Source organism: Sphingobium sp. HDIP04, assembly GCF_000445085.1.
GTDB lineage: Bacteria > Pseudomonadota > Alphaproteobacteria > Sphingomonadales > Sphingomonadaceae > Sphingobium > Sphingobium indicum.
On the sequence record NZ_ATDO01000095.1, the window covers coordinates 57,672 to 104,986 of the forward strand.

The following is a 47,315-nucleotide window of genomic DNA, read 5'->3' on the forward strand; positions in this document are numbered from 1 at the left end:
GCGCCGCTCGACGATCCGGACATAAAGGTCGGGATCGTCCTGCTCATTGGCTCGGCGTTTGCGATCCCCTTTGGGATCGGTGATCACTTCCGCTCCGCGCAGATCATTGTCGCGCGCATATTTGTATATGCGCTCGATATTGTCGGCATAGCGCGGGTTCACCTTGGCGACATCGTCCTTGACGCTCATCAACGCCATGAAGACGCCGGTGACGAGCGTTCCGATCGTCGTCTGCTTCATCATCTCGACGCGCTCGACCAGATGCTCCTTGGTGGTCGGAATCTGGAAGATGCGGTGATGCTCGTTGCCCTCCTCATCCCGGTAGAATCGAAATTCGTTCACCTCCGGATCGCCGTCGTCATAATCGCTTGCCGTCAGCGCGAGCGGCACCTGGAAGCGCGGATGGGTGGTGATGTCGTCGATGCGCTCGCCGTCCCAATAGGTTACGCGCCCGTCGTTCAGGCTTTCGATATATTGTTGCGGGGTCTTTCTAGCCAAGGTCGCTCTCCTCAAATCGAATTCATCAAATGTCCATCATGGCCGGTCGGGCTTCACGCCGACTTCCTGTGCTTGTCGGCGGATTATCCGCGACGCCATGACTTTTCTTCCACTATAAGATCGTCTGGATCGGTCGCCGCTCCACTATGTTGAGGCCATATCCGGCCAAGGCGGCCAGCTTCACCCGACTGGAACTGAGCAGGATCATGTCGCGAACCCCCAGCGCGAGCAGGATCTGCGCGCCGACGCCATAGTCGCGCAGCGCCATCTGCTTCGCCGCCTTGTCCTGCATGCCCGCCATCCGGCGCGACAGCCAGTCCTGGTCGGGATCGCGGACCAGCACCAGCGCCGCCGGCCCTTCCTGGTTCGCGATCATCCGCATCGCCGAGGGAAGATAGGCTTGCCGCGCCTCGGCATGGGCCAGCAGGTCCGTCGCCATGTCCACCTGATGCATGCGCACCAATGTGGGCATGCCGGGTCCGATCCGGCCGCGCGTCAGCGCGACATGCTCCGTATCGTCTATCCGGTTGCGGAAGACATGCATGGTGAAATCGCCATAGAGGCTCTTGAAAGGACCGCGCCGCACCTCCTCGACCTGGCATTCTAGCCGCCGGCGATATTCGATCAGGTCGGCGATCGATCCGATCCGCAACCCGTGACGCGCCGCGAATTCGCGCAAGTCCCGCAGGCGGGCCGTGGAGCCATCCGCGTTCAGCACGCCGCAGACGACGCCGGCAGGGGCAAGCCCGGCGAGACGGGCTATATCGACCGCCGCCTCGACATGGTCGGCGCGGGCCAGAACGCCGCCGTCCCGCGCCACCATCGGGAAGACATGGCCGGGCGAAACCAGGTCCGAGGGCAGCGAGTCCGCCGCAATGGCCACCTGGATGGTGCGGGCGCGGTCATGGGCCGAAATTCCGGTGGTCACCCCCTCCCGCGCCTCGATCGACACGGTGAAAGGCCGTCCTTCGGAGGAAGGCGCGCGAGGAGCCATGAGTTCGAGCCTGAGTTCGTCCGCCCGCTGCGCGGTGATGGCAAGGCAGATCAGGCCCCGCGCATGCGTCGCCATGAAGGAGATCGCGGCGGCGTCCGCAAATGCGGCCGGCCATAGGATGCTTCCCTCGGCGTCTTCATCGTCGGAATCGACCAGGACGCAAGGTTCGCCGCGCCCCGCGTCATCGACAATGTCCTCCATCGACGCCATTGCGCCCGATGATGGCATCCGTTCCGCCACAAGAGCCACAGCCTCTTCCCTTCGATCCTTCCTGGCGCCGGTCCCGCCGATGGGACGAGCGCCATTGCATAACAAAATTTATTTTCTAACCAATTTCCTTGTCACCCGGTCCCGGAGCGAAGCGCGGTCGCACCGCGTAATTTCCCTGGAACCACATGCAACTCGGCAGGCATTGATTATCGTTGAGACATAACTCATATTATGTTATGTGACAAGCCACTATATGCAACCACGTGACTTGCATCGCAAATTCGGCGGGACAAGACAGCCGGACATGGATCGAAAGGGGAGCAATGACTGAAGTGGCCAAATTGGAGAAGCATGGACCGATCGCCGTCCTGACGATAGATTCCCCCCCGGTCAACGCGCTGGGGCTGGACGTGCGCCGGGCGCTGCTGAAATATATATCGATGGCCGAGGCGGACCCCGAAATCGAGGCCGTCATCCTTGCATGCGCCGGGCAGACCTTTTTCGCGGGCGCCGACATTTCCGAGTTCGGCAAACCGTTCCAGGCCCCCGATCTCAGCGTCGTTTGCCGGCATATCGAGAACAGTTCCAAGATCATCGTCGCCGCCATCCATGGAACGGCGCTGGGCGGAGGGCTGGAGGTCGCCTTGTGCTGCCATTATCGCATCGCTGTGCCCTCCGCCCGCCTGGGCCTGCCCGAAGTGGCGCTCGGCCTGCTGCCCGGCGCGGGCGGGACGCAGCGCATTCCCCGCCTGATCGGCGCGCGCAAGGCGCTGGAATTCATCACCGGCGGCGCACCCGTCTCCGCATCAGCGGCAAGAGAAATGGGGATTGTCGACGAAGTGGCGGATGAAGGCGCGCTGGTCGGATCGGCGTTTGAATATGTCCGCAAGCTGATGGCCAGGGGCGCGCCGCTCCGCCGGGTCCGCGATCTTGAAGACAGGATCGCCGCCGACCGGCAGCAGCCGGAGCTTTTCGACGAATTCCGTCGCAGCAACGCCCGCGCCTTCCGCAGCAAGGATGCGCCCGAAAGCATCGTCAAGGCGATCGAGGCCGCAGTCGCCCTGCCTTTCGAGGAAGGGCTGGCTCGCGAGTTCGAGCTGTTCGTCGAACTGGAAAAAGGCCTCCAGGCCAAGGCGCAGATCCACGCCTTCTTCGCGGAACGCACCGCATCGAAGGTCAAGGACGTGCCGGGCGACACCCCCGTCCTGCCCGTTCGAACCGTGGGCGTGGTGGGCGCGGGGACGATGGGCGGCGGGATCGCCATGAACTTCCTGAACGTCGGCATCCCTGTCCATATCGTGGAGGCGGCGCAGGCCAATCTCGATCGCGGCATCGCGACCATCCGCAGGAATTACGAGATCAGCCTTAAACGCGGAAAGCTCTCTGCGGAGGCGCTTGAACGGAGGATGTCGCTGCTCCACGCCACCCTCGACCTCGGCGATCTCAGGGATTGCGACCTGATCATAGAGGCGGTGTTCGAAAGCATGCCGCTCAAGCAGGAGATATTCGCGAAACTCGATGCGGTGGCCAGGGATGGCGCGATCCTGGCGTCGAACACATCCTTTCTCGACCTGAACCAGATCGCAAGGGCCACGTCCCGCCCCGATCATGTGATCGGCCTGCACTTCTTCTCCCCCGCCAATGTGATGCCGCTGCTCGAAGTCGTGCGGGGTGACGCCACGGCGAAGCCCGTGGTCGCGACGGCCATGAAACTGGCGCGCAAGATCGGCAAGGTGCCGGTGCTGTCGGGCGTGTGCGACGGCTTCATCGCCAATCGCGCAATGAGGGCGCGCACCGAACAGGCCGACCTGCTGCTGCTTCAGAACCTTTCCCCTGACGAGATCGACGCCGCCATCTACGACTATGGATTCGCCATGGGGCCGTTCCGCATGCTGGACCTGGTCGGCCTCGACGTGATCGGCCGCGACTCGACGGAGCGCAGCGTCGCCAAGGATCTGGTCGCCGCCGGCCGCATGGGCCAGAAAAGCGGCGGGGGCTATTATGATTATGACGAGGCGCGCGCAGCGCGTCCCAGCGAAGCGGCTCTAGACATCATCCGCGCCCATGCCGCCTGGAAGGGCATAGCGCAACGCAGCTTCAGCCGGGAGGAAATCGTGGCCCGCCTGCTGCATCCGGTGGTCAATGAGGGCGCGAAGATATTGGAGGAAGGCATCGCCATGCGCGCATCGGACATCGATGTGGCGATGATCAAGGGGTATAACTGGCCGGTGCAGACCGGAGGTCCGATGTTCTGGGCCGATGCGGTCGGCCTGCCCAGGATCGTCGAGACGATGAAGGCGCTGGAAGCCGAACAGGGAGAGGCGATGCGACCATCGCGGCTGCTGGTCGAGCTGGCGGAGAGCGGCAGGACATTCGGTTCCCTGTAACCGCCTGCCGCTGCGCCGGCCGACGCCGAACGGCGGCTGCCGGCGCAGCAGCGTCGGATCAGGCCGGCCGCGCGCCTTCATTGAAGCGCTGGGCGCGCTCTCCTTCAAGGGCCAGCCCCTCTCCAAGGGTCAGCAGATAGCCGTCGTCGATGACCGCCTTCAGCCGCTCGATCATGCCGGGCGCGGTGGCAAGCATCGCCTGCGCCATCTCTTCCGCCGTTTCCAGAAGGCGGTCCGGCTCGACCACCCGGTTGACGATTCCCCATCGCTCCGCCTCCTGTGCCGGGACGAACCGGCATGTCAGCGACAATTCCTTCGCCCGGTTCACGCCGATCAGCCGACTCAGCCGCTGCGACAATCCCCAGCCGGGCATCGCGCCGACCCGCGCATGGGTGTCGGCGAAACTGGCATTCTCGCTCGCGAGTATCACATCCCCTGCGAGCGCCAGTTCGAATCCGCCGGTGATCGCATGGCCGTTGACGGCGACGATGACAGGCCCCGGAAAGCTCGCGACGCTTCGCACGGGGTCCGCCAGATCGGCGTCGCCGAACTTGGGGAAACCCTTTTCCGCGATTTCCTTGAGGTCGAGACCGGCGCAAAAGGCGCGCCCCGACCCCGTCAGGATGACGACCCGGACATCGCCGTCCTCCGCCAGGCTGCGCATGGCCGCGTTCAGGTCCGCGCGAAGCCGGTCGGACAAGGCGTTGAGCGCCTCCGGCCGATTCAACGTCACTATGGCATAGCCAGCCTTGCGCTCGATCAAGACCATGTTCGTCATCGCAACCCCTTGCCAGACCGGACGCGTGGATACCGGCATTTGCACGCCGCCATGGGCTGAATGTCGATACCCCCTAGAGCCGCTCGACGATCGTGACATTGGCCATCCCCCCGCCTTCGCACATGGTCTGCAAGCCGTAACGCTTGCCCCGCGCGCGCAGGGCGTGGATCAGGGTGGTCATCAATTTCGTTCCCGACGCGCCCAGCGGATGCCCCAGGGCGATGGCGCCGCCATTGACGTTCAGCCGCTTGGGGTCCGCCCCGCAATGGCTGAGCCAGGCAAGGGGAATGGGGGCAAAGGCTTCATTGACTTCGAACAGGTCTATATCGTCGATGGACATGCCCGCTTTCCTGAGCCCATGGCTCGTCGCCTCCAGCGGCGCTTCCAGCATGATCACGGGATCGCCGCCGCGCACCGACATGTGATGTATCCGCGCCAGGGGTTCTACTCCCAGCGCCTTCAGTCCCCGTTCATTCACCACCATGACGCCGGATGCGCCGTCGCAAATCTGGCTGGACGTGGCGGCCGTGATGATCCCTCCCTCGGCCAGCAACTTGACGCCCGCCATGGCTTCGCGGGTCACGTCGAACCGGATGCCCTCGTCCCGGACATGCAGCGCCGCCTCGCCATCGGGGCCTTGGACGGGGATTGGAACGATCTCCGCATCGAATGCGCCCACCTCCACCGCGGCGATCGCCTTGCGGTGGCTTTCATAACCGAACTGGTCCAGTTGATCGCGGCTGTGACCGTATTTCTTCGCGATCATGGCCGCGCCGTCGAACTGGTTGAAGACGATCCCCGGATACCGCGCCTTCATCTCCTCGCCGGACCATGATCCAAATCCCGGCCCATTGGAGGCAGTGCCCATCGGCACGCGGGTCATCGATTCGACGCCCGCCGCGATCACCACGTCCATGGTTCCGGACATCACCGCCTGCGCAGCAAAATGCAGCGCCTGCTGCGACGAACCGCATTGACGATCGACCGAAGTCCCCGGCACGCTTTCCGGCAGCTTCGATGAGAGGACGGCGCTTCGCCCGATATTGGTCGATTGCTCGCTCGCCTGGCCGACGCACCCCATGATGACATCGTCGACGATAGCAGGGTCCGCCCCAGCCCGGTCGACAAGCGCATCCAGCAGCTTGCCCGCCAGATCCGCCGGATGCCACCCGGCGAGCTTTCCGCCCCGCCGTCCGCCGGCGGTCCGCGCCGCGGCAACGATATATGCTTCGACCATATGCTCTCCATTTTGCGCGGCCCCTTCATCGGACCGCTCGAAATCGCCTTCACATAACATGTATTATGTTATAAGACAACCGCAGGCAGAGCATCGTTGCGCGCTGACGAGCCGATGCAGAAACGGGAGGGATGGCCAATGCCGCTGGACTATGACTTGGTGAAGGCCTGGCCCATAGCGGACATGCGGCAGCGTTTCGACGTCCGGGACACCATGCTTTACAATCTGGGCGTCGGCGCGGGTATTCCGGACGAAGACGGCCATGTCGATCTGCGCTTCGTCTGGGAACGGCGCCTAGTCCCTGTCCCCACCATGGCCGCCGTCCTGGGCGAGGGCGCGTCCTGGATGCTCGACCCCGCGACCACCATTTCGGCGGGCAATATGGTCCATGCCGAACAGAGCGTGATCTGGCATGCGCCGCTGCCGGCGTCCGGCGAGGTGATCGCGCGCACAGCCGTGGAGGAGATCTATGACAAGGGGGCCGACCGGGGCGCGATCCTGGTGACGCGGCGAACCCTGCACGAAGCGGACGGCGACCGCACGCTCGCCACCATCAGGGGCAGCGTCTTCCTGCGCGAAGATGGCGGTTTCGGCGGTTCGGCCATTGCACCGAAACCCGCGTTCCCCGCCCCTTCCCGGCCCCCGGATCGCAGGATCGCCATGCCCACGCGGCCGGAACAGGCGCTGATCTACCGGCTTTCCGGGGATTATTATCCGCTGCATGTCGACCCGGAATTCGCGCGCCGCATCGGGTTCGACGGGACGATCCTGCACGGGTTGGCCACCTATGGCTTCGCGGCGCGGGCGATCATCGCGCTGGCGGCGGAGGGAGATCCCGAAAGGCTGGCGCAACTGGACGTGCGTTTCTCCGCGCCCGTATATCCCGGCGAGACGCTGGAATTCGATCTGTGGCAGGTCGACCGATCGACCGTCGCCTTTGTCTGCCGCGCCGGTAATCGCGTGGCGCTCTCCAACGGCCTGGCGAAAATCCGCGCAAGCTGATCGCTCAAGATGCCGGGGACTTTGGGTCCGACGGCCCGCTCCGGCCCCGGCATAAGCCTCTTTGGATTTGCGCGGTGGCCCGTTCACCCCTATGGAGGATCGATGACGTCTGCATCCGCCAAGGCCAAGAGCATCGTTGCAGGCGCGAAGGGTCGGCCGGCCGCGACGCGGAAACGGCGACCGGAGGAGGTGCGCGCCCGCGTGCTCACCGCCGCCTTGCATGCCTTTGCGACGGTCGGATTCGAAGGCGCCTCGACCCGCGCGATCGCCGCGGACGCGCAGGTTTCGCTCTCCCTCCTGCTCTACCATTTCCAGACCAAGGACGATCTGTGGAAGGCGGTGGTGGTGGATCTGGCCGAACGCTATTCCATTTCCGGGCTGGACGCGATCGTCGCGCCAGACGCGACATCGCCCAAGGATCGCCTGAAGGCGATGATCCGGGGCATCGTCAACATGTCGGCGGAGGTTCCCGAACTGCATCGCCTCATGACGCTTGAAGCGCATCAGCCGTCGAAACGCCTCACCTGGATGTGCGAAAACTTCATCGGCAAGGACTTCGAATATATGTCCGGCCTGATTTCCGAAGCGCAGAAGCAGGGCGCTGTTCGCCGCGTCGATCCCGGAAGGCTGCGGTTCGCCATACTTGGCATGGCCGCGATCCCCTTCTCCGTCTCGGCCGAATATCAGCATCTCACCAAGCGCAATCCGTTCAGCAAGATAGAGATCGAGCAAACGATCGAACTGATCAACGCCCTGATATTCGCGGAGCCAGACTGATCCCGACCGGGCCGGAAGCGCCGCCAACGACGATGGCCTTGTCACCGGCCGGCCATCTCATCCTTGTTCGATCCGCGCCGCCCGCAGCGCCGAACGGCGCAGCTTTCCGGCTTCGTCCTTCAGGGGACCGTCGACTATCTCGAACGACCGCGGAATCTTGTTCCTGCTCAACCGGACCGCGAGATGCCCGCGCAGCTCATCAACGTCCAGGCCGGCGCCGGCCTCGACTATGGCGTGCGGGATCGCGCCCATGTCCATGTCCGGCAGGCCGATCACGGCGCTGGCGCGCACGCCCGGATAGGAGTCGATCTGCGCCTCCACCTCGGCCGGATAGATGTTCGCGCCGCCCGAGACGATAAGGTCCGTGCGCCGATCGGCCAGGTAAAGATAGCCCTCCGCATCGAGATAGCCCATGTCTCCGATCGATTCATAACCGTCCGCGTCCCGGCGGGACTGGCCGCCGCGATATTCATAGGTCGATCCCGGCCCCGATCTGGGCCGGGACCAGATTTCCCCGATTTCCCCCGGCGGCAATATCTCCCCCGACGAGCCGGCGACGCGCACGTCGAATCCCTCCTGCGAACGCCCGACCGATCCCCGGTGCGCGAGCCATTCGGTACCCGAGATCCAGTGCGCACCGCAGCCTTCGGTACCGCCATAGCCCTCCTGCAACACCTCCGGCCCGACCCAGTCGATCCAGCATTGCTTGAGCCACGCGGGACAGGCGGCGCCGGTGTGGAGCACGATCCGGAGGCTCTTGACCGAGTGCCCTTCCCGCACTTCCGGCGGCAGCATCCAGATCCGGTGCATCATGGTGGGCACCAACAGCGCCCAGGTGACGCCATGCCGGTCGATCAGCGCCAAGGCCTCGGCCGGATCGAATCGGGGCATCACGATCACATGCGCGCCGCAGAACAAGGCGTGCATGGAGAACATGAAGGAAGCATTGTGATAGAGCGGGCCGGACGCAAGCATCACATCCTCCGGCTCCATCAGATAGGAAGGGTCGAGCGGATCGAAGCGGCCGGGCGCGATCGAGACGATCAGTTTCGGCCGTCCGGTCGATCCGCCGGAAGCGAGCGCCTTCCACTTGTCCGCGACAATGTCGGGCAGCGGCTCGGCCGACAGGTCGGGCGTCGCGAAGCCGGGCGGCACGGTGGCGACGCCATGGGGCGGCTGCGCATGGGACCAGCCGATGACCAGCTTGGGCTGCCCCAGTTCGAGCAGCGCGCATTGTTCGACCAGCGGCGCGTGGCAGGAGATCGGCTGCGGCGTTGCGCCGAGCTTCCAGACGGCGATCGCGGCGCAATAGAATTCGATGCCGTTGGGCAGGACGATGGTGGCGAAGTCGCCCCGACCAAGGCCCAGCGATTGATAATGGCGGGCGAGCCGGTTGCTTCGTTCCTCCAGTTCCCGCCAGCCTATGCTTTCATCGCCGCATGTGATCGCCGGGGAGGCGCCCTTGCGCCCGGCCCAGAAGGAAATGCAGCGCGATATCGAGAGAAGAGTCATGCCTCCGGTCCATCTCCTGAATCCACCCACGCCATTCGCCGCGAGCCCCTTGAATCCGCGCGGCAATGCAACGTTTCCTACCCGGAGCCGGAGCCCCCTGCTCCCTGAGCCTGCCGAAGGGCGGGAGCCGCTTTTCCGCCGGAAACGGTTGACAGCAGCAACGCAGAGCGCGCCGCGTCAAACCCGACGAAGGCGGTGCTCTGGGTTTTCGCATCGTTTCAAGCAGAAAGCCGGTTCCCGCTTTTCTGCACGATGCCCTAGCTGCCCCGGAAATTCGGCGGACGCTTCTGCTGAAAGGCCGCCACGCCCTCGGCGAAATCAGCGGTTCGGCCGGCCAACCACTGGTTGCGGCGCTCGGCGTGGAGCGCCTTGCTCAGCGGGCCTTCCAATGCGTCGCGAATGCCGGTCCGCACCATGGCATAGGCTCTGGTCGGACCCGCGGCGAACTTGCGGGCGATTTTCCGCACTTCATCGTGAAGCTCGGCATCGGGCACGCATTTCCAGATCAAGCCCCAATCGGCCGCCTGCAGCGCGGGAATGCGCTCGCCCAGCATCATCATCGCCGTCGCCCTTGCCCGCCCGACCTGGCGCGGCAGCACCCATGTCGAACCCACATCGGGCACAAGCCCGATATTGATGAATGCCTGGAGGAAATAGGCCGATTCCGCCGCGACGGTGATGTCCGCCGCGAGCGCCAGGGAGCATCCGGCCCCCGCCGCCGGGCCGTTGACCGCCGCCACGACCGGAACCGACAGCGCGAACAGCTTTTCCAGCAGCGGGTTGAACAGGGTTTCGAGCACGCGGCCCGCATCCACCTCTCCCGGCTCCAGGTCTCCGCCAGCCAGATCCGCTCCGCTGGAAAAGGCGCGGCCCGCCCCCGTGATCACCAGGACGCGAATGCTGTCGTCGTCCTCGATGGCCGAAACCGCTTCATAGGCCTCGCCCACCATCTGCTCGTCGATGGCGTTCAGCCGTTCGGGACGATTGAATGTGAGGGTGGCCACTCCATCTTCGACGTCGAACAAAATGGTTTCAAATGCCATGTTCTTCCCTGTGCGCCTATATCTGAAAGTCGGCTCCAAGAGGGTGGCGACACCCCCTGGATCAGGCTTTGAGCAGCCGATAGGACAATCCCATAAGCTAATTTATCTCTCCGCTCAAGCGCTATCCCGCGCGCTCCTCGCCGGGGCTTTTCCGCCTGAAGCCGCGAACACGCCATTCAGGGGTTCGCGACGTTTGCCCTGATCACCGCTTCGATGCGCTGCTGCTGCGCGGCCGATTCCTTCAAAAGCATCGCATCGGTGCCGGAGTCGGGATCGTTGCAGAGCCGCTTGGCCGCCGCCACCGCCGCCGCGTCGCTGCCCGCGATCTGCCGGGCGAGCGCATGGGCCGCCGCCAGCGGCGATTCGTCGCATTGCGTCGCCAATCCGATTTCCACGGCTTCACGGCCATTCACCGGCGCCGACGCAAAGATCAGGCGGCGAAGCTGGTCATCCCGGACAAGACGGGGCAGCAGGACGAACGCCCCCATATCCGGGACCAGTCCCCAATGAACCTCCCTCAGCATCAATCGCGCATCCGGATGAACGATCCGGATGTCGGCGCCCAGGGCAAGCTGAAGGCCGCCGCCGATCGCCGAACCGCTGATCGCGGCGATGACGGGCATGGAAAGGCTGCGCCAGCCCATCACGCAATATTGCGGCATGTTGGAACTGCCATGGGTGCGCGGGACAAGGTCTGCCGGAATGCCGCTGGGACTGAGGCCGGCCTGCATTTCGGCAAACATGCCAAGGTCCAGGCCCGCGCAAAAATCGCTGCCCTCGCCCGAAAGGACGACGGCCCGCGCCTGCGATTCCCGGACGATATCGATGGCTTCGGCCAGGGCGCCGAACATCGCGCCGTCCAGCGCGTTGCGCTTGGCGGACCGCACCAGCCTTATATCGGCTATGCCCTGGTCGATTTCGATGCGGATGCGGCCGCCGACCGTCTGCGGGACAGCCATGTCGATCAAAGCCGCACGCCGATGGAGATGGTGGCGATAGCGCCGGATGCGCCCCGCGGGCGCGCACATGCGGTCCATGCCGCATCGATGATATAAGTTCGAGCCATGACAATATCCTTGCGATGGAGGACGCCGCCCGCCCTGGAGCATGCGCCAGCCTTTCGGATTTCGGGTCAAAGGCCTAATCTCTGACCGTGATATTGCAAGCCGCGGCAGTTTCTACGCGATAAGAGTTATTATATAATCGTTCTAAATCAGTATGATGGACGAACATGAATTCCATGCGGGGCACAAGGCGGAAACGCTGGAAACTCCCGCGCCCTTTCCGAATCAGGCGCACCTGGGCTAGGTGAGCGCAAGGACAACTTCCTTGGCCCCGTTCATCGCCTTGGGAAACCATGGAGCGCAGATGCGGCATCCATGGCGACAATATTGAACGGATGTTCACCGCTGCCCAGCAGAAGAAAATCAATCGAATGTCGGAGACGGATCATGATCGACAGTGCTACAGAGGACCAGATCAAATGGCTGGTCGACCAGGCCGAGATCCAGAAACTGATCTCGGCTTATACAAATTGTCTCGACGACCGGGACTTTTCCGCCTGGCAGGATCTTTTCGCCGATGAGGGCGGCTATGGCGCGCCGCCAAATCGCCTGGCCAAGCATCTGTTGGCCAAGGGCAGCGAGGAGCTCCTGTCATCCTATGAAAAGACCCATCATTTTCTCGGCCTGCCCGCCATTGCGATCGACGGGGACGAGGCGCGGGCGCGCTGTCCCGGCATCACCCATCATGTGACGGTGCAGGCCCATCCCTCCCAAAGCCGGACCGTGGGAGGATGGCTCAGATTCACCTTCCGCCGTACGGAAAGCGGCTGGCGGATCGTCGATGCGTTCCCTGAAGTCGCGTGGACCGAAGGCGAGGATTATTTTGCCGGCGCGACCAGGATCGTGGAGCATCTCGCTTCGGCGCAGCGCGGCTGAAGTCCGGCACGCTCATCCCGCCGCTCGCAGCCGTGGAGGCGGGCGCGGGAAGGAACCGCCCGGCAAAGCTGTCCTCACCCTTCATCTTTCCGCTTGTATTACCCAAAAAAATGCATTTAACTGTCCTAGTGATTAGTAACATCGGGCCTAGCTGGACGCAGGCGGAGCCTCGGGTCGCATGGAAGGGATTGGCATCGGCCTGAACGGGCGTTTTGCGCGCCTGTCATGGACGATTGCACAAATCTCGGTATTTTTCGGGCTTTAGCGGGCGGATAGGAAAGACCCGCGGGCCGTGGATAAAAATATTTGGTCGAGGAGAGATCGGATGAACGGCGAATCGCTGCTGCGCGGGCGGATGCCCGGATATTATTTGCTTCATAGTCAGTATCCGAACAACGGTTGAAGGATGCTGCCCGTGTCGACGATCCCCCGCATCGAAGCAGATATTGCCCTCGCAGAGCAGCCGCATGGCAAGCAACCGCTGGACGCGGAGACGCTCGTCGCCCGCGCCAGGGAGATCGCGCCGCGACTTGCCGAGCGGGCGCAGGCGACCGAATTGAACCGCGCACCGCTCGACGAGAGCATCAGGGAACTGGTCGACGCGGGGCTGATGGCGATCCTCACCCCGACCCGCTTCGGCGGCCACGGGCTGCATCTCGACACGATGTCGCGGGTCGTGTCCATCCTGGCGGCGGCATGCCCGTCCACAGCCTGGGTGGCGTCCTTCTATATCGGCCAGGCATGGCGCGCCGCCCTGCTGCCGATGGAGGGGCAGGAGGAGCTGTTCCGCTCGCGCAACTATGCGCTGGGCGCGGGACAGGCAGCGCCGGTCGCGAAGGTGGAGATCGTGCCGGGCGGCTATCGCATCACCGGGCGGACAGCCTGGAGTTCGGGCATCGTCCATGCCGATTGGGTCATCTTCGGCGGCCTCGTCTATCCGCCCGACGGCCCGCCGGAGGCGCGCACCTTCACCATCCCGCGCGATCAGGTGGAGATGATCGACACCTGGCACGTCACCGGCATGAAGGGCACCGGCAGTCACGACGTCGCCGTGCACGACGTGTTCGTACCGGCCCACAGGTCATTGTCGCTGGCGGACCTGCTGGCGGGCGTAGCGCCGGGCGCCGCGATCCATGCCGACCAACCGCTCTATGCCTTGCCGCTGATGCCGGCGCTTTTCGTGGAGCCGCTGCCCGTCTTCGTGGGCGCGCTGCGCGGCGCGACCGACATTTTCCTGAGCCAGGTGCGCGCCCGCCATAATACGAATACTGGAGAGGCCGTTTCCGCCAAGTCCTCCGCCCGCATGAGGCTTGGCCGGGTGCTCGCGCAAACGCGCCTGGCGGAGCAGATGCTCGACGCCTATGTCGCCGATCTCCTGACCCCCGGCGCGCCCGACCGGCTGCGCCCGCTGGAAGCCCGCGCCGCCGCGAAAATGAACGCCGTGCTGATCATAGAACTCGCCGCCGACACCATGCGGCTGATCATGCAGGGGGTCGGCGCGAACGGCTATCGCGAGGCCAATCCGCTGCAACGCTACGCCCGCGACCTTGAGATATTGCGCCTGCATGCCTTCCTGGATCCGGATACGGCGAGCGAGAGTCTGGGGACGCTGGCGTTCGGCGCGACGCCGAACGATCCGCTGCTTTGAGGCGTTCGGATGGTGCCGGCCGGACGAACCGATGCCATGCTTTTTCGGCTGGTCCCTCTACAGGGACAATGCCGCGATGGCGCTCGCTCCATCGGCCTTCAATTGCAGCGAGAGCGGCCCTGAGTCCCGAACGTCCGCCAGATATTGCTCCAGTCGCGCGCGAACATCGCCATCCAGCGCGCCGACCAGCATTTCCAGGACAGCCTGCAACATATTGTCGACGACCTGGGCCTCCTCCACCGCGCCGACCAGCCAATCGTTGATCACGGCATATTCGAGATGGGCGATGTGCCGGGTCAGCCGCCCAAGGTCGATCTCCGCGGGCAGCAAGCTCCTGTTTCGCTGGTTGTCCAGCCAATCGCGGAAGAATCCCGCACCGATGGCCAAGGTGACAGCCCGCACCTGAGCCGGCGCCGAGGGTGAAAAATGCAATGAGACGATCGCGGTCATATAGTTGCGCAATTGAAGATTGCGCAATGTCGTCGCCGTCAACTTCCCCAACGCCCCGTCGAGCGTGGACACGTCGAATCGATCGGCCAGCGCCAGGTTGAACTCCTCGAAATAAAATCGGATCGCCAGCGCCACCAGATTGTCGCGATTGCCGAACGCGTTGAATATCGTGCGCTGCGCGACCCCGGATCGCCGGCTCAATTCCATCGTGCTGAAACCGCCAAGGCCCTGTTCCGCCAGCATATGCTGGGTTTCGCGCAATATGCGGCGACGGCGTTCGAACATCGGCGCGCTGGCGCTGGTCATGCCGGCGACGGCATATAGTTCCCGATTGGAAATCCGCGAGTGGCCGGAAGCGGGCGGAGAGGTCATGCCGGTCCCCGCCATCCGCGCAAGGCGGCGAGCCGGGCACAGCGCGTCGTCATGTCCGACCGGCGGCAATCGCGGCCTTCGGCAGCGGCGGCAAGCAGCATCTCAGGCTCACGGAGCGTCAGCATCGGAGCATGTTTAGCGAGATTCAAGCGGCGCGCCAGCATGATGCTCCGGCGCTCCCTTGGCCAGTTCCATCCATGGGCCGGCGCCGGAGCGGAAGACACGCCCCGGCGCCGATCCAGACGATCGCCCGCGCCGATCAGGCGGCCGCCCCCTTGCGGAACCGCGCCGTCCATGGTTGGGCGCGGTCGATCATGCCGCTTTCTGCCGGATCGGGGCCTCGTAAAACCGGCCCCGTTCTTCGGCGAGCTTGCGCAACAGGGGCGGTATGGCGAACCTGTCCCCATGATCGCGCGCCAGTTCGTCCGCGACGGCGGCGAAGGTCGAGGCGCCGACGGAATCGATGAAGGAGAGCGGCCCCCCGGTCCATGCCGGAAAGCCCCAGGCCAGGATCGCCCCCACATCTGCCTGTCGCGGATCGCCGATCACCCCTTCGTCGACGCAGCGCGCCGCCTCGATGGCCTGGCGGTAGAGCAGCCGAAGGCGAATGCGCTCAACCAGCGCCGCGTCGCTCGACACTATGCTGGGGGGCGCGAGATCAGCCAGTCCGACCCATAATGTCTTGCCGCTGCCGTCCTGCGCATAGTCATAGATGCCCCGGCCGTTCTTGCGTCCCAGGCGGCCGAGCTGGTTGACCAGTCGGTCGACGATCCCGTCCTGCGCCTTGGCGACATAGGCGCTGCCCAAATCCGCCGCCGTCTGCTTCGTCACCTTGTCGAGCAGGTCGAGCGCCACGTCGTCGCTCAGTTCCAGCGGTCCGCGCGGCATGCCGGTCATGCGGCCGACATTGTCGATGATGGCCGGCGCCATCCCTTCGGCAAGCATCTCATAGCCTTCGGCGATATAGGTGCCGAACACCCGGCTGGTGTAGAAGCCGCGGCTGTCGTTGACGATGATCGGAACCTTGCCGATCCGCAGCACATAATCGGTCGCGGCCTCGATCGTGGCGTCGCTGGTGCGCTTGCCCCGGATGATCTCGACAAGGCGCATGCGATCGACCGGCGAGAAGAAGTGGATGCCGACGAAGGATTCGGGACGCTGGGAGGCGTCGGCCAGTCCGTCGATGGGCAGCGTCGAGGTATTGCTTCCGAATATCGCGTTCGATCCCAGCACCGCCTCCGCCTTGCGCGTGACCTCCGCCTTCAGGGCGCGGTTCTCGAACACCGCCTCGATCACGATGTCCGCGCCCGCAAGGTCGCCATAGTCCGTCGAAGCGCGGATTCGGGCCTTCGCCGCATCCGCCTTCTCCTGCGACAGGCGCCCCTGGCGGACAGCCTTGTCCAGCAGATTGTCCCCATGGGCCTTGCCCTTGTCGGCGGCGGCCTGGTCGACATCGATCAGCACGGTGTCGATGCCCGCCAGGGCATGCGCATGCGCGATGCCCGCGCCCATCATGCCCGCGCCCAGCACGCCTGCTTTCCGGGGATCGAACTTCTCGCGCCCCGCCGCGCGGCCCTGCCCCTTGCCCAGCGCCTGCATCGACAGGAACAGGGTGCGCACCATCGCCTCCGCCTGGGGCGTCTGCACCGTGTTGAGGAAGCGGCGGCTTTCGATGCGCAGGCCGGCATCCATCGGCACCTGCGTTCCTTCGAACACGGCCTTCAAAATCTGTTCCTGCGCCGGATAATTGCCGTAGCTTGTCGACCGCAGCATGGCGTTGGCGCCTGCCATGATCTGCTGGCCCGCTGACGAATAGGGAGCGCCGCCGGGCAGCTTGAAGCCCTTGCGGTCCCAGCGGGCAACCGGATCGCCGACCGACAGCAGCCACGCTTTGGCAGTCTCGATCAGATCGGCGGCGGGAACCACCGCATCGACGAAGCCCAGTTCAAGCGCCTTGGCCGGACTGACGGGCTTGCCCTGGAGCAGCAGCGGCAGCGCGGCCTGAAGCCCGATGAGCCGGGGCAGGCGCTGAGTCCCGCCCGCGCCGGGCAACAGGCCGATGGTCGCTTCCGGAAAGCCTAGCTGGATCTTCGGATTGTCGGCCACGACGCGATAATGGCAGGCCAGCGCCACTTCCATTCCGCCGCCCAGCGCCAGCCCGTTGATCACCGCGACAACCGGCTTGCCCAGCGTTTCGATGGCGCGCAGGCGACGGCTCAGCGACGCGCAATCGGCAACCGCACCGGCCAATTCCTCCTGGGTGCTCGCCACGCGCCAGCGGGCGATGTCGCCCTCCATCTCGACCAGGTCGGCGCCGGCGATGAAGCCGTTGTCCTTGCCCGACGTCAATATCGCGCCCTTGATCGCGGCATCGCCCTTCAGCCGTTCGACAAGCTGTTCCAGTTCCTGCGAAAACGCCGCCGTGATGGTGTTCATCGTCCGGCCGATGACGTCGAACCGGACGAGCGCGATGCCGTCCGCGCCTGTTTCGATGCTGATATGCTGCATGATACTCTCCTCAGACGCGCGCGATGGCCATTGCGGTGCCCATGCCCGCGCCGACGCACAAATTGATTACGGCCGTTTCCTTGCCGGACCGTTCCAGCTCGTCCAGCACGGTTCCCAGGATCATCCCGCCGGTCGCGCCCAGCGGATGCCCCATGGCGATCGCGCCGCCGTTCACGTTGATCTTGTCATGCGGGATGTCGAGCATCTTCATGTAGCGCAGCACCACCGCCGCGAAGGCCTCGTTCAGTTCGAAAAGGTCGATGTCGGCCACCGCCATGCCCAGCCGCTTCAGCAGCTTTTCAGTGACATAGGACGGGCCGGTCAGCATGATCGTCGGCTCCGATCCGATGGAGGCCGCGCCCAGGATTTTGGCCCGCGGCTTCAAGCCGGCCTTTTCGCCGGCCTCGCGCGATCCGATCAGAACCGCCGACGCGCCGTCGACGATGCCGCTGGAATTGCCGGCATGGTGGACATGGTCGACCTGGCTGATTTCCGGATAGCGCTGGATCGCCACCGGGTCGAACAGCGTCTCGCCCATCGCCTTGAAGGAGGGCTTGAGCGTGGCGAGCGAGTCAATCGTCGCGTCGGCGCGGATATGTTCGTCATGGTCGAGCCGCGTGACGCCGGCCTGGTCGACCACCGGAACGACCGAACGGGAAAAGCGCCCTTCCGCCCAGGCGCGCGCCGCCCGGCGCTGGCTTTCCACTGCATAGCCGTCGACATCCTCGCGGCTGAATCCGTCGAGCGTGGCGATCAGATCGGCGCCGATACCCTGGGGCGTGAAATAGCTGTCATAAGCGAAGCTGGGATCGACCGCCATCGCCCCGCCATCGGCCCCCATCGCCACGCGCGACATGGATTCGACGCCGCCGCCGATGGCGAATTCGGCTTCGCCGAACACCACCTTGGCAGCCGCCATGTTGCACGCCTCAAGCCCCGATCCGCAGAAGCGGTTGACCTGGACCCCGGCGGTGGACTGCGCATAGTCGGCCGCCAGCACGGCGAGCCGGGCGATGTCCGCGCCCTGTTCGCCCACCGGCATGACGCAGCCCAGGATCACGTCGTCCACCAGCGACGTGTCCAGTCGATGGCGATCGCGAATGGCGCCCAGCGTCTGCGCGGCAAGCTCCAGCGCGCTGATCTCGTGAAGCGAGCCGTCGGGTTTCCCGCGCCCTCTGGGCGTGCGAACGGCGTCGAAGATGAAGGCTTCTGGCATGCGTCCTGTTCCTGTCGATAGGGTTGAAGCGTTCCGAATTGTTGATGTCGCGGCGGCTATCCCGCCATATTCGCCGATTGAAGAATCTCGACCGTGTCGGCCCCGACCGGCCCCGCCGCGCGGGGGCGATCCGCCCGCGTCACCGAAAAGCGGGGCGCGGGCGCGGGCTGCATGAGGCCGTCGACATCGATGAACGTGTCGCGGGCCGCATTGTGGGGATGGCGGGGCGCCTCCGCCACCGACAGCACCGGCGCGAAGCAGGCGTCGGTCCCCTCCAGCAGCGCGCACCATTCATCGCGGGCGCGCGTCCGGAACAGCGCCTCCAGCCGCGTCTTCAGCAGCGGCCATGCCGTCGCGTCCAACTGCCGGTCGAACGCGGCGTCGTCTTCCAGGCCCAGCTTTTCCCGCAACAGGGCGTAGAATTTCGGTTCGATCGCCCCGATGCTGATATATTTGCCGTCGGCGCATTCATAGCTGTCGTAGAAATGCGCGCCCGTATCGAGCAGGTTGACGCCGCGCTCGTCCCGCCATTCGCCCGCCGTCACGAAGCTCATCGTCATGGCGTTGAGCAGCGCCGAACCATCGGTGATGGCGCAATCTATCACCTGGCCGCTGCCGCCCCGGGCCACGTGGAACAGGGCGCTCGCCATCGCGAAGGCCAGCATCATCGCGCCGCCGCCGAAGTCGCCCAGCAGGTTCATCGGCGGCGTCGGCCTTTCGCCAGCACGCCCGCAACCATGCAGGGCGCCCGAAAGCGCAACATAATTGATGTCATGTCCAGCAGCCTGTGCGAGCGGGCCGGTCTGCCCCCATCCGGTCATCCGGCCATAGACCAGCTTCGGATTGTCGGCCAGCAGCACGTCCGGGCCAAGGCCCAGCCGCTCCATGACGCCGGGCCGAAAACCCTCGATCAGCCCGTCGGCCGTCGCGACAAGCCCGCGCAAGCGCGCGATGGCGTCGGCATCCTTCAGGTCCAGCACGATGGATTTGCGCGAACGCGCCAGCGCGTCGTGCCGGTCGACGACCGCGCCGGGGCGTTCCACCCGGATCACCTCCGCGCCATGATCGGCCAGCATCATCCCGCAGAACGGGCCGGGACCGATGCCCGCCATCTCGATGATGCGAACGCCTGCCAGTGGGCCGCTCATCCGCTCCTCCTTTCCGAATATCCGTATTCGCCGGGACTCGATCACCCAGGCGGCGAATTATTTGCAGTCCATTGCAGAAAAATGTATCGATGGAAAGAGGGCGCCTGAAAGGGCGGGTCGATAATCGCGATTTGAACGGATCGAGCGTTGAAATGCGGGATTTCACATGGGTTGAGGATTGTCCCGATGCACCCGTCGCCGGTGGGCATGCCCGCCGCGAGCGCCTTGCATCACCGCATAACCTATCTTATGATTCGGGACGACGCGGGCTTGGCGCCTGTGGAAGCGCCAGGCCGACACGACGCCCGCGGCCCACCGTCTTCGCGGCGCCCACGCATTTGCAGTGTCGCGTCATGGAGCATCTCATGCCGCGCCGCGCCGATGGCCTGGAACGATTGGATCTTCCGGCAAATATAAGTTCTTGGGGAGGTAAAAACTTTGGAAAAAGATATGAAATCCGCCATGCTGGCAGTCGCGGAGCGGTTCACGCAGGCTTTCTCGAACCGCGACGCGGCCGGATTCGTCAGCACCTATGGGCCGGACGCGACCGTCTGGCACAATGACGACCGGATCGTGCAGGGACGCGAAGAGAACCTGGCCAAGTTGCAGGGCTTTTTTTCGATCTGCTCGGCCGTCGAATACAGGAACATCGAACGCGACGTGACGGACGCCAGCACGCTCGTGCAGCAGCATGTCGTCTGGGGACGACTGAATGACGGCCGCGAATTCGAAGTGCCCGTGTGCATGGTCATAAAGTTCAAGGACGGTCTTATCCACCATATCGCCGAATATTGCGATCCCGCACCCTTCCACCAACTCCTCCACGGCACGGATTAAGTCGATCCCGCGCGCGGACATGGCCGGAATCGGCCGATCACCGAATATGAAGGAAAATGGGATGCGGCATTTCAGGAAGGCGGCATTGATGTCCCTGGCTCTGGCCATGGTGGCGGGAACGACGCAGCAATGCTCGGCGCCCCGGCCGGCGGAGCCTTATCTCGACGGCAGCGACGGAAAGGACTGGCCGGGCTATGGGCGCAGCTTCGGCGAACAGCATTACAGCCCCCTGACGCAGATCGACGGCAAGACGGTCGGCGATCTGGGGCTGGCATGGTGGTTCGACCTTGGCCCGGAAAATTCGGCCACCCAGCCTATCGCGGTGGATGGCGTCCTCTATTTCGGCGTCGGGCACAGCATCGTGCACGCCATCGACGCGAAGACCGGAAAATTGCTCTGGCGCCATGACCCGCACGCCGCGGAGGCGGCCGGGCCCAATCTTCGCCTGGGATGGGGCAGCCGGGGCATCGCCTGGGGCAATGGCAAGATCTATACGGGAACGCAGGACGGCCGCCTGATCGCGATCGACGCCCGGACAGGCAAGGAGGTCTGGAGCGTGCAGACCTTCGACAAGGACCAGCCCACCTATATCAGCGGCGCACCGCGCTATTATGCGGGCAAGGTCATCGTCGGCTTCGGCGGCGACATGGGGAAGGTGCGGGGCTATGTGACCACCTATGATGCGGACACCGGCAAGCAATTGTGGCGATTCTACACCGTGCCGGGCAATCCCGCCGACGGGTTCGAAAACAAGGCCATGGAAATGGCGGCCGGAACCTGGTCGGGAGAATGGTGGAAATATGGCGGCGGCGGCACGGTATGGAACGCCATATCCTATGATCCCGAAACCGACAGCATCTTCCTGGGAACCGGGAATGGTTATCCATGGAATCACAAGGTGCGAAGCGGCGGTAAGGGAGACAATCTGTTCCTGGCGTCCGTCGTGGCGGTCAGCGGCTCCACCGGCGAGTATAAATGGCATTATCAGCAGAATCCGGGCGAGACATGGGACTATAACGCCGCGATGGACATGGCCCTGGCCGACCTGACCATTGCCGGCAAGCCGCGCAAAGTCCTGGTGACGGCGCCCAAGAACGGCATTTTCTACGTCATAGACCGCGTCACGGGAAAGCTGATTTCCGCCGAACCCTATACGAAGGTGAACTGGGCCAGCAAAATCGACCTGGCGACCGGCCGCCCGGTCGAAAATCCGGACGCGCGCTACCCGGACGGCAAGACCTTCACCATCTGGCCCTCGTCGGCCGGCGGCCATAGTTGGCAACCCATGGCCTATAGTCCGGCCACCAGGCTGGCCTATATTCCGGTCATCAATGCCGGAATGACCATCCGGGACGAGCCCGACCTCGCCCATTACAAGCCGCCTCTGGACCGATCGTCCGGCGGATCGTTCATTCCCGACTTCGACGTGAAGGATCCGAAACAGGCGACGGGGGCGCTCGTCGCATGGGATCCCGTCACGCAGAAGAAGAAATGGAGCGTGGAGCATCCGACGCTGGCGAACGGCGGCGTCATGGCGACGGCGGGCGGGCTGGTCTTCCAGGGCACGGTGGACGGAAGCTTCAAGGCCTATGACGCGGCCACGGGCAAAACCGTCTGGTCCTTCGCGGCCGGCACGCCGATCGTGGCCCCGCCCATTTCCTATAGGGTGGGCGACACCCAATATGTGACCATAATCACCGGCCTTGGCACGGGCCTGGCGATGTGGGCGCCGATATTGTCCCGGTATAATATCGATCCCCGCAGCCAGAAACGGCGCGTCCTGACCTTCGCCATCGGCGCCAGGGCGAAGCTTCCGGCCGACAAGCATTCCGTCCAGCCCATCGCCGCCGATCCGGAATTCGCGCCCAACCCGGCCAGCGCCGCCGCCGGAGCGGTGATCTACATGAAGCACTGCGTCGTGTGCCACGGCTTCGGCGCGGTAAGCGGATCGCACGCGCCGGACCTGCGGCGGTCGACCATACCGACCTCTCCCGAAGCCTTTGCGAGCGTGCTGCGCGAAGGGGCGCTGGTGTCGGGCGGCATGCCGCGCTTCGAAGAGTTCACGGATCGCCAGCGCGAAGATGTGCGCCAGTATATCCGCACGGAAATGCAGAAGGGGCGCGCCAGCACCCGCTGAGATGGGAATGCGGGCAGCTTTTCGTCGGGGCGAAAGGCTGCCCGCGTCGCGACCGGGGCGGCCCCGCTCAGGCGGCGGCCTGCCCTGCCCGGACGATGTCCCGCGCTGCGAGGTAGCCGAAGACGATGGCAGGCCCCAAAGCGGCGCCGCCGCCCGGATAGGCCCCGCGCCAGGGGGAATTCATGTCCAGTCCAACGGCATAGAGGCCGGCTATCGGTTGCCCCGCAGCGTCCAGGACGGCGGCGCGAGCATCCGTCACCACCCCCAGCAACGTGCAAAGATCGCCCGGCCTCAATTCGATCGCATAAAAGGGCGCGTGCTCCAGCGGCGCCAGGCTGGGATTGTCCCTCCCCGGATCGCCCATGAAGTGCGAATAGGCATGGGCGCCCCGGCCGAACTCCGGATCCTGGCCCTGGCGCGCATGTTCGTTGAACGTGGCGACCGTCCGTTCAAGCCGCGCCGGATCGATTCCCAATTGGCCCGCCAGTTCCGCGACGGTCCCCGCCCGCTTCAAATATCCTTTCCGCAGCAGCGCGCCATGCGGCCAGGGTGCCGGACGCGCCAGCCCCATGCCGTATCGACGCAGGAATTGCGCGTCGCCGACAAGGAACATCCGTTCGGCGCCGACCCGGTTGATGTCGTTGCCGACCGCCTGATAGTGATTCGCTTCATCCGTGAAGCGGCGCCCGTCGGCGTCGACGATGATCGATCCGGGCTTCAGCCGGTCTCCCGCCAGATGCGGGAAGGGCCGGGGCGGCCCATCGCCCGCCGGAACCGCCGACATGGGCGTCCAGATCGCATTGGCGGCATTGCCTTCGGCCAGGCGCCCCCCGGCGCCGAGGGCGAGCCGAATGCCGTCGCCCCTATTCTCCCTGGGCGCCAGGCTGTAGCTCGTCGCGGCGAGCGGGATATGCTCCCGCCGCATCGCCGCATCCGCGCCAAATCCTCCCGTCGCCATGATGACGGCTTTGCTTGTCCGGACCTCCAGCGTCTGGCCCGATCGTTCGACGATGGCGCCGATGACGCGATTGTCCGCGGTCCGAAGCGACTTGACGGGCGCATCGCTCCAAAGCGAAACCCCGCTGTCCGCGGCCGCCAGCAGCAGCCGAGCCGCAAGCGCGTTGCCGTTCGCCAGTCGCGTGGCGCGGCCATGGACAAGCAGGTCGGCGACCTGCCGGGCGACGATGCGGACGCTTTTCCGGAAGGCGGCGAAGGAACGGTGCAGGTTCAGGAGCGGTTCCATGTCCGCAAAGCCGATCTGGAACCCGAGCGGGCCGCCCATTTCCCGCAGGGCCGGCCGCAGCTTGCCAAGGAGCGGCCCCAATTTGCGGCCGTCGAAATCGGGGGACAACAGGCATCGCGAATGTCCGGCCCCCGGCAAGTGCATTTCATAATCGGGCAGCCCGGCCGAGATCAGTTCCAGGCCGGCATGTTCGCTCAGATAATCCACCGCTTCATTGGCATGAGCGAGATAGGCTTCGACCTTGCTGTCGTCATATTGGGCGCCAAGCACCGCCTTCAGATAGGCGGCGGCGTCCGCGATGCTGTCGTCAAAGCCGTCGGCGCGCATCGCCCGGCTGGCCGGTATCCAGACGCCGCCGCCCGACAGCGCGGTGGTTCCGCCGAAAACGGATGCCTTCTCCGCAACCACGACCGACAGCCCCGCCTGAGCCGCGACGATCGCGGCGGAAATGCCCGCCGCCCCCGATCCGGCGACCAGCACGTCGCATTCGATCACGGACGATCCTTGGCCGGTCACAGCTTCCATGAAAATCCCCTCCCCGCCTCGTCCGAAACCGGCCGGTCCGGCATGGGGACTGGCTCATCCCATCATGTCGGGCTCCGCGGACCGGGGAGGATGGATGAACGCGGTCCGGGCAGGCGCGCCAACCCGCGTCCTGCCGCTTGCCTCTCCATCATATTCCCGGTTCCGTGAAAGATCGTAGACAAGGCCGCCTCATTCAACAATAGGATAATTTATTCTATTGCGCAGCAAACCGGCGCACCGTTCCACCGGCGCGGCCGGAAATCCAAAGCCCATCATCAAAGCGCGAGGAGCAGCATCAGATGACCACCCCACCCGCCGATCGCCAGATCCACGCCGCTTCGTTCGAGGTCCGCCGGACCACCGTCCGCGACAATGCGGAGATCGCCTATATCCGGGAGGGCGTGGGCGGCCTGCCGCTATTGATGCTCCACGGCTGGCCGAGCACGAAGCGCATCTTCTATCGGAACATCGGCCCCCTGGCCGAAGCCGGTTTCGAGGTGATCGCGCCGGATGCGAGCGGATGGGGCGACTCCCCGCCGCGCGCGGACAGGTGGACGGATCAGGTCATGGCCGGGCGCGACAGCGTGGCGTTGATGGAAGCGCTCGGCCATGAGCGGTTCGTCCTCGCCGCTTTCGACCAGGGGACCATAGTGGGCCTCGACCTCGTCAACAGATTCCCCGAACGCATCCTGCGGCAAGTGTTGTGGAGCGGCGTCGTCCCCTTCATGTGGGATGTCTATGCGGCGGCCGGCATCGGCGGCGACATGATCGAGGAAGTCGTCGCGGCGACCGATCACATATTGGAACATGGCAATCATGCCGATCGCCTCTGCGCCGGACTGGACACGGCGGAGGCCCGCCGGGATTACGTCAAGGGCTTTTACACGACCAGGGTCTGGAAAGCCGGCCGGCCCGCGACCGGCATAGCCGGTCCGGGCGCCTTCGACGAGGACATGGCGTCCTTCCATGCCGAACCCTTTGGCGACGCCAGGATGTTCCGCGATTCATTGCGCTGGTACGAAACGCCGCTCCATCCCGAAACATTCTCCGAACCGCCGTTGCTGGCGCAGGCGAGCGACGTGGAAACGCTGTTCCTGCTGGGCGCGCATGACTTCACCACGGCGAACGCCAACACCGCCCGGCGCATAGAGGTCGCCTACAGGAATCTGGTCGGCCCGTTCTTCGTGGACGGCGCGGGGCACTTCCTGTCCTGGGAATGCCCCCGCCTGTTCAACAATGCCGTCATCAGCTTCTGCCGCGACCTGCTTGCCCGGTGAACGGGCCGCGACGAATGTCATGCCGCCGCGCCGCCGGAGCGGCGGCATAACTCAGTCTTTGGCGGAGACGACGGACGGCGAAGGATTGAGGATCTGGCCGGCGTCGGTCACCAGGCTGGTGCCCGTGATATGTTGGGCGCCTTCATCGGCCAGGAACAGGATGGCCGTGGCGATGTCCTCCGGCGTGCCCGCCCGGCGCAGGGGAGTCATGCCCTCTACCGTCTCGATCAGTTCCCGCATTCCCGCCTCGCCAAGGGCGTCGGAGAATCTGCGCGTCGCGATGAAGCCGGGGCAAACGGCATTGACGCGGATTTCCGGACCCAGAGCCCTGGCCAGCGACACGGTCATGTTGTTGAGCGCGGCTTTCGAAGCCGCATAGGCGATCGAGCTGCCGATCGCCGCGATCGCCGCGATCGACGAGACGTTGACGATCGCGCCATAGCCGCCCTGCTTCATCAGGGGCGTGCAAGCCCGTATCATCTGGAAGGCGCCGACCACATTGGTGCGATAGATCGAAAGGAAGTCGTCGCTGCCAAGGCCTTCAAGGTCGGCGTGGGCGACGATGCGGGTCGTGCCCGCATTGTTGACCAGGACATCGACCCGCCCCCACCGTTCGGCGGCGGCGGCGACCATGCGGCGGCAATCCGCATCCTCCCCCACATCGCCCTGCACTGCGAGGGCATCGGCGCCCAGCAGGCGGCATGCTTCGACCGTCTCCTCCGCCTCGTCCCGGCTGTGCGCATAGTTGACGAGAACCCGGGCTCCGCGTCCTGCCAGTCCCTTGGCGACAGCGGCGCCAAGGCCGTTCGCCCCCCCGGTCACAATGGCTACCCGATCCTTCATCCTATCACCTCATCCCGATGTTCAGGCGCGATTTGCCGCGCCGGCCTTGTTGTCGGACCCATCCATCCTGGCGGCCCGCAACGCGCTCCGCCGGACCTTGCCCGCCTCGTCACGGATCGAATCCGCGACGAACTCGAAGGTTCGCGGTATCTTGTAGCGGACGATCCGCTCCGCCAGATGCCGCTTCAGCGCCTCCGGATCGATCTGCGTCGCCGCATCGATGATGGCATGGACGCGGTTTCCAAGATCGTCGTCCGGCAAGCCGATGACCGCGCTCGACCGAACGCCGGGGAATGCGTCGATGGCGGCCTCCACCTCGGCGGGATAGACGTTGGCGCCGCCGGAGATGATCAGGTCGGTGCGGCGGTCGGCCAGGAACAGATAACCCTCCTCGTCGACATGCCCCATGTCCCCGATGGTTTCCCAGCCGTCGTCGGACCGCCTGGATTCGCCGCCCAGGTAGAAATAGGTGGAACCCGGACCGCTGTCTGGCCGCATATAGACTTCGCCGATCACCCCGGCCGGAACGGGCTGCCCGGCATCGTCCACGACCTTGATCGCGCATCCTTCCACCGCCCGGCCGACCGAACCGGGCCTGGCCAGCCACTCCTCGCCGGAAATCCAGGTCGTGCCGCAGCCCTCCGTGCCGCCATAGGCCTCCTGCACCACGTCCGCGCCCAGCCACTCGATCCACTCCGCCTTCAGCCAGGGCGGGCAGGGCGCCGCCGTATGCACGACCGTCCGCAGGCTGCTCATGTCATGCCGGTCCCGGACCTCCGCCGGAAGGCGCGCGATGCGATGCATCATGGTCGGGACCATGATCGTCCAGTCGATGCGATGCCGATCGATGAGGTCCAGGGCGCGTTCCGCGTCGAACCGCTCCATCACGATCAGCCTGTTCCCGCAGAACAGCCCGCGCGAGCTGCACATGAACGACGCATTGTGATAGAGCGGCCCCGCGACCAGTTGCCTGCCCTGAACCGGCATGCGGAATTCCGGGACCAGGGGATCGAAGATGCCGGGCTGGCGCGACACGATCACCTTGGGCCGGCCGGTCGAACCGCCCGATGCGACCGCCTTCCAATAAGGCGGAACGGGATAATCCATCGCCTCGTCCGACAATGCCGGATCGGGAAGGAAACCGGCGGGCAGTTGCGGAACGGAAGTCTGCTCGCCCTCCGACCCGACGATCAGCCTGGGCGACACGATGTCGATGATGGCGGATCGCTCGGCCGGCGGCATCCGGGCGGAAATGGGCTGGGGGATGGCGCCGACCTTCCACGCCGCGATGCTGGCCTGGTAGAATTCGCGGCCGTTGGGCAGCATGATGGTGACGAAATCGCCCTCCCCCACGCCGGCGTCGCGATAGGCCCGCGCCAGCCGGTTGGTGGAACGGTCCAGATCCCGCCAGGAAATCTCGCCGGCCTCGTCGACGATCGCCGGTTCATCGGCCAGCCTTTCCGCCCAATATCGAATGCAGTCCCCGATCGAATATTGCATCTGCCGATAGTCCATAGCTGGGCGCAGCACGGCGCCATGATGATTATTTGCGGGCACCGCCCAGGCCGAACATATAGGCCGCGATCTTGCGCATCTGAATCTCTTCGGAACCTTCGGTGATGCGGTAGCGGCGATGATGCCGGTAGATATGCTCGAAGGGCTTGTGGCGCGAATATCCGATGCCGCCATGCACCTGCATGGCGCGGTCTGCGGCCTCGCAGCAGAGCCGGTTCGCCCAATAGTTGCACATGCTGACCTTGTGGGAAAGCGTCGCCGTCACCTCCGCGCGGGACATCCGGTCCATGTCGGATGCCGTCTTGCGGATCAGCAGGCGCAGCATCTCCGCCTGGGTGCTCATTTCGACGAGCGGCCACTGGATCGCCTGGTTCGTGGCCAGCGGCTTGCCGAACGGCTTGCGCTCGCGGGCGTAACGCACGCTTTCCTCGATGCAATAGCTTGCCGCCCCAAGGGACGCCGCCGCCTGCCGGATGCGGTTTTCATGGACGAACGTCTGGGCCAGCGCCAGCCCATCGCCCGGCTCGCCGAAAAGATCCTCGTCCCTCACCCAGACATTGGTGAGGCTGATGCGGGGATGATCGGTGGGCATGTTGAAGGTCCAGAGCCACTCCTCGATCTTGAGGCCGGGCGTGTCGCTGGGCACAAGAAAGCCGGTAATGCCCTTGCCGTCCCCGCGCTCGCCATGGGTGCGGGCAAAGATGATGACATGGCTGGCGCTGTGCATGCCGGTGGTCCACATCTTCTCGCCGTCTATGCGCCAGCCGCTGGCGCCGTTGCGGCTTTCGCGCACGGCGCGCGTCTGCATGTGCGTCGCGTCCGATCCATGCTCCGGCTCGGTCAGCGCGAAGGCCAGCGAAAGGTCGCCGTCCAGCATTCCGCCGATGAATTTCTCCTTCTGCTCCTGCGTGCCGAATTCCTGCAACATCAGCACCTGGGGGAAGTTGGCGACGATCGAATGCTCGTTCTGAAGGTCGTTGTGCAGTCCCAGGCCCCGCGCCGCCAGATGCTCGCGGATGGCGGCCATCCACAGGTTGGAACCATCCTGCCCGCCAAAGGCCCTGGGCAGGCCGAAGCGCAGATAGCCGGCGCGGTCGGCCAGATCGCGGGCCTGGCGCAAAAGGGCCTCCCATTCAGGCCGCGGCAGGCCGCCCCCCTCGAAGTCGGTGCGCGCCCATTCGCGCCGATGGTCGAAGAAGCGGATATTGTCGTCGCGCTGCTCGAGCGGCTTGATCTCGGCATCGATGAATGCATCCATCTTCGCGAGATAGGCGCTGAGTTCAGGGCTGTCGCCGAAATAGCCAACCGTTCCAGATTCCACAATCAAACCTTCCACAATTGATCAGCGCAGGGCTGCTTTCTTCCGGTGCGCAGGCCGCTGCTTCGCCGAATATTCACAAATCTCGCCGCGATCAGGGGGGAGATGGCCCCTTTACGATGCGCACTGCCGGGTTGTAGGTGGAATTGGGCGGCGCCAATTGGCCGTGGAATTCCACCGACAACGCGCAATGGGCCACCGCCATGAGAAGCTGGTAAAGCCGCTTCTCATCGGCCGAAAGTGCGTCCAGCGGCAATGGGTCCAGATGATCGAGGATCGCGGGCGCCCTGGGCGCCACGGCGTCGTAGAAGGCCTGCACCTGCGCCATGCCGGCGGCGAAGCGGTGTTCGTTGCGCGCCTGGAAATCCTCCAGCGCCCATTGCTCGACAAAGGGTTCGAGATCCTCAAAGCCCCTGGGCAGCGCGGATGGTCCGGTCATTGCCCCCTCCCCAGCGCCTCGGCGACGGTGGCCGACCCGATCCACTTTTCCACCTGCTGCACCGAATGGCGGATCGACACTTCGCTCTCCGACAGGTTCATGCCGCGCGTGGCGCCCGACTCCACGCCCCGCTGGGTCCGCTCGACATTGCCCAGATCCTCATAGATGATGTCCACGAGCCAGGCGATCGTGTGCTCCATGGCAAATCGCTCTCCCACCGTCGCCGGCCTGGGGAAGTAGAAGGTCGCCCGGTGCAGGGTCTCCGTCGCGCTCAACGGCCAATATTCGTGGACGAACGGGCCGCTGATCCGGGCGGCGATATTGACGTTGGGAAAGATCGTCGCGATGTCCATCGACCAGTCGGGTTGCTTTGTCGGGTTGACGGCCGGATGATTCAGATATGCCATTGCGGCATCCATCACCTGCTGCGGCACCTTTTCCGGATCGTTGACCAGCTTCGCGATCGCATGGCCGGGCTTGAATTCCGCGGCTGCGTTGCCGAACATCGAAACGAAGCGATGAGGCCCGAAGAAGCGCGCATCCAGCAGGCGCCCATATTTATTCTCGTCGTTGGAGAACAAAGTCTTGAGCGTCGTCGAATGGATCGAGGGGATGTGATAGGCCTCGACGAAGGCGTCCGCGACAATCTTCCAATTGCAGTTGAGCCGCGTCTCCACCACGATGGGATGGTCGAGATTATTATATTCGACCCCTTCGTAAAAGGACTTCCAGTCGCCCAGGAATTCGTCGAGCGAAACCTCCGGAGTTTCGGCCAGGTTGACGAACATCCAGCCGTCCCAGATCTCCAGCGCGACCGGCGTGAGGCCGCAGCCCGCCTTGTCGAGCCCCAGGAACATCTCCTGGTCCGGCACGCCGCGCAACCTGCCGTCGGTCGAATAGGACCAGCCATGGTAACGGCAGACCAGAACCGGCGCATTGCCGTTCGGACGGCTCTCCACCAGGTTCGCGCGATGCGGACATACATTGTGGAAAGCGCGCAGGACATCGTCCTTGCCGCGAATGATGATGATGGAGGCCTTGCAGATCGCAAATTCCTTCACGACGAAGTCCGCCTTGTTCGGAACCTCCTCCACGCGTCCGGCGAAAAGCCAGGCCCGCCGGAAGATCCGCTCCCGCTCCAGCTCGAACGCCTCCGGGGATCGGTATGTCTCCAGCGACACCATGCCGTTGTCCATGCCGCCGCGAGCAGCGAAGGAGGAAGCGGAACCGGGCCGGTCGACCATTTCATGCACACTCATGTTCACCTCCTGCGGATCGGGCGCGCCGGGCGCGGACCATGCCCGATCATGCGCCCTCGGCCTTCGCCGTCGTGTCCAGCCGGCCCGTGCCGGGAAACAGCAGTCCCATCCCCTCGGCCACGCATGCGGGCCGGTCCTCTCCTTCGATTTCGATCGTCATCTCGCTGGTCATCAGCAGGCCGCCCGCCTTCGGCTCCGTGCTCAACAGCTTCTGGCGAACGCGCACATTCCCGCCCGCCCTGACGGGATTGGTGAAACGCACCTTGTTGAGGCCATAGTTCAGCGCATGGTTGATGCCGGTGATCTCCAGCACGTCGGCCAGCATCACGGGCAACAGCGCCAGGGTCAGGAATCCGTGCGCGATGGTTCCGCCATTCTCCCGCGTCGCCCGCTCGACATCGACATGCACCCACTGGCGGTCCCCCGTCGCCTCCGCGAACAGGTCGATCGACCGCTGCGTCACCTCAAACCAGCGCGACACGCCGATCTCCTGGCCCTGGAAACTTTCCAGCTCGCTATAATCTATGGTCCTTGCCACCATATTCTCCTGTCTTTCAGCCGACGGTCACGACGATCTTTCCCTGCGCCTGCCTGCCTGCCAGAAGGTCCAGCGCCCTTGCCGCTTCGTCCAGCCCGAACCGCGCCGAAATGTGGGGACGGATGCGCCCGGCCTCGTATATTTCGAACAGTTCGGCATTGTTCCGGCGATTTTCGTCCGGCTCCTTCTCGGTGAAGAGGCCGTAGAAAACCCCCGCGATATCGCAGCCCTTCAGCAACGCCAGGTTGAGCGGCATCTTCGCTATGCCGGCGGGAAAACCGACGACCAGGAAGCGCCCCTTCCAGGCGATCGTGCGCAGCGCGGGTTCGGAATAATTGCCGCCGACGATGTCCAGGATGACGTCATATCCTTCCGCGCCCACCGGCGCCCTGAACTGCTCCGCCAGGTCGCGCATCTCCGGCACGCCGGGAACGTCGCCCGGATAGAGGATGCAGGTTCCGGCGCCGCGCGCGCGGGCGACGTTCAGCTTTTCCTCGCTGGACGCGGCGGCGAACACCCGCGCGCCCATGGCCGTCGCCAGTTCCACCGCCGCCAGTCCGACGCCCCCGGCGGCGCCCAGCACCAGCACGCTCTCGCCAGGCGCCAGGCGCGCCCGCTGCTTGAGCGCATGATAGGAGGTTCCATAGGTCGCGATGAAGGCCGCCGCCTCGTCGAAGGGCATGGAGTCGGGGATCGGGACCAGCTTGCCCGCCGAAGTCGCGACGCGTTCGGCCATGCCGCCCCAGCCGACAAGGCCGATGACCCGCTGCCCGATCAGCGCGGGATCGACCCCCTCGCCCACCTCGCTGACGATGCCTGCGGCCTCGCCCCCCGGCGAGAAGGGCCGGGAAGGCTTGAACTGATATTGATCGTTGATGATCAGCACGTCCGGGAAATTCACGCCGCACGCCTTGACGTCGATGACCACCTCGCCCGCGGCGGGCCGCGGATCGGGGACGTCTTCCAGCAGGAGCGTGTCGGGGCCGCCGGCCTCCCGGCTAATGACTGCTTTCATGCTTCGTCTTTCTGGCATTCGTCGCGCCGCCCTTTTCATCGGCCGCGCGGAGGTGACTGTCGGTGAAGCGCGTGGGCCTGACCATCTTGCGCGCCCGCAGGTTGGCGGAATAATGGGGCTGGTCGACCGCCAGTTTCTCCATCGTCGTCAGCCACAGATGCTCCCCCACAAGCGGGTCGTCGGCGGTCAGCGCGCCCGACCTCAGCCGGGCGCACAGCAAGGCGTTGAGGGTGCGGCAGTCGCCATCCTCCCCCAACAGGACCGAAAGCCGCTGGCGCTCAGCTTCGTCGAAACCCGGTGCGAGATCGATTTCACGCCGCGCCAGGTCCACGGCATTGGCCGTCACGAGAGCATGGAAGCGCGTTTCGTCCTGACCCAACCGCCCGAGGTCGTCGCGAAGGAAGCGCGCCACCGCGTCGAGCAGTTCGCTGGCGCCCGGTTCATCCTGCATGGGCCGTCTCCGCCATGATGAGGCCGAGAATGTCTATCTCGGCTTCCGATGCGCGGCGCGCGATCATCGTGCGCTCGACGCTTGCGTCCTCGCCGGACCGGATCCATCCGACCATGCCGGCGCACATCAGCCCCCAGCGCAAACTGCCCAGCACCTCCCAGAACTTCACGCGCTGCCGGTCGATGGCGACGCCGGCGGCGGCTTCATAGGCCAGGTAGAAATCCTCCCTCTCGGCAAAGCCGCCGACCGGAAGGTCGATATTGCCGAAGCGCCAGCTATTGACGCTGATCCACGCAATATCCTCATGCGGGTCGCCCAGATGGGCGAGTTCCCAATCTAGAATGCCGCGCAGGCCCTGAGGGTCGACCAGCAGGTTGCCAAGGCGGAAGTCGCCGTGGACGAGCCGGGGAGCCACCGGGTCCGGCACATGTTCGCGAAGCCAGCGGAACGCCGCCTCGAACACCGGCCGGGGCTGGTCCAACGAGCAGTGACTTTCCCACAGCAGCGCGATCTCCGACGCCGGGGTGCTGGACCGCACGCCCACGCCCCCGGCCTCGATCCGATGGATCGCCGCCAGCGCGCTCGCGCTCTCTCCAGCCAGGCGCGCCCGCGCGCCTGCAAATTGCTCATCCCGCAGGATGCGGCGCGCCAGCGTCTCGCCCTTGAGCCGCTCCATGAAGAATCCCCGGCCCAGCCCGTCCGACGGTTGCAGCACGTAACGGACCGCGGGCACCGGCGCGCCGGCATCATCGGCCAGTTGGATGAGCGCGGCTTCCTGTTCGGGCGTCGTGGTCGCGCCCTCCCGCAAGGCGCCGCCCGGCGCGCGGCGAAGGATGAACTCCTCCGTCGCGCCTTCGGCGACCACGTCCAGCGCCCATGTTTCGTAACTCGCTCCGGCCGTCAACCGCCGCAAAGTGCCGATCCGGCCGTTCCAGCGCCGCTCGACGACGGCATGCAATGCATTCTCGAACGCGTCGCTCACTGCGGGACCGCCTTTTCGCCGCCGCCCGCCGCCGCCGCCATCTTCTCGTCATAGGCCCGTCCCGCAGGAGCGGTGGAGAGATGCGCGAGCGTGCCCGCGTCCACCGGCAGGAGATGGCCGGTGATGTGACGCGCGGCGTCGGACGCCAGGAAGGCCACCGCTTCGGCGATGTCCGTCGGCGTGACCAGCAGGTCCATCGCCGCGCCGTTGCGGTTGGCATCGAGCAGTTCCTGCGGAAACAGCTCCAGAACGCCCGGCGTCGCGACCAGCGACGGCGCCACGGCGTTGCACCGGATTCCCTGGCGGCCGAAGGCGACGGCGACATAGCGGGTAAGCTGGATCAAGGCGGCCTTGGACGTGCCGTATGCGCAAAGATTGGCATAAGCCGCCACGCCATAGGTGGAGGAGGTGTTCACTATGGCGCCTCCCCCGGCGCGGATCATCTCCGGAATGGCGTGCTTGCAGCCGAGCATGACGCTGCGCACGTTGATCGCCATGATGCGATCCCAAAGGCTCGCATCGATCGTCAGCACATTCTGGTCCTGGATATTGACCTCCAGATCGACCAGCGCGGCATTGTTGTGGAGGATGTGGAGGCCGCCGAACGTCGCCACCGCATGCGCCACCATGGCGATGATGTCGCCTTCCTTCTCGACGTCGCAGTGGAAGGGTTCGGCGACGCCGCCGGCGCTGCGGATTTCCTCGGCGACGGCGCGCGCCGCATCCTCCCGAATGTCGGCCACCACCAGTCGCGCGCCCCGCTGGGCCAGCAACTGCGCGGTCGCCCGGCCGATTCCCGAACCGCCGCCCGTGACGATCGCTGTCTTTCCGGCAAAATCCGACATGCTCTTCCTCTTCATTTCCTGGCCGACCGACCGTCGACAACCGTTTTCGGTTCAGTGGCCGGGCGGGACGGCGCCCGATGCGCCGCCCCGCGCGGGATCAATATTTAAAGCCGAACGTGATGCCATAGGTGGCAGGCATGCCGGCATATTGGTGACGGTTGTCGAGATCCTGGAACACCGTCGTGATATAATATTTGTTGGTCACGTTGCGTCCGAACAGTTCGACCCTCCAACGGTCGTCCGCGGCCGAAATACCGGCGCGCAGGTCGAGCAGCGCATATTTGGGTATGTCGAAGTTCCTGTCCCGCGAATTCCCCTGCAGGACGAGCGAAGCGTTGTCGCGGCTGTGATAGGTCACGGCCGCGCCGAGCATGGCCTTGAAGCTGTCGCTCAGCGGCCATTCATACTGCACGTCCAGATTTCCCGTGAATTTCGGGGTGTAGGACAGCGGCGAGCCTCTGAAATTACCCGACTGGCCGGCCTGGTCATAGACCGCCGCGCCGTTGCTCGTCGTGAAGTCGCCATTGATCTTGCTGTTCAGATAAGTGCCGGACGCGGTCAGCGTCAGCCCCTCCGCCGGCGCGAAATTCAGGTCGGCGTCGATGCCCCAGATGCGCGACTTGGGCACGCTCACCAGCGTCTCCACTAGGCCGAAGATGGGGTCGAGGATGCGGGCGCGCAACTGCTTGTTCTTATAGTCATAGTAGAAGCCGGACACGTTCAGGAACGCCGCCCGATCGAACAGCGGCGCCTTGATGCCGATTTCGTAGGAATCCAGCCGCTCCTGCTTCACCGGCAGGAATTGCTGGGCGGAGGAGGCGGTGATGTTCGATATAATGGCGCCCTTGTAGCCCCGGCTGACGCTGCCGAAGATCATCGTGCCGCCGTCGAACTTGTAATTGAGCGCGCCGCGGTAGGAGAAGTTGTCTTCCCTCAGTCTCAGATCGAATTCGCCCGCGGAGAAATTGTCATACGGGTTCAACTGATAGCATTTCGTGATCGGATCCTGCACGACCCCCGGCGCCAGGATGCTCTGGAGGCCGGTGAAGAAGATGTTGAGCGGCGCGCCCGGCGTTCTGTCATAGGCGCAGGCCTGCGCATCGCGTTCCGACCATGTGTAGCGGCCGCCCGCCTGGAAGGTCAGTTGCGGCGTGATCTTATATTCCGCATTGGCGAAGATGGCGTAATTGTCGACCTGTTGATTGACGTAGGACGTCGGCCGGGTGAACGGCGTCGCCGCCAGCAGGCCGCCGACGCGATTGGTCGACAATTTGTCGACGAAGTTGAAGTTGTTGTCCTTGGTATTGCTGTGCTGATAATTGACGCCAACCAGGCCGATCAGCGCATCGGTGGTCAACTGCAACCGCAATTCCTGTCCAAAATCCTTCAGGCGACCGAATGTCTGAAATTCCAGGCCAACGGGCGCGGCGCCGTCAATATCCAGATAGCGCGAGGATTTGAGGTCGGAATAGGAGGAGATCGACGTCAGCGTGACGGTGTCCGTCGCCTCGAAATCCACGCGGCCGGAAAGCTGGTAGAATTTCTCGTTCTTGCGGTTCGACGCCAGCGGATTCCAGTCGGCCGACCGCGCATTGTCCTCCGCCAGCGGCGCGGCGAGCATTTCCGGATAGGCAAAGGCGGGATCGGAAGGCGTGATCGCCTTGAGCTGCGAAGCCTGCGTGTCGGACCTGTCGCGGAAGCCGTTGAGGTTGATCGCGACCTTCAGCCGATCGGTGGGCGTCCAGTCCAGCAGCAGCCTGCCCATGATCTGGCGCGCATTGCCGAGTTCGTCGTCGCGGGTCAGGCTGCGCTGCCACGCGCCGCCGGACGCCCCCTGCACCGCGACGCGCGCGCGCAGCGTGTCCGTGATCGGCCCGCTGACAAATGCCTTCAGCGTCGCCTTGTCGAACCGCTCATATGTCGCAGAACCGCCGGCCTGGAAATCTTCCGTGGGCTTGGCCGCGACATAGTTGATCGCGCCGCCGGTATTGTTGGTGCCGAACAGCGTGCCCTGCGGCCCCTTGAGCACCTCGACCCGTTCCAGGTCGAGCGCCGCGCCCTGCGTCATGAGCGAGAAGGGCAGCGAAACCTGGTCGACATAGACGCTCACGGTCGGCGCGGAACCCAGGCCGGAGTCATACAGACCGATGCCGCGCAGCACATAGACCGGCTGGCCGAAAGGCGCCGGCACCGCGACGAACCCGGACACGACCTTGCCCAGGTCGGCCGTATCCGTGATGCCGCGCTGCGCCAGTTGCTCGCCGGAAGCCACCGCGACGGTGATAGGCACGTCGTTGAGCGACTGCGCGCGCTTCTGCGCGGTGACGATGATCTCGCCGATGCCGACGTCGGACTGCGGAGCAGCGGCGTCCTGCGCATGGGCAGCCTGAACGAGCGACATAAGTCCGACCCCGGCCAGCAATAAACGATTATTTCTCATCTTCCCCTCCTCCAAATAGAGTTATTATCTGTCCTGAACGCCAAATTGCCGTCGCGCTGCATTTCGGACGGCCTTGCAAACCATGAAACCCGCCCGATCACCGCTCCCGCCCCGGCAAGTCCGGACGGATGACGATGCATCGGCACGCCGCGCCGACGAAGGCGCGGAAACGCACATCCTATTCGACCGGCGCGGCGCCGGCCGTTACCCCTTCCAGTTGAGGAAACGCCCTTCCCGTTGCCAGGGGAGGTTCGTCGACCCGCTTGAGATAGTTCCAGGCCCGCCCCTTCTGCAGGGCGTCCATCGCCTTGACGAAGTCCCGGGTCTCCATGACTTCGGCATGACTTTCATAATCCCGCCCCTCGCCGACCTCCACGGCCTCGCGCCAGACCCTCCTCAATTCCGCCTTGACCCGCGCAACCGCGTGCGGAGAGCAATATTGGAGACGCTTGCACACCGCCGCCGCCCTTGCCCGCATGTCCTCGACCGACCCGAACGACCGGGTGACAAGGCCGGCGCGCTCAGCCTCGCGGCCGTCGATCTCCTCCCCCAGGAGGATGAATTCCTGCGCACGGCGCCATTGCATCATGCGCGCGCCATGCTGCAATCCGCCCCAGCCGGGATAAAAGCCGAGCTGCACTTCCGGCAGGCAGAACAACGCCGCGTCGGTGCAATACAGCATGTCGACCCGAGTCATCATCTCCAGGCCGCCGCCCCTGGCTCCCGCCGCGGCCAGGCCAATCACCGGCACGGGCAGCGAAGAAATCAGTTCGCCAAGACTTTGTCCGCGTCGCACAATCTCCCTGGCGTCTTCGCGATCCATGTCGTGATAATCCGGCTTCAACTCGAAGACCATCACCGCGGCTTCGTGAAAACCATCGCCTCCCGCATCGATCACCACCGCCCGCAGGTCTTCACGGTCGCCGGCATGCAACAGAACGTCCTCCATCGCGTCCAGCACTGCGCAGGTCATTCCATATCCCGTGTCGGGATTGTTCTTCGTCAGAGTGAGAACGCCGTCGGCATAGTCGATCAAGACGGCCGCCCGCCTTTCCGGTCCGCGATTCATCCCATCAACTCCTGTACGATCGCAGCGGTTCTGATGCCGCCTTTGTTCTGTTATATACTAACCATGTGAACAGTAAAGTTCATTTTATCGCGCAATACAAGCGGAAATTTGCGTGCCCGGCAAAGGCGGCCGACAAGCCGCGAAAGATGCCCGAAGCCGCCTGTCCGGCAGCAGCGGCGGGATCAGCCAGGGTGCAGCCGCAGCGGCAACTTGCCGGGCATGCGAACCTGGTTATGGGCCTCATATTGGGGCGTTCCGGTCAGTTCCAGGCGCGCGACCTTGCGCACCAGCGCGGATATGATCGCCTCCGTCTCCGCCTTGGCCAGGATCTGGCCGACGCAATTGTGCGGACCCGTGCCGAAACCCAGTCCGGCGTGCGCGCCCCGCCGGGAGACGTCGAATTCGTCGGGCCGGTCAAAATGGCGCGGGTCGCGATTGACCGCGCCCATCCATACCCCGATCTTGGTCTGGGGCGCCAGATCGAACGCCCCCAGTTTCACGGGCCGGGTGGTCATCCGGTAATAGACGCGGAAGGGCGGATCGAATCGGATCGCTTCGTTGATCGCCGCCGGGACAAGGGTCGGATCGGAACGAAGCCTTGCCCATTCCGCCGGGTGCAGCGCCAGCAATCGCAGGGCATTGGCGATGCCCGCAATCGTGGAATCGAAGCCGCCTCCCACGAAGACGATGGCCATGTTGCCGCCGATCCCTTCGGGAAGCAGCCCCTCCTCCTCGGCCTGGTAGGCCAGGTCGACGAGTCCGCCCGGCGCTGCGTTGCGGCGCGTTATGGCTTCGTTGAACCAGGGCAGATGGGGTTCCGCCGCGGCCATGGCCCTTTGGCTCACCTCATTCACCGGCCCCATCAGGTTGAGCATCATGTTGCTCGTCGCGATCGCCGGTTCGGCGGGCAGGTCGATCCCGGCGACGCTCGAAAACACGTCCAGGATGAACGCCTGGGCAATGTCCCGCGTGCCGTCCACCGATCCTTTCTCAAGCAGGTCGTCCACCAATATCCGCGCCCGTTCCGCCAGCAATTCCTGGAAACCGCGCACGCGGGAAGGCGACAGGATCTTCTGCACGACCTTCCGAAGCTGGCTATGCTGCGGCGGGTCGCATTCCTGCAGGGCATTGGTCGGCCGGAGCAGACCCGGCTTGGTAATGTCGAGCAGGCCTATGCCGTGACTGGAGGTGAAGCTGTCGAAATCCTTGGACAGTTGGACAGCTTCGTCCATGCCCCCGACGGCATAGGCCTCGTTCGCGGGCAGATAGGCGACGCCGGCATTCCGCACCGCCGCCAGAAACGGCGCCGGATCGAGAATGACGTCCTCCGCATAGGGGTCGAATTCCAATATGGGCGGTGCGGATATGATCATGTCATCCATTCATGCCTCCATTGATCGGATTCCGGCGCCCTTCGCGGGCCGGCCGGTATCGGCGAGATTCCATCCTCTGCCGCGACGGCAGCGTTCAAACGGCGGTGAGGCCGCCGTCGATGGTGAATGCCGCCCCGGTGACGAAACTCGCCTCGTCGGAAAGCAGCCAGCGAACCGCATTCCCTATTTCGCCCGGCTGCCCAAAACGCTTCAACGGGTGCTGGTTCATGGCCCATTCCCGATATTCGCCGTCCCCCATCGCGCCTTCCAGCATGGGGGTCAGCGTCGCGCCCGGCAGCACGGCATTGATCCTGATGCCCTTGCCGCCATATTCGACGGCCGCCCCGCGCGTGAGCCCCAGGCCGCCCGCCTTCGACGCGCAATATTCGACGCCATTTTCGAAGGCCGCCACCGCCGCCGAGGACAGGACGTTGACGATGGAGCCTCCCCCCGCCTCCAGCATCGCGGCGATTTCATATTTGTTGCACAGGAACAGGCCCCGCGCATTGACCGCCTGACAGCGGTCCCAGTCTTCCAGCGCCAATTCATGGGTCGGAACGCCCTTCCACGGCACGCCCGCGACATTGGCGGCGCCATGGAGGAGACCGAACGACCGGACCGCGGCGTCCACCATGGCGCGCACGTCGGCCTCGCTCGCCACGTCCGCGACAATGCCTTGCGCGACGCCGCCACCGGCCAGGATTTCGTCGGCGACAGCCTGGGCGGCGGCATGATTGACGTCGGCGACGGTGACCTTGGCTCCCGCACCGGCGAGGAGAAGGGCCGTAGCCCTGCCTATTCCACTTCCGCCGCCGGTAACCAGCACCGACTTGTCGGCCAATCCTGCCATATCATCCTCCTGCCTTAATGGACCATCGCGGCTGCGTTCGACGCCTTTGCCGGTGGCTTTTTCTATTTTCTTGGCCGCTGTCCCGCCGGTGCCGGACCGGCGTTGCCGGCGAACGGCCCGGAAAGCGCCCTAATGTCCGCCGATGAGCACCGGCACGCCCCGCCGGTGAGCGATCCGCCATCCGCCGGGCGTGCGCACGAACCGATCGTGGAATTCGCCGACCCCTGCAGCATGCTCGAAGCGCGGCAGACCGCCATCCTCATGGTTCACATGATAGAGGGTGAAGCCCGTGATCGATTCCGCCGCATCCGCTTCCAGCTTCGTGAAGTGCGGCAGCGAACAAAGATGGCGCGTGATCAGGGAAACCGGGCGATCCGCCCACAAGGCTGCGATTTCGGCATGTCCCCGTGCGGTTATGTCGGCCCGCTCGAAGCATCCGTCCGCCGCGAAAAGCGCGACTGCCTTGTCGAATTCACGATGATCGACATGATGGGCGAACGCCGAGATCAATGCGGTGCATGCGCGATAGGCTTCGTCATTGCCGGACATCATGCCGCCTTCTCCCGACGATCCGCTTCGCCGGCCCGTCCCGTGACGGTGGCAAGGATGGAAGCCCAGTCGTCGGGCGCCGCGACGCCGCGCCAGGCGACATGCTGGTCCGGCCGGACCAGCAGGAGGGGACGCTCCAGAAGGTCCAGCACCGGCTCGCGATCCAGCCTGACGACGGTGACCGGCACTCCCGCGGCGGCGGCGGCGGCCTCGAAACCGCCGATATTGGCCTGCCCTGTCGCGATCAAGGTGAATTCCGGACCCAGCAGGTCGAACAACGGCCGGCCGTCGGCCAGATGAAGGCTGGGCAGGCGGCTGCCCGGAAATGTCGTCGGCGCGGCACGCATCGGGTCCAGCGCGAGTTCCGGTCCGTCCGAACAGATCACCGGCGAACGATAGCGATAGCCATGCTCTATGCCCCAGCTCTCATTTTCCGCATTGCCGAGTTCGGCGATGCGGCGGCCAAGTTCCAAACGCCGCTCGCTAGCTTCCGCGCCCTCCAGATCGCCTTCGGCCTGAGCCTCCAGGAAGAGATTGATGATGGCGAGCCGCACCTCAAGATGCCGCTGGGCCGCTTCGCGATTTCGCCGGGCAATGGCGAGCCGTTCGACTTCATAACTTTCCAGAAGGGCCTCTCCCCCCCAGCCCTTGACTGCCGCCGCCAGCTTCCAGCCCAGGTCCACCGCATCGCCGATGCCGGTATTCATTCCATAGCCGCCGGTCGGGATCACCTGATGCGCCGCGTCCCCGGCCAGGAATATGCGCCCGTTCCGCAGGCGGTTCGCCACCACCATGTGCGGCGTCCACGGATTGGCGACCAGAATCTCGTAGTCGAAGGAGCGCCCCATGAAGTTGCGCAGCAATTCATCCGGATCGGAATCGGGCGGCGCCAGGGTCTGGAGCGTCCATATGTCATGCCCGTTCTGCGCGATCAGCGTGCCATGGGCGGTCTGCAAATGATAGGCGATGCCGAACTTGGCCAAAGCCTGATGATCCGTCGACCGGAAATGGACCATATAGGCTTCGCCTATGGCGTGCATCCCCTCCAGATCTATCCCGGCATCGCGGCGCACGCGGCTGCCGCCGCCGTCGCAACCCGCCAGGTAGAGCGCGCGGATCGAAGCGGTTTCACCCGTGCCGCCGTTCCGGATCGTTGCCGTCACGCCCTCGGCATCCTGTTCGAACGCTTCATAAGCCCAGCCGAATCGCACGTCGACGAGCGGGTTCGCATCGACCAGCTTCTTCAGCACCGGCTCAAGGACGATCTGGGACACGCGCATCGCCGGTTCCAGCGTATCGGTCCCGTCGTTCCTGACGCGCGCGGCTTCCCGCGCGGCATCGGGCGCGGCATAGGCGAAACGGTGGAGAATGCTTCCCGAACCGCTGGTCGCCCACACGACGTCGAGCGGTTCGCTGGCGGGCACGCCGGCGGCGCGCAGCTTGTCCGCGACGCCCAGGCGCCTGAACAATTCCATGCTCCGCCCATTCGTAAGGTCCATCTTCGGGTGGGTCGTCGTCGTCGGATTGCGCTCCAGAAGTACCGAGCGCACGCCATGATGGGCGAGTTCCAGAGCGAGCGACATACCGACAGGTCCGCCGCCGGCGATCAAGACCTCCGTTTGAATCCCAGGCATTCAACTCTCCTCCAGACGGCGGATCGGCGCTGGTCAACGTCATCGAGTCCAAGTCCGCCCCGGCCCGGCCATTGCTGAGGCCATCATGACAGTCAGCGAACTTTCGACCATGACCCGCCATTCCGGCCGCCACAGCTTTACGCCCTTGGCGCCGGAATTCCCCGACGCAGGCTTTCCTCATTCCGGCGGCGCTGAGAGGCGGGAACCCCGCCAGGTTCAGCCAACGCCGCCTCCTGCCAGCGAGTAACGCAATACTGTCCAGTTAGTCAATAGCGCCAACGCAGAAATGAGGTCGCGGCGCGAAGGCGCGGCGCGAGCGGTTTTTCGCGGATTCCGACCATGCAGGCCATCGCCGGCCGCGTCGCCGCGCCTGCCCTGAGCGATATTCCGGATTCAGTCGACGAATATCAGCGCGTTGATCAGGTCGATCGTCTGTTCGATCTCGATCTTGCTGAACGGATTGCGCTTCGTGAGATATTGATATTCGGCCGACACTGAAAACGGGACCGCGGCCATGCCGATGATCGAGAATCGCAGGCGCTCCGGATCGGCGCGACGGACCGCCCCCTCCCTCTGCGCTTCGCTGATCAGGTCGCGCATGAATTCGAACTGTTCGCCTATCAGGTTTTCGCACATCCAGGTCAGCCGCTTGGAGGGCTGGTGCGCCTCGATCGTCATCAGGCGGTGCAGTTCGGGATATTGCGCGGACATGGTGACGATCTTGCGGATCGCGCGCTTCAGGCGATCCCTGGCGGAGGCTCCGCCGGAAGCGACGACCTCGTCCACGCGGGATATGGCGAACCGCTCGGCCAGGTTGACAACCACCGCCTTCCACAGGTCGTCCTTGGTCTGGAAATGATAGATGAGGAGCGAGTGCGACACCTGCGCGTCCGCCGCGATGGACCGGGTGGAGGCGCCCTCGAACCCGACCGTCGCAAAGGCGTGCAGCGCGGCCGTTATCACCCGCTCGCGAACCTCCTGCGGCCGCCTTTGCCGCGTCCTGGCTGTCGGGGCCGATTCTTCTTGCTGCTTCGCGGGGGACTTGGCCCCGATGGTCTTCGACGTCATCGGTCCTGCATAAAGCGCTTGACGCCGGCAGGCAATCGATCAGTGACTCAAAGAAGCCCGTGGATATTCGGGAAAAACATATTGATCAATAGGACAGTAACTGCTACCTGCAATGCGATTAATTAAAAAATTTGCGAAGACAGGATGCGGAAGGGAGTTCGATCATATGGTTTCGGCAACAGAAAGTTCCGGACGCCGGGTCCGGCCACATTATATGGCCCATTTCGTGATCCGCACCTCCAGATATGACGAGTCGCTGGCCTGGTATCAGCGGTTTTTCGACACGGAGACGGTCTACGCCCAGGACGGCCTGACCTTCCTGACGTTCGACGACGAACATCACCGGATCGCCATCGGACGCATTCCGGACCTGGAAGATCATCGGGAGAATATCGCGGGCGTCGATCATATCGCCTTTTCGATGCAAAACCTGGAAGACCTGGTGACTGCCTACGAACGGAACAAGGCGGCCGGGATCGTCCCCTTCTGGTGCATCAACCATGGTCCGACGACGTCGATCTACTACAAGGATCCCGACGGCGTGAAGATCGAACTGCAAGTGGACAATGCAACTTTTCCGGGCGGGGCGAGGGCATTCTTCAGCAGCGACGAGTTCGCGCGCAATTCCTATGGCATCGAATTCGATCCCGACGACTTCGTCGCGCGATTCAGGGCGGGGGAAAGCACCGCCGCGCTGCTGGCCCGGCCGGACACCCTATCCGCAGGCGAATGATCGGGCAGGGGAACCGCACGATCCCCGCAAGCCGGCGGCTTCGTCGGTTCGGGTTGTCGATCGGGCGGTCGTCCTGCTAATCGACAGGTAGAGATGCGACCGGACGGCCCGACCGTCCAGGTCGCCCCGTGATCAGGAGTTGCGCATGAAATTGGCTCGCTATTCGGTGAATGGCACCGTTGAGGTCGGTTTGGTCGAGGAGGATCGCGTCGTCCGGCTCACCGGCCGGCTCCCGCAGGTGGGGCAGGACATGCTGGCGCTGATTTCCGCCTGGGACGGTCTGCGCGATGCAGCCGAAAAGCTGCGCGGCGAAAAGGACTTCAGCCTGGCCGAGGTCGAGTTGCTGGCGCCAATCCCCCGGCCGGGCAAGATCTGGGGCATCGGCCTCAACTATGCGGACCATGCCGAGGAATCCGGCCTGCCGATCCCGGAACATCAGATGTGGTTCGTGAAGGCCTCCACGGCGGTTGCCGGACCATATCAGCCGATCGAGCGGCCGGCCGTTTCGCAGGCGCTGGATTATGAGGCTGAACTCGTCGCCGTCATCGGCCGGGGCGGCCGCCATTTGTCGGGCGCGCGCGCCGCCGAGGCGATCTTCGGCTATTGCGTCGGCAATGACGTCAGCGTCCGCGACTGGCAAGTGCGCAGCGGGCAATATTCGATCGGCAAATCCTTCGACACCCATGCCCCGTTCGGCCCGTGGATCGTCACCGCCGATGAAGTCGACGCATCCGCCCTGCCGATCCGCAGCCTGGTGAATGGCGAGGTCCGCCAACAATCCAACACGCGCCACCTCATCTTCGATCCCGTCGCCCAGGTCGAGCATCTGAGTCAGGCGATGACGCTCGAAACCGGAGACATACTCTTCACTGGGACGCCCGGAGGCGTAGGCGCGGCGATGAGTCCCCCGAAATTCCTCGCGCCCGGCGACCGCGTCCGGGTGGAAATCGACGGCATCGGCTTCATCGAAAACGAAGTCATGGACGAGCCGGGCCGCTAACCCCATCCCTATGCGATGGGGCGCGGCCCGCCGCCCACCATCGCAGGGGACGCCCCATGCCTGCCTTCATCCGAACGGGGGATGCCGTAGCCGCCATTCTCACCTCCTGGGCGCCGCATCGATATGAATCGGCGCCTCAGATCGGGAGCTGCGTCGTGCATTTGATCTGTTCCATCGCGAAGGAAGCGCTGACGTCGTAGATTGTGGCGCGCTTGATGAGCGATTTGTAGATGCGGTCATAGTCCGCGATGTCCTTGCACACGATCTTGAGCATATAGTCGAGTTCTCCGCTCATGCGGTAGAATTCGATGACTTCCGGAATATTCGATACCGTGCGAGCGAAATCGGCCAGCCAGCCCTCATGATGCTGATTGGTTTTCACCGCAACGAAGACCGTGACCGCAAGGTCCAGCCGCTCGCGATCCAGGATTGCGACGCGCCTCTGGATATAGCCTTCCGCTTCCAGACGCCTGATCCTTTTCCAGCACGGGCTTGAGGAAAGCCCGACCTCCTCGGCGACTTCGGCAAGGCCGCGCGACGAATCCTGCTGGAGGGATCGCAATATCTTCCGGTCAATCGAGTCCAGCAAATTCATTTTCCCATTGAGCATATCTGAAGAAATTTATCCTCCCTGATTAGACTGGCCAGGAAATCTTTGAAAGAACATTTCGCATCCGATCGCGTACATCCTCGGCCAAGGAGGACATTCATGATCAAGCGGCTTTTCATCGCGCATCCGGCCTCGGTCGGCGAAACCTACGGTCAGCATTTCGCGCATGCGCTCTCCTTCTCGGCGGCGATGTTCGTCGGGGCGATGGCCTGCCTTGTCCATGCGCTCATCCCCTCCATGTTCAAGAAAACCGGCAGCGGCATCATCACGCGTCTGCATGACCGCATGGTCGTCAACCGCGCCCGCGCATCCCGCTGATCGCCGCATGCATAACCCGGTCTTGTGCCAGCGCCTTCACTTCGGACCGCGCCCATTGGCGGTCTCCGGCGTGGTCATCTGCGCGGCGATCGCATGGCTTTCGATGCTGGCCGGCAACGCGACCGGCATCCCGCCCGTGCTGCTCGCGCTCATCGTGGGGGCCGCGCTAGCCCACCGCTTCGACGTCGACCCGCTGGGCGAAGGCGTCAATTTCACCGTCAGGACGATATTGCGAACGGGCATAGCCCTCATCGGTGTCCGGCTGTCGGTCGCGCAGATCGCCGAACTGGGCATCTCGACGGTGCTCGTCGCCGCCGGCGGCGTGCTCCTCATGCTCAGCGCCGGCACGGTCATCGCCATGGCCTTCGGACTGCCGCGCGGACGATCGATCCTCTCGGCGGGCGCGGTCGGGATTTGCGGCGCATCGGCGGCGCTCGCCATTTCGACCGTGCTCCCGCCCCATCCGGCGCAGGAACGGCAGACGGTCACAACCGTGGCGCTGGTGACGGCGCTCAGCACGGCGGCAATGCTCATCTATCCGCTGATCGGTCGCATGCTGGGGCTTGGCCAGCTTGAAACGGGAATCTTTTTCGGCGCCTCGATCCATGACGTGACCCAGGTCGCCGGCGCGGGCGCGATGGTCTCGCCGGCGACCACCACGGCGGCGGTCGCGACCAAGCTGGTGCGCGTTTCGTGCCTGGCGCCGGTCGTCGCGGCCATCCTGTTC

General features: G+C 64.6%; 43 protein-coding genes (1 of these 43 only partly in view). 12 read left to right on the top strand and 31 right to left on the bottom strand.

The window, feature by feature from the left end; genetic code table 11:
- Together L286_RS37690 and ribB are read right to left on the bottom strand one after the other, a co-directional pair.
- Positions 1-498, bottom strand: partial view of a 4-hydroxyphenylacetate 3-hydroxylase N-terminal domain-containing protein gene (locus L286_RS37690; RefSeq protein ID WP_020819567.1) — the start only. The gene continues 912 nt to the left of window position 1, outside the view; 498 of the gene's 1,410 nt are visible here — the first part of the coding sequence; its start codon is at positions 496-498; its stop codon lies off the left edge, out of view.
- Between the two features lie 112 nt (positions 499-610).
- On the bottom strand, positions 611-1,702 hold the full coding sequence (ribB, locus tag L286_RS37695; RefSeq protein ID WP_020819566.1) for a 3,4-dihydroxy-2-butanone-4-phosphate synthase: 1,092 nt from the start codon (positions 1,700-1,702) through the stop codon (positions 611-613).
- A gap of 323 nt (positions 1,703-2,025) precedes the next feature.
- Between ribB and L286_RS37700 the strand changes: the two genes are divergently transcribed.
- Positions 2,026-4,089 (top strand): 3-hydroxyacyl-CoA dehydrogenase NAD-binding domain-containing protein, encoded by a 2,064-nt coding sequence (locus L286_RS37700; protein WP_020819565.1) that lies wholly within the window; start codon positions 2,026-2,028, stop codon positions 4,087-4,089.
- A gap of 58 nt (positions 4,090-4,147) precedes the next feature.
- Here the strand turns inward: L286_RS37700 and L286_RS37705 are convergent, their stop codons facing one another.
- Together L286_RS37705 and L286_RS37710 are read right to left on the bottom strand one after the other, a co-directional pair.
- Positions 4,148-4,867: an enoyl-CoA hydratase gene (locus L286_RS37705; RefSeq protein ID WP_020819564.1), complete on the bottom strand. Its 720-nt coding sequence runs from the start codon at positions 4,865-4,867 to the stop codon at positions 4,148-4,150.
- Positions 4,868-4,940: 73 nt separating this feature from the next.
- Complete coding sequence (locus tag L286_RS37710; protein WP_020819563.1) at positions 4,941-6,104, bottom strand: acetyl-CoA C-acetyltransferase; 1,164 nt, start codon at positions 6,102-6,104, stop codon at positions 4,941-4,943.
- 138 nt (positions 6,105-6,242) lie between these two features.
- Between L286_RS37710 and L286_RS37715 the strand changes: the two genes are divergently transcribed.
- Both L286_RS37715 and L286_RS37720 read left to right on the top strand, forming a co-directional pair.
- Positions 6,243-7,106, top strand: coding sequence for a MaoC/PaaZ C-terminal domain-containing protein (locus tag L286_RS37715; protein WP_020819562.1), 864 nt, complete (start codon positions 6,243-6,245; stop codon positions 7,104-7,106).
- A gap of 102 nt (positions 7,107-7,208) precedes the next feature.
- Positions 7,209-7,883 (top strand): TetR/AcrR family transcriptional regulator, encoded by a 675-nt coding sequence (locus tag L286_RS37720; protein ID WP_020819561.1) that lies wholly within the window; start codon positions 7,209-7,211, stop codon positions 7,881-7,883.
- Between the two features lie 57 nt (positions 7,884-7,940).
- Here L286_RS37720 and L286_RS37725 read toward each other — a convergent pair whose 3' ends face one another.
- The 3 genes from L286_RS37725 to L286_RS37735 all read right to left on the bottom strand — a co-directional run bounded on the left by L286_RS37725 (position 7,941) and on the right by L286_RS37735 (position 11,397).
- Positions 7,941-9,395 (bottom strand): AMP-binding protein, encoded by a 1,455-nt coding sequence (locus tag L286_RS37725; RefSeq protein ID WP_020819560.1) that lies wholly within the window; start codon positions 9,393-9,395, stop codon positions 7,941-7,943.
- Between the two features lie 257 nt (positions 9,396-9,652).
- Positions 9,653-10,438, bottom strand: a complete 786-nt coding sequence (locus L286_RS37730) for an enoyl-CoA hydratase-related protein (RefSeq protein ID WP_020819559.1) — start codon at positions 10,436-10,438, stop codon at positions 9,653-9,655.
- A 176-nt stretch (positions 10,439-10,614) separates the two neighbouring features.
- Complete coding sequence (locus tag L286_RS37735; RefSeq protein WP_029986543.1) at positions 10,615-11,397, bottom strand: crotonase/enoyl-CoA hydratase family protein; 783 nt, start codon at positions 11,395-11,397, stop codon at positions 10,615-10,617.
- Positions 11,398-11,889: 492 nt separating this feature from the next.
- Between L286_RS37735 and L286_RS37740 the strand changes: the two genes are divergently transcribed.
- Positions 11,890-12,378, top strand: a complete 489-nt coding sequence (locus L286_RS37740) for a nuclear transport factor 2 family protein (RefSeq protein ID WP_013053965.1) — start codon at positions 11,890-11,892, stop codon at positions 12,376-12,378.
- A gap of 406 nt (positions 12,379-12,784) precedes the next feature.
- Complete coding sequence (locus L286_RS37745) at positions 12,785-14,026, top strand: acyl-CoA dehydrogenase family protein (protein ID WP_020819556.1); 1,242 nt, start codon at positions 12,785-12,787, stop codon at positions 14,024-14,026.
- Between the two features lie 57 nt (positions 14,027-14,083).
- Here L286_RS37745 and L286_RS37750 read toward each other — a convergent pair whose 3' ends face one another.
- From L286_RS37750 to L286_RS37765, 5 genes are all read right to left on the bottom strand, one after another.
- A complete protein-coding gene (locus tag L286_RS37750; RefSeq protein ID WP_235181791.1) occupies positions 14,084-14,848 on the bottom strand; it encodes a TetR/AcrR family transcriptional regulator in 765 nt (254 codons plus the stop codon).
- Positions 14,845-14,973, bottom strand: a complete 129-nt coding sequence (locus L286_RS49600) for a hypothetical protein (protein ID WP_274518523.1) — start codon at positions 14,971-14,973, stop codon at positions 14,845-14,847. Before L286_RS49600 ends, L286_RS37750 begins: the two co-directional genes overlap by 4 nt.
- Positions 14,974-15,160: 187 nt before the next feature.
- The gene (locus L286_RS37755) at positions 15,161-17,356 is read right to left on the bottom strand and encodes a 3-hydroxyacyl-CoA dehydrogenase NAD-binding domain-containing protein (protein WP_020819553.1); all 2,196 of its coding nucleotides are present in this window, start codon (positions 17,354-17,356) and stop codon (positions 15,161-15,163) included.
- 10 nt (positions 17,357-17,366) lie between these two features.
- Positions 17,367-18,572, bottom strand: a complete 1,206-nt coding sequence (locus L286_RS37760; protein WP_013053969.1) for an acetyl-CoA C-acetyltransferase — start codon at positions 18,570-18,572, stop codon at positions 17,367-17,369.
- Positions 18,573-18,628: 56 nt separating this feature from the next.
- Positions 18,629-19,720 carry a CaiB/BaiF CoA transferase family protein gene (locus L286_RS37765; protein ID WP_020819552.1) on the bottom strand — a complete coding sequence of 364 codons (1,092 nt, stop codon included), beginning with the start codon at positions 19,718-19,720 and terminating at the stop codon, positions 18,629-18,631.
- A gap of 450 nt (positions 19,721-20,170) precedes the next feature.
- Here L286_RS37765 and L286_RS37770 point away from each other — a divergent pair, with 450 nt between their 5' ends.
- Positions 20,171-20,557, top strand: coding sequence for a nuclear transport factor 2 family protein (locus L286_RS37770; protein ID WP_020819551.1), 387 nt, complete (start codon positions 20,171-20,173; stop codon positions 20,555-20,557).
- Positions 20,558-20,645: 88 nt separating this feature from the next.
- Entirely contained in the window at positions 20,646-22,694 is a 2,049-nt protein-coding gene (locus L286_RS37775) for a PQQ-dependent dehydrogenase, methanol/ethanol family (RefSeq protein ID WP_029986542.1), read from the top strand.
- 67 nt (positions 22,695-22,761) lie between these two features.
- On the opposite strand, the gene L286_RS37780 is transcribed toward L286_RS37775, so the two are convergent.
- Positions 22,762-24,462: an FAD-dependent oxidoreductase gene (locus L286_RS37780; protein ID WP_020819549.1), complete on the bottom strand. Its 1,701-nt coding sequence runs from the start codon at positions 24,460-24,462 to the stop codon at positions 22,762-22,764.
- Between the two features lie 299 nt (positions 24,463-24,761).
- Here L286_RS37780 and L286_RS37785 point away from each other — a divergent pair, with 299 nt between their 5' ends.
- Positions 24,762-25,739 carry an alpha/beta hydrolase gene (locus L286_RS37785; protein ID WP_020819548.1) on the top strand — a complete coding sequence of 326 codons (978 nt, stop codon included), beginning with the start codon at positions 24,762-24,764 and terminating at the stop codon, positions 25,737-25,739.
- Positions 25,740-25,790: 51 nt separating this feature from the next.
- Here the strand turns inward: L286_RS37785 and L286_RS37790 are convergent, their stop codons facing one another.
- From L286_RS37790 to L286_RS37870, 17 genes are all read right to left on the bottom strand, one after another.
- Entirely contained in the window at positions 25,791-26,582 is a 792-nt protein-coding gene (locus L286_RS37790) for an SDR family NAD(P)-dependent oxidoreductase (protein WP_013053976.1), read from the bottom strand.
- 21 nt (positions 26,583-26,603) lie between these two features.
- Complete coding sequence (locus L286_RS37795) at positions 26,604-28,082, bottom strand: AMP-binding protein (protein WP_025160644.1); 1,479 nt, start codon at positions 28,080-28,082, stop codon at positions 26,604-26,606.
- 43 nt (positions 28,083-28,125) lie between these two features.
- Positions 28,126-29,418, bottom strand: coding sequence for an acyl-CoA dehydrogenase family protein (locus tag L286_RS37800; RefSeq protein ID WP_013053978.1), 1,293 nt, complete (start codon positions 29,416-29,418; stop codon positions 28,126-28,128).
- A 91-nt stretch (positions 29,419-29,509) separates the two neighbouring features.
- On the bottom strand, positions 29,510-29,854 hold the full coding sequence (locus L286_RS37805; protein WP_020819545.1) for a hypothetical protein: 345 nt from the start codon (positions 29,852-29,854) through the stop codon (positions 29,510-29,512).
- Complete coding sequence (locus L286_RS37810) at positions 29,851-31,113, bottom strand: aromatic ring-hydroxylating oxygenase subunit alpha (protein ID WP_235181790.1); 1,263 nt, start codon at positions 31,111-31,113, stop codon at positions 29,851-29,853. The genes L286_RS37805 and L286_RS37810 overlap by 4 nt, the downstream gene beginning before the upstream one ends.
- A 46-nt stretch (positions 31,114-31,159) precedes the next feature.
- A complete protein-coding gene (locus tag L286_RS37815; protein ID WP_020819543.1) occupies positions 31,160-31,654 on the bottom strand; it encodes a MaoC family dehydratase in 495 nt (164 codons plus the stop codon).
- A gap of 13 nt (positions 31,655-31,667) precedes the next feature.
- Positions 31,668-32,666, bottom strand: coding sequence for an NADPH:quinone oxidoreductase family protein (locus L286_RS37820; protein ID WP_020819542.1), 999 nt, complete (start codon positions 32,664-32,666; stop codon positions 31,668-31,670).
- Entirely contained in the window at positions 32,650-33,117 is a 468-nt protein-coding gene (locus tag L286_RS37825; RefSeq protein ID WP_020819541.1) for a DUF6285 domain-containing protein, read from the bottom strand. Before L286_RS37825 ends, L286_RS37820 begins: the two co-directional genes overlap by 17 nt.
- Positions 33,107-34,099, bottom strand: coding sequence for a phosphotransferase family protein (locus tag L286_RS37830; RefSeq protein WP_020819540.1), 993 nt, complete (start codon positions 34,097-34,099; stop codon positions 33,107-33,109). The genes L286_RS37825 and L286_RS37830 overlap by 11 nt, the downstream gene beginning before the upstream one ends.
- A complete protein-coding gene (locus L286_RS37835) occupies positions 34,096-34,944 on the bottom strand; it encodes an SDR family NAD(P)-dependent oxidoreductase (RefSeq protein WP_020819539.1) in 849 nt (282 codons plus the stop codon). The genes L286_RS37830 and L286_RS37835 overlap by 4 nt, the downstream gene beginning before the upstream one ends.
- A 97-nt stretch (positions 34,945-35,041) precedes the next feature.
- Positions 35,042-37,384: a TonB-dependent receptor gene (locus L286_RS37840; RefSeq protein WP_025160643.1), complete on the bottom strand. Its 2,343-nt coding sequence runs from the start codon at positions 37,382-37,384 to the stop codon at positions 35,042-35,044.
- Positions 37,385-37,562: 178 nt separating this feature from the next.
- Positions 37,563-38,453 (bottom strand): enoyl-CoA hydratase/isomerase family protein, encoded by an 891-nt coding sequence (locus L286_RS37845; RefSeq protein WP_020819537.1) that lies wholly within the window; start codon positions 38,451-38,453, stop codon positions 37,563-37,565.
- A gap of 182 nt (positions 38,454-38,635) precedes the next feature.
- Entirely contained in the window at positions 38,636-39,835 is a 1,200-nt protein-coding gene (locus L286_RS37850) for a cytochrome P450 (RefSeq protein WP_020819536.1), read from the bottom strand.
- Between the two features lie 85 nt (positions 39,836-39,920).
- Entirely contained in the window at positions 39,921-40,676 is a 756-nt protein-coding gene (locus tag L286_RS37855; protein WP_020819535.1) for an SDR family NAD(P)-dependent oxidoreductase, read from the bottom strand.
- 129 nt (positions 40,677-40,805) lie between these two features.
- The gene (locus tag L286_RS37860) at positions 40,806-41,228 is read right to left on the bottom strand and encodes a nuclear transport factor 2 family protein (protein WP_013053990.1); all 423 of its coding nucleotides are present in this window, start codon (positions 41,226-41,228) and stop codon (positions 40,806-40,808) included.
- The gene (locus L286_RS37865) at positions 41,225-42,859 is read right to left on the bottom strand and encodes an FAD-dependent monooxygenase (protein WP_020819534.1); all 1,635 of its coding nucleotides are present in this window, start codon (positions 42,857-42,859) and stop codon (positions 41,225-41,227) included. The genes L286_RS37860 and L286_RS37865 overlap by 4 nt, the downstream gene beginning before the upstream one ends.
- Before the next feature lie 393 nt (positions 42,860-43,252).
- On the bottom strand, positions 43,253-43,927 hold the full coding sequence (locus L286_RS37870; RefSeq protein ID WP_020819533.1) for a TetR/AcrR family transcriptional regulator: 675 nt from the start codon (positions 43,925-43,927) through the stop codon (positions 43,253-43,255).
- 214 nt (positions 43,928-44,141) lie between these two features.
- On the opposite strand from L286_RS37870, the gene L286_RS37875 reads away from it, so the two are divergent.
- Both L286_RS37875 and L286_RS37880 read left to right on the top strand, forming a co-directional pair.
- On the top strand, positions 44,142-44,660 hold the full coding sequence (locus tag L286_RS37875) for a VOC family protein (protein ID WP_020819532.1): 519 nt from the start codon (positions 44,142-44,144) through the stop codon (positions 44,658-44,660).
- Positions 44,661-44,805: 145 nt separating this feature from the next.
- Positions 44,806-45,660, top strand: coding sequence for a fumarylacetoacetate hydrolase family protein (locus L286_RS37880; RefSeq protein WP_020819531.1), 855 nt, complete (start codon positions 44,806-44,808; stop codon positions 45,658-45,660).
- A 136-nt stretch (positions 45,661-45,796) separates the two neighbouring features.
- On the opposite strand, the gene L286_RS37885 is transcribed toward L286_RS37880, so the two are convergent.
- The gene (locus tag L286_RS37885) at positions 45,797-46,255 is read right to left on the bottom strand and encodes an Lrp/AsnC family transcriptional regulator (protein ID WP_021223595.1); all 459 of its coding nucleotides are present in this window, start codon (positions 46,253-46,255) and stop codon (positions 45,797-45,799) included.
- 114 nt (positions 46,256-46,369) lie between these two features.
- Between L286_RS37885 and L286_RS37890 the strand changes: the two genes are divergently transcribed.
- Together L286_RS37890 and L286_RS37895 are read left to right on the top strand one after the other, a co-directional pair.
- Positions 46,370-46,588 carry a DUF6356 family protein gene (locus tag L286_RS37890; protein ID WP_013053997.1) on the top strand — a complete coding sequence of 73 codons (219 nt, stop codon included), beginning with the start codon at positions 46,370-46,372 and terminating at the stop codon, positions 46,586-46,588.
- A 55-nt stretch (positions 46,589-46,643) separates the two neighbouring features.
- The coding region (locus L286_RS37895) for a YeiH family protein (protein ID WP_021223596.1) at positions 46,644-47,315 on the top strand (672 nt) is incomplete at its 3' end.

Excerpts from the sequence above, each read along its gene's own strand:
- ribB (WP_020819566.1), bottom strand. The coding sequence starts at position 1,702 with ATGGCGTCGATGGAGGACATTGTCGATGACGCGGGGCGCGGCGAACCT.
- L286_RS37700 (WP_020819565.1), top strand. The coding sequence starts at position 2,026 with ATGACTGAAGTGGCCAAATTGGAGAAGCATGGACCGATCGCCGTCCTG.
- L286_RS37705 (WP_020819564.1), bottom strand. The coding sequence starts at position 4,867 with ATGACGAACATGGTCTTGATCGAGCGCAAGGCTGGCTATGCCATAGTG.
- L286_RS37710 (WP_020819563.1), bottom strand. The coding sequence starts at position 6,104 with ATGGTCGAAGCATATATCGTTGCCGCGGCGCGGACCGCCGGCGGACGG.
- L286_RS37715 (WP_020819562.1), top strand. The coding sequence starts at position 6,243 with ATGCCGCTGGACTATGACTTGGTGAAGGCCTGGCCCATAGCGGACATG.
- L286_RS37720 (WP_020819561.1), top strand. The coding sequence starts at position 7,209 with ATGACGTCTGCATCCGCCAAGGCCAAGAGCATCGTTGCAGGCGCGAAG.
- L286_RS37725 (WP_020819560.1), bottom strand. The coding sequence starts at position 9,395 with ATGACTCTTCTCTCGATATCGCGCTGCATTTCCTTCTGGGCCGGGCGC.
- L286_RS37730 (WP_020819559.1), bottom strand. The coding sequence starts at position 10,438 with ATGGCATTTGAAACCATTTTGTTCGACGTCGAAGATGGAGTGGCCACC.
- L286_RS37735 (WP_029986543.1), bottom strand. The coding sequence starts at position 11,397 with ATGGCTGTCCCGCAGACGGTCGGCGGCCGCATCCGCATCGAAATCGAC.
- L286_RS37740 (WP_013053965.1), top strand. The coding sequence starts at position 11,890 with ATGATCGACAGTGCTACAGAGGACCAGATCAAATGGCTGGTCGACCAG.
- L286_RS37745 (WP_020819556.1), top strand. The coding sequence starts at position 12,785 with ATGCTGCCCGTGTCGACGATCCCCCGCATCGAAGCAGATATTGCCCTC.
- L286_RS37750 (WP_235181791.1), bottom strand. The coding sequence starts at position 14,848 with ATGACCTCTCCGCCCGCTTCCGGCCACTCGCGGATTTCCAATCGGGAA.
- L286_RS49600 (WP_274518523.1), bottom strand. The coding sequence starts at position 14,973 with ATGCTGACGCTCCGTGAGCCTGAGATGCTGCTTGCCGCCGCTGCCGAA.
- L286_RS37755 (WP_020819553.1), bottom strand. The coding sequence starts at position 17,356 with ATGCAGCATATCAGCATCGAAACAGGCGCGGACGGCATCGCGCTCGTC.
- L286_RS37760 (WP_013053969.1), bottom strand. The coding sequence starts at position 18,572 with ATGCCAGAAGCCTTCATCTTCGACGCCGTTCGCACGCCCAGAGGGCGC.
- L286_RS37765 (WP_020819552.1), bottom strand. The coding sequence starts at position 19,720 with ATGAGCGGCCCACTGGCAGGCGTTCGCATCATCGAGATGGCGGGCATC.
- L286_RS37770 (WP_020819551.1), top strand. The coding sequence starts at position 20,171 with ATGAAATCCGCCATGCTGGCAGTCGCGGAGCGGTTCACGCAGGCTTTC.
- L286_RS37775 (WP_029986542.1), top strand. The coding sequence starts at position 20,646 with ATGTCCCTGGCTCTGGCCATGGTGGCGGGAACGACGCAGCAATGCTCG.
- L286_RS37780 (WP_020819549.1), bottom strand. The coding sequence starts at position 24,462 with ATGGAAGCTGTGACCGGCCAAGGATCGTCCGTGATCGAATGCGACGTG.
- L286_RS37785 (WP_020819548.1), top strand. The coding sequence starts at position 24,762 with ATGACCACCCCACCCGCCGATCGCCAGATCCACGCCGCTTCGTTCGAG.
- L286_RS37790 (WP_013053976.1), bottom strand. The coding sequence starts at position 26,582 with ATGAAGGATCGGGTAGCCATTGTGACCGGGGGGGCGAACGGCCTTGGC.
- L286_RS37795 (WP_025160644.1), bottom strand. The coding sequence starts at position 28,082 with ATGCAATATTCGATCGGGGACTGCATTCGATATTGGGCGGAAAGGCTG.
- L286_RS37805 (WP_020819545.1), bottom strand. The coding sequence starts at position 29,854 with ATGACCGGACCATCCGCGCTGCCCAGGGGCTTTGAGGATCTCGAACCC.
- L286_RS37810 (WP_235181790.1), bottom strand. The coding sequence starts at position 31,113 with ATGAGTGTGCATGAAATGGTCGACCGGCCCGGTTCCGCTTCCTCCTTC.
- L286_RS37815 (WP_020819543.1), bottom strand. The coding sequence starts at position 31,654 with ATGGTGGCAAGGACCATAGATTATAGCGAGCTGGAAAGTTTCCAGGGC.
- L286_RS37820 (WP_020819542.1), bottom strand. The coding sequence starts at position 32,666 with ATGAAAGCAGTCATTAGCCGGGAGGCCGGCGGCCCCGACACGCTCCTG.
- L286_RS37825 (WP_020819541.1), bottom strand. The coding sequence starts at position 33,117 with ATGCAGGATGAACCGGGCGCCAGCGAACTGCTCGACGCGGTGGCGCGC.
- L286_RS37835 (WP_020819539.1), bottom strand. The coding sequence starts at position 34,944 with ATGTCGGATTTTGCCGGAAAGACAGCGATCGTCACGGGCGGCGGTTCG.
- L286_RS37840 (WP_025160643.1), bottom strand. The coding sequence starts at position 37,384 with ATGAGAAATAATCGTTTATTGCTGGCCGGGGTCGGACTTATGTCGCTC.
- L286_RS37845 (WP_020819537.1), bottom strand. The coding sequence starts at position 38,453 with ATGAATCGCGGACCGGAAAGGCGGGCGGCCGTCTTGATCGACTATGCC.
- L286_RS37850 (WP_020819536.1), bottom strand. The coding sequence starts at position 39,835 with ATGGATGACATGATCATATCCGCACCGCCCATATTGGAATTCGACCCC.
- L286_RS37855 (WP_020819535.1), bottom strand. The coding sequence starts at position 40,676 with ATGGCAGGATTGGCCGACAAGTCGGTGCTGGTTACCGGCGGCGGAAGT.
- L286_RS37860 (WP_013053990.1), bottom strand. The coding sequence starts at position 41,228 with ATGATGTCCGGCAATGACGAAGCCTATCGCGCATGCACCGCATTGATC.
- L286_RS37865 (WP_020819534.1), bottom strand. The coding sequence starts at position 42,859 with ATGCCTGGGATTCAAACGGAGGTCTTGATCGCCGGCGGCGGACCTGTC.
- L286_RS37870 (WP_020819533.1), bottom strand. The coding sequence starts at position 43,927 with ATGACGTCGAAGACCATCGGGGCCAAGTCCCCCGCGAAGCAGCAAGAA.
- L286_RS37875 (WP_020819532.1), top strand. The coding sequence starts at position 44,142 with ATGGCCCATTTCGTGATCCGCACCTCCAGATATGACGAGTCGCTGGCC.
- L286_RS37880 (WP_020819531.1), top strand. The coding sequence starts at position 44,806 with ATGAAATTGGCTCGCTATTCGGTGAATGGCACCGTTGAGGTCGGTTTG.
- L286_RS37885 (WP_021223595.1), bottom strand. The coding sequence starts at position 46,255 with ATGAATTTGCTGGACTCGATTGACCGGAAGATATTGCGATCCCTCCAG.
- L286_RS37890 (WP_013053997.1), top strand. The coding sequence starts at position 46,370 with ATGATCAAGCGGCTTTTCATCGCGCATCCGGCCTCGGTCGGCGAAACC.